This window comes from Variovorax sp. N23 (assembly GCF_025486315.1).
In the GTDB taxonomy this organism is placed as follows: domain Bacteria; phylum Pseudomonadota; class Gammaproteobacteria; order Burkholderiales; family Burkholderiaceae_C; genus Variovorax.
In genome coordinates, this window is the sequence record NZ_JAOOPY010000007.1 from 168,483 (window position 1) to 226,153 (window position 57,671).

The window sequence follows — 57,671 nt, forward strand, 5'->3', positions numbered from 1 at the left end:
GCTCGCCCTCGGTGGGCGCGCCGCGTTCGATGTCCTTCAGCAAAGAGGCCGTCAGGCGCGAATCGGGCGCCGTCACGGTCGCGCGCGTGCGCGCGATCGCTTCCGGCCGTGGCGCGAATCCGTTATGGGCCGCGATGCGGCTGCATTCGTCCAAAAGGTCCAGGGCCAGGCCGTCGGCCCCGGCGCCGACGATGTCGCCGATGCTGGCGCGCATCAACGTCGTGATGCTGGCGATCGTGGCGATGTGCACCCATTTCTCCCACATCTCCTGCAGGATCGAGTCGCTGAGGCGGCCGACGAAGGCGGCTTGCGCGAACGCGGCGGCGATCGCCTCGACACGCGGCGTACGCTCGCCGTCGAGCTCGCCGAAGGCGAGGGTGTGGTCCTGGCTCAGATGCAGCACGGCCCCTGTCTCGTCGAGCGTCGCGGAGATCAGCCCCAGGCCGCCCAGCACCCGGCGGTAACTGAAGCGCGCCGTCAGCGTGTCGAGGTGGCGCAGGCCGTTGAGCAGCGGCAGGACGACGGTTTCCGGACCCACGGCAGCGGCGAACGACGCGATGGTCTCGTCGAGGTCGTACGCCTTGCAGCCGACGATCACGACGTCGTAGTGCGGCTGGAGCTGATGGGCGAGAACGGTCGGTGGCGACGCCAGGTGCAGGTCGCCTGCAGGGCTGTGAATAACCAGGCCGCTGGCCGCCAGTTGGGCCGCACGCGCGGGGCGCAGCAGGAAGGTGACATCGTGCCCGGCCTGAAGCAGCCGCCCGCCGAAGTAGCCTCCAAGTGCGCCGGCGCCCACCACGAGAAATCGCATCCGAATCTCCTTTCGTGTCGCCGATGCCTGTCCCCGCGGTTGTGGTGGACGCATGGCGAAAGCGGTGCAGCCTATGGGTAATTCGCCATCCCGGCCACGACGTTTTCGGCATGTGCTCATGCGCAAAACAACGGTGGCGAGCGGCCGCCTGTCGCCCCGTGTGCGTCGGGGCAGCCGCACTTACTCGCTCGGCAGATATCGCTGTGCCTTTTTCTTTGTTCCCAAGGGAGGGACGTCCGCGAAGAATGGCCGCCTTCTCACTCACGGAGCGCCTGCATGCTGAATCGCCACACCTTCCTGCGCATCGCGGCCTTGCTGCTGGCCGCGCCCATGGCGGCGCTTGCGGCACCTGCATCGGGCGAGCCGTTGTACTTCGCCGTCAGCGGCCCGCTGACCGGCCAGAACGCGCAGTACGGGGCACAGTGGAAGGCGGGCTTCGACCTCGCGCTGGACGGCATCAACGCCGAGGGCGGCATCCACGGGCGGCCACTGGCCTACGTGTTCGAAGACAGTCAAAGCGATCCGCGCCAGGCTGTGGGGCTGGCGCAGAAGTTCGTCAACGACAAGCGATTCCTGATTGAGCTGGGCGACTTCTCCAGCCCGGCCTCGATGGCGGCGTCGCCCATCTACCAGCGCGCGGGTCTCGTGCAGTTCGGCTTCACCAATTCGCACCCCGACTTCACCAAGGGCGGCGACTACATCTGGAGCCCGTCGATCAGCCAGGCCGATGCGCAGCCGATCCTGGCCGAGCTGGCGGTGAAGGTGCGCGGGCTGAAACGCGTGGCCGTGCTCTTCCTCAACACCGACTGGGGCCGCACCAGCAAGGACGTGTTCGTGAAATCCGCCGAGGCGCTCGGTGCGCAGGTGGTCATCGCCGAGGGCTACCAGCCGGAGGAGAAGGACTTCCGGTCAACACTGGTCCGCGTGCGAGACGCCAAGCCTGACGGGCTGGTGCTCATCTCTTACTACGCCGATGGCGCGCTGATCGCCGGGCAGGTGCGCAGCGTCGGCCTGACGCAGCCGATCGTCGCGTCGAGCTCGGTGTACTCGCCCAAGTTCCTGGAACTGGGCGGCGCGGCGGTGGAGGGCGTCCTGACCAACACCAGCTTCTTCCCCGGCGAGCCGCGCTCCGAGGTCCAGCGCTTCGTTCAGGGCTTCCGCGCCAAGTACGGCAAGGAGCCCGATGCCTTCAATGCCTACGCCTACGATGCGGTGCAGTTCGCCGCTGCCGCGCTGCGCGCAGCCGGGCCGCAGGCAGACCGCAAGGGCGTGCGTGACGTTCTGTACAAGATCAAGGACGTGCCGAGCGTGGTCTTCGGCAAGGCCACCTTCGACCCGCAGACGCGACGTGTGATCGGTGTTCGCAGCGTTCACCTGGTGGTCAGGAACGGGCAGTGGGGTGTCGCCGACAGCCAAGGCTCCGTCGCGTCGAGGTAACGCGTTCTCCGCGTCCGATGACCTTCTCCTTCACCTCGTTCTTCGACTACACGGTCAACGGCCTGATCATCGGCAACGTCTATGCGCTGCTGGCCGTCGGGCTGGCACTGATCTTCGGTGTCTCGCACCTCATCAACTTCGCGCACGGATCGGTCTACACCGTCGGGGCCTACATCGGTTGGGCCTCGATCACTTACCTGCACACGCCGCTGCCGCTCACGCTGCTGGGGGTGGTGCTCGGCAGCGGTGCGCTGGGCATGCTGATCGAGCGGGTCGGGCTGCGGCCGCTGCAGGGGGCGGCGCGCATCGCGCCCTTGCTGGCGACCATTGGCATCAGCTTCGTGCTCGACATCCTGGTGCAACTGGTTTTCAGCCCCGATCCACGGGCACTGCCCACGCAGTTGCCGGACTGGCGCCTGCAGATCGGCAGCGGCACCATCGGCGCGCTCGACCTGCTCATCGCCGGCATCGGCTTGGCGAGCGCCGGCGTGCTGTTCGGTTTCCTGCGTTTCACCAGATTGGGCTGGGCCGTACGCGCCACTGCGCAGGACCGCGATGCTGCGCAGCAGATGGGCGTGGACGTGAATCGCGTGAACCAGACTGTGTTCGCCATCGCCTCGGCACTGGGTGGCCTGTCCGGGGCGCTGGTGGGCATGTACTACAACAACATCAGCCCGGCGATGAGCTTCCAGGCGACGCTCAAGGGCGTGGTGGCGACGGTGGTCGGCGGCGTGGGCAACGTGCCCGGCGCCATCGTCGGCAGCCTGCTGCTGGGGCTGACCGAGAGCTATGGCGTGGCGCTCTTCGGCACGCCCTACCGCAACCTCTTCGCCTTCGTGCTGCTCCTGCTGATCCTGCTTTGGAAGCCCGATGGGCTCTTCGGTCGCAGGCGTGCCTTGCCCCCGGAGCCGCTCACCGGCACCTTCATCGCCCCGAGCAAGCCCTGGCCCGTGCCGCGCTGGCTGCTGGCGGCGCTGTTCGCGATCGCGGCCGTGCTGCCGCTCTTCGAACCGTCACCGTACGTGCTGCAGACGCTGACCAATTCATGGCTTTACGCGGCGCTCGCGCTGAGCCTGACACTCGTCGCCGGCACCATTGGGCAGATCTCGCTCGGCCATGCGGGGCTGCTGGCCATCGGCGCCTACGCCTCGTCGCTGCTGACGCTCGACCTCCACCTGCCGGTGGGCACCAGCATCATCGTGGCGGGTCTGCTCACCTCGGTGATCGGCACCGCGCTGATCTTTCCGGCCTTCCGATTGCGCGGGCACTACGTGTCGATCGCCACACTGGGCATCGGCGAGATCGTGGCGCTGACCATCCTCAACTGGGAAAGCCTCACGCGCGGGCCGATCGGCGTGTCCGGCATTCCGCCGCTGTCGCTCTTCGGGCAGGACGCGTCGTCGAACAACGCCTTCTATTGGGCGTCCTTCGGTGCCATGGTGTTGCTTGCGCTGCTGCAGTGGCGGCTGTTGCGCTCGCACCTGGGGCGGACCTTCCGCGCGGTGCGCGAGGACGAGGTGGCCGCGCGCGCCTACGGCGTGAATCCCGACCGCTACAAGGCGATGGCCTTCGGCTTCGGCGGGTTCGCCGCCGGCGTGAGCGGGGCGTTCACGGCGCATCTCTACTCGTACATCAACCACGAGACCTTCACGTCGCAGATCTCCATCCTCGCGCTGACGATGGTGATCCTCGGTGGCCTGGGCAACATCAGCGGCGCGCTGCTCGGCGCGGTGGCGCTGGTGAGCCTGCCCGAGCTGTTCCGCGTGACCGCCGAGTACCGCATGCTGATCTATGGCATCGCGCTGCTGCTCCTCATCCGATTCCGCCCGCAGGGTCTGCTGGGCACCGTCTGAAAGAAAGAACGCCATGAGCCACCTGAACGACTACCTCGCGGAGAAGCGTGCCGCCGTGTTGGCACGCAACGCCGCCATCGAGGCAGGCACCGCGCAGCCTGCGCAACTCAAGGCCACCGTGCGCGCCGAAGGCCGCAGCGGCGTGCGGCGGCTGCGTATTCGCGACCATCAGGTGATCAGCGACAGCCCGCCCGATTTCGCCGGCTACAACCTCGGCCCGAGTTCGCCGGAGCTGCAGTTGGGCGTGTTGGGCACCTGCGTGACGCACATCTTTCTCATCCAGGCAGCCGAGCGCCAAGTGCCGCTGGAAAGCCTTGAGGTCGAGGTAACCGGCGTGATCGATCCGCGCGGCGGCAAGCCCGGCCACGAGCAGACGCCCATCTGGCCCCACCAGATCGGCTACACGGTGCACATCGACTCGCCGGCGTCGCGCGCCGACATCGACGCGCTGTTCGAGGCGGTCGAGCGCAACTGCCCGATCCTCAACCTGCTGCGCAACCCGCAGACAATCCGGGCCGAGGTCCGGCTGGTGAACTCCCGCGCAGCGTCGGTGCCCACGGACGCGAAAGCCGCCGATGCCGTCGCCACTGCTTGAGGTCGCAGCGCTCACGCGCCGCTTCGGCGGGCTCACGGCCGTGGATGGGGTCGACTTGCAGGTGCGAGAAGGCGAACTGGTCAGCGTGATCGGGCCCAACGGCGCCGGCAAGACCACGCTGTTCAACCTGATCACCGGCCTCGACCAGCCCGACGGCGGCCGCGTGCTGTTCGGCGGGACGGACATCACGGGCCTGCCGGCGCAGGAGCTGGCGCGGCGCGGCCTGGCGCGCACCTTCCAGCACGGCCGGGTGTTCGCCAACCTCAGCGTGCTCGACAACGTGCTGGTCGGCGCGCACACCCGACTGCGCGCGGCCAAGCCGGCGATGCGGGGTGTGCCCGGCCTGGCCGCCATCGCCGAACTGGCGCTGGGCCTGTTGCAGCCGCCATCGGTCTTGCGGGAAGCTCGGCATCTGCGCGAGCATGCGCTGGCGATCATCGCGCTCTTCGGCGACCGGCTGACGCCTCGCATCCATCAGCCGGCGCACAGCCTGTCGTACGCCAACCGCCGGCGCCTCGAGATCGCGCGTGCCCTGGCGCTGCAGCCGCAGCTGCTGCTGCTCGACGAGCCGACTGCCGGCATGAACGAGAGCGAAACGGTCGAGATGCTGCAAATCATCCGCGGACTCAAGCAGCGCGGCGAGACCATCCTGTTGATCGAGCACAAGCTCGACTTGGTGATGCAGCTGTCTGACCGGGTGGTGGTGCTCGACGACGGCCGCAAGATCGCGGAAGGCTTGCCCGAGCAGGTGCGCCACGACCCGGCGGTGATCGAGGCCTACCTGGGGCATCGCCACATCGGCGAACAAGTGGTGGCCGCATGATCGCGACCGTCGCGCGCAGCGGACTGGCGCCCTCATCGCTTTGGGGCGAGGGCCGGGATGAGGGGCTGCCCGAACGCGCCACAACGCCCATTTCCCAAGGCCCCGCACAGCCCCTGCTTCAACTGAAGAAGATCAGCAGTTTCTATGGTCAGGTCCAGGCGCACTTCGACCTCGACCTGGAAGTCCGGCCCGGCCAGATCGTGAGCCTGCTGGGCGGCAACGCCAGCGGCAAGTCGACCACCATGAAGGTGATCCTCGGCCTTCTCAAGCCCCGCGCGGGCGAGGTGTGGTTCGAAGGTCGGTCGCTGTTCGGTTTGTCGACGCCGCAGATCATCCGCCGCGGCATCGGCTCGGTGCCGGAGGCGAGGCGACTGTTCCCCGCGATGACGGTGCGCGAGAACCTGCTGATGGGAGCCTATGCGCGCAACGACCGCAAGGCCGTGGCCGAGGACCTGGGCCGCATGCTGGAACTCTTCCCGCGCGTGGCCGAGCGCATCGAGTTCCAGGCCGGCACGCTCTCGGGCGGCGAGCAGCAGATGGTGGCCATGGCGCGTGCCCTCATGGGTCGGCCCAAGCTCCTGTGCATGGACGAGCCGACCATGGGGCTGTCGCCGCTCTACGTCGACAAGGTGCTCGACCTCATTGCCCGCATCAACCGGCAGGGCGTCTCGGTCTTCATGGTCGAGCAGAACGCCAGCCTGGCCTTGCAGATCGCGCACTACGGCTACGTGCTGCAGACCGGCCGCATCGTGCTTTCCGGTCCGGCGCGGCAACTGCTCGACGATGCGCGCATCCGCGATGCCTACCTCGGTGGGGGCGATGCCGCCCGCACCGCCTCCTGAAACTGAAAGGCACACCATGACCCTTCCGCTGGATCACATCGTCATCGCGGTCCACGACCTCGACATTGCCATCCTCGACTACACCGCGCTCGGCTTCCACGTGTTGCGCGGCGGCGACCATCCCGGCCGCACGACCCACAACGCGCTCGTCGTCTTTGCCGATGGCAGCTACTTCGAGCTGATCGCCTGGAAGGCGCCGGCGCCGGAGGAGCGCTGGTGGCAACTGCTGCAGCGCCACGGGGAGGGCATCGTCGACTTCGCGCTGCTGCCGCGCAGCACCGCCGCCACGGTGACCGCCGCGGGTGAACGCGGCCTGCTGCTGGACGGGCCGCTGGACGGCGGCCGCTTGCGGCCCGACGGCCAGCGGCTTCAGTGGCAGACCGCGCGGCCACCGTCGCCCGACCTGCCGTTTCTCTGCGGGGACATCACGCCGCGCGCCTTGCGCGTGCCGGAAGGGCGCGTGCGCGTGCATCCCAACGGTGCCCTGGGCGTGGCCAGCCTCGCCATTGCGGTGCACGATCTCGACACGACGGTGGAGCGCTACCGCGCGTTGTTCGCCGACGCGGTGGGCGAAGGCCCGGTGCACATCGGTCCGTCCGTTGCGCTGCCGGGCAGCGGCGTGCGCCAGGCGGTCATCGCCATCGGAAGCAGTGCGCTGGTGCTGTCGGCGCCGCGCGATCCGATCGGCGGGCCGTCGAGCCCGCTGGCGCAACGGCTCGCGGCGCGCGGCGAAGGTCCCTATGCCCTGGTGCTGTACACCGAAGATGCCGCGCAAACGGGTGGTGCGCTTGCCTCTGCGCGTGCCCACGGTGCGTTGATCGAGTTCGAGTTGGTGGATACCTTGGCGCAGGCGCAAGCTGGTGCACCCGAGGCGGGCCGGGGCTCGGTCGACAGCTCGGTGGGCGGTTGAGCGGGTCGGACGGAGCAGGCGCCTGCCCGGCGCCCGCCTGCTTCAGACCGAGGGTGGGAAGAACCGGTTGGCCGGGCGCGGAAGGCCGAGGTTCTCGCGCAAGGTCGTGCCCTCGTATTCGCGCCGGAAGATGCCGCGGCGCTGCAGTTCCGGCACGACCTTCTCGACGAAGGCATCCAGGCCGCCGGGCAGCCAGGGGAACATGATGTTGAAGCCGTCCGAGCCCTCGGCCTCGAGCCATTCCTGCATCTCGTCGGCGATCGTCTGGGCGGTGCCGACGAAAGCGAGTCCGCCATAGCCACCCAGGCGTTGTGCGAGCTGGCGCACGGTGAAGCCTTCGCGCTCGGCCAGGGCGATCACGCGCTGCTGGCTGCTCTTGCTGGCATTGGTTTCCGGCACGGGTGGCAACGGGGCGTCGGGGTCGAACCTGGAAGCATCGACGCCGAGCGAGATCGACAGCGAGGCAATGGCGCTTTCATAGTGCACGAGGCCGTCGAGCCGGGCGCGGATGGCGCGCGCCTCTTCCACCGTGTCACCCACCACCACGAAGGCGGCCGGGAGGATCTTCAGGTGGTCGCGGTCGCGGCCGAGCGCAGCAAGGCGCCCCTTCACGTCGGCATAGAAGGCGCGGCCCTCTGCCAGCGTGCCGTGCGCCGCGAAAATCACCTCGGCGGTCTCGGCCGCGAGCTGCCGGCCCGGCTCCGAGGCGCCGGCCTGCACGATCACCGGCCAGCCCTGCACCGGCCGCGCGATGTGCAGCGGCCCCTTCACCGAGAGGTACTTGCCCTTGTGGTCGAGCGTGTGCAGGCGCGCCGGGTCGAAGAAGTGGCCGCTCGCGGCGTCGCGCACAAAGGCATCGTCGGCCCAGCTGTCCCAGAGCCCGGTCACCACGTCGTAGAACTCGCGCGCCCGGGCGTAGCGCTCGTCATGGTCCATGTGGTCGTCGCGCCCGAAGTTCTTCGCCGCATCGGGGTTGCTCGTGGTGACGATGTTCCACCCGGCACGGCCTTCGCTCAGGTGGTCGAGCGATGCAAACCGGCGCGCGATGTGGAAGGGTTCGTCAAAGGTGGTCGATGCCGTGGCGACCAGCCCGAGGTGCGTGGTGTGCTGCGACAGCGCCGACAGCAGCGTGAAAGGCTCGAAGGAGCTGACCGTGTGGCTGCGCTGCAGCGCGGCCATCGGCATGTTGAGCACGGCCAAGTGGTCGGCCATGAAGAAGGCGTCGAAGCGGGCGCGCTCCAGCGTCTGGGCGAAACGCTTGAGGTGCTTGAAATTGAAGTTGGCGTCGGCAAAGGCACCAGGGTAGCGCCAGGCGCCCGTGTGGATGCTGACCGGTCGCATGAAGGCGCCCAGCTTGAGCTGACGGGAGGAAGTCATGAGGAAGCCCGGATGTAGGGGCCGCTGACCATACGCCCGACGCCGGTGGGTGGGCAACGATCGATTTGCTCGTTCGTTATGGCGCGCAAGGTCTAAGCGCGGGGCGTGCACGGTGAGCGCAGGCCATTGCAAAGACGCGCCGGTTGTTTGGATTCCACTTTTTATTCGTTGGTAAGTCCGGCGCTTGCCCCTAGATTGGCGTCTATGGCCATCCAGAAGGCCGCTCACGCATCCAGGAGTCCGTTGCCCCATGTCCACCGAAGTCGAAGAGATCATATTGCCCGAAGCCCTTGAGCGCGCCCATGCAGAAGCCGTGGCGCAGAACCTTTCTTATGCCGGCGGGGTCAGCCCGCCCGAGGCGTGGGCGCTGGTCCAGCAAGGTGCTGCCGTGCTGGTCGACGTTCGTTCGGCCGAGGAGCGCAAGTTCGTCGGCCACGTGCCCGACAGCCTCCACGTTCCATGGGCCACGGGCACGGCGCTCACGCGCAACCCGCGCTTCGTCCGCGAGCTCGAAGCCAAGGTGGCGAAGGCGGGGGGCAAGGACGCGGTGGTGCTGCTGCTGTGCCGCAGCGGCAAGCGCTCCGCCCTCGCGGCCGAGGCCGCGGCCAAGGCTGGATTCACGCGCGTGTTCAACGTGCGCGAGGGCTTCGAGGGCGAGATCGATGCGCACCAGCACCGCGGCGTCGCGGATGGCTGGCGATTTCATGGTCTGCCGTGGGTGCAGGACTGATCACGCCCCTAGAGCGCCAATACAGAGGAGGGCGGACCGATGGCCAGATTCGACATCGCTGAGATCACGGGCGCGCTGCACACCGCTCGCAACGAGTGGCGTGATGCGCAGGGACGCTCGCGCGAGCCGCGCGGGCGCGAGTTTCCGTCCCGCGATGCGATGGCGCAGCTCGTCGTCGCGCTACAGGGGGTGCTGTTTCCGATGCGGCTCGGGCCCCTCGAGCTGCGGCAGGAGAGCGAGGACGTCTACGTCGCCTACACGCTCGACGCCGCGCTGCATGCGCTGCATGGGCAGGCGCTGCTGGAACTGAACTACTACGCACGGCGAGACCCGCGGCCGGAAGTGGATGTCGACGCGCTCGCCCTCGCGGCGGTGCGGGCCTTCAGCGCCGCCTTGCCCAACGTCCGCCGCCTGCTCGACAGCGATGTGCTGGCCGCCTACCAGGGCGACCCGGCGGCACACAGCGTCGACGAGGTGCTGCTGTGCTATCCGGGTGTGCTGGCGATGATCCATCACCGGCTGGCGCATACCCTCTACACGCTGGACCTGCCCCTGCTGGCGCGCATCGTCGCCGAGCTCGCGCACGGGCAGACCGGCATCGACATCCATCCGGGGGCGCAGATCGGGCCGGGCTTCTTCATCGACCACGGCACGGGCGTGGTGATCGGCGAAACGGCGGTCATCGGGCGAGGGGTGCGCATCTACCAGGCAGTCACCCTCGGCGCCAAGCGCTTTCCGCTTGACACCGAAGGCCACTTGCAGAAGGGCTTGCCGCGCCATCCGCTGGTCGAGGACGACGTGGTCATCTATGCCGGCGCCACCATCCTCGGGCGCGTGACGATCGGACAGGGTGCGACCATCGGCGGCAACGTGTGGGTCACCGACCATGTGCCGGCTGGTGCCAGTGTGACTCAGGCCAGCCTGCAAAACGCCAGGCCAATTGCATGAGCAGGATCGCCGTGGTGGACAGTGCGACGTCCGCGAACGCGTCAGGCGACACCGCACAGCCCGTCGAGGACCTGATCCAGATCTTCGGCATCGCGGTACGCCAACTGCGCGAAGTGCGCGGCTGGTCGCAGGAAGAGTTGGCCGAGCGATCGAACCTCAATCGCTCCTATGTCGGCGAGGTGGAGCGCGGCCGCGTGATCGCCTCGATCCTCACGGCGCAGAAGCTCGCACGCGCGCTGGAGATCGACATCGCATCCCTGCTCACACGGTGCGATCAGATCGAGCGGCAGCGCACTGTGCGCCGCATCAACTTGGCGGCTATAGCCTGTTGAGCGAACGGGCACGGCGCGCCGACACTGCCCAGCGATTTCTCTTACTTCATCGATCAACGGAGTCTCCATGACAGCAACAGTGGGCGGAACGACCGCTCTGGGCGACAACGCCGCACGCCAGCTCGCCAATGCCACCAAGAGCGTCCCCCAGCTCGAGACGATCAGCCCGCGCTGGCTCACCCACCTGTTGCAATGGGTCCCGGTGGAGGCCGGCATCTACCGCCTGAACAAGGTCAAGAACCCCGAATCGATCCAGGTGGTGTGCACAGCCAAGGAAAGCGAGAACCAGCTGCCGCGCACCTGGGTCGACTACGAAGACCATCCGCGCGAATACAACCTGAACGCCGTGAGCACCGTCCTCGACGTGCACACCCGGATCTCCGACCTCTACAGCAGCCCGCACGACCAGATCAAGGAACAGCTGCGCCTGACGATCGAGACGATCAAGGAGAACCAGGAAAGCGAGCTGATCAACAACCCCGACTACGGCTTGCTGTCGCAGGTGACCGACGAGCAGCGCATCTTCCCGCTGACCGGCGCGCCGACGCCCGACGACCTGGACGAATTGCTGACCAAGGTGTGGAAGGAGCCCGCCTTCTTCCTGACCCACCCGCTCGCCATCGCCGCCTTCGGCCGCGAAGCCACCCGCCGTGGTACGCCGCCGCCGACTGTGAGCCTGTTCGGCTCGCAGTTCATCACCTGGCGCGGCGTCCCGCTGATCCCGTCGAACAAGGTGCCGGTGGCCGACGGCAAGAGTAAGATCCTTCTGCTGCGCGTGGGCGACAAGCGCCAGGGCGTGGTCGGCCTGTTCCAGCCGGGCCTCACCGGCGAACAGAGCCCGGGGCTGTCGGTGCGCTTCATGGGCATCAACAACCATGCGATCGCGTCGTACCTGATCTCCCTGTACTGCTCGGTCGCGGTGCTGACCACCGATGCGCTGGCTGTGCTGGACGACGTGGAGATCAACCGCTACCACGACTACTCCGCGCTGGACACGTACAAGTAAAGCGCTGTGGTGAGCTCACTCCTTCCATCCCAGGGCGAGGCGCCGTTCGACCCGGCCCTGCTGGCGCAGATGGCATCGCAGCTGTTCGCCGCGCTGCCGGGCCAGGCCGTGCCGGGCGTGCAGGCGCCTTCGCAGCTCGCGCCACCCGGTTCGCCGCTGGTGAGCCCGGCTGGGTTCGGCCCCAGCGTGCCGGGGACGCCGATCCCGCAGGGCACGGTACCCGGTGCCAATCTACTGCCGGCTTCGCCGACGCAACTGCCGTCGCTGGCCAACCGCGCGCCCGCCTTGCTGCCGCACGCGCAGGCTGGCAACGGAGTGCCCGACACGGTCTTCGCGGCCCTGCCGGCCTACGAGCCGCGTCTGGCAAGCGCTGCGATCGGCGCGCCGGAAGCGCAGGCGGCGGTGCCGTCGCATCCGGCGGCCGGTGCGTCGCCGTTCTACTTTGTCGGCGATCGCTACGGCCAGCCATCGCCTGGCGGTGCTGGCACGGATGCCGCACCGAGCATGCTGCGTGGTGGCGTCCATGATGGGTTTACCGGCCTGCCGTACGCGCAACCGGCCGGCCGCGACGTGCAGTCGCTGCTGCAGTCACCGTCGTCGGCGCCCGCGCGACCGCCCGAGCCCTCGACCGCACCGCAGTACTACTTCGTCGATGCGGTGCGCCTGCCGAGCGGCTACGTCACGCCAGCCAAGCCATCGCCTCACGGCGATGTACCCAAGGCCACCGAAGGCCAGCGCCAGCCCTTCGACGTGCACGCCGTGCGCCGCGACTTCCCGATCCTGCAGGAGCGGGTCAATGGCAAGCAGCTGGTGTGGTTCGACAACGCTGCCACCACGCACAAGCCGCAGTCGGTGATCGACCGCGTCTCGTACTTCTACGAACACGAGAACTCGAACATCCACCGCGCCGCGCACGAGTTGGCCGCACGCGCCACCGATGCGTACGAGGGCGCGCGGGAGCGCGTGCGGAAGTTCATCAACGCGCCCGAAGTGGAAGAGGTGATCTTCGTGCGGGGCACCACCGAGGCCATCAACCTGGTGGCCAAGAGCTGGGGCGGCCAGCATGTGGGCGAGGGTGACGAGATCATCGTGTCGAACCTCGAGCACCACGCCAACATCGTGCCGTGGCAGCAGTTGGCCTCGGCCAAGGGCGCGAAGCTGCGCGTGATCCCGGTGGACGACTCGGGCCAGGTGCTGCTCGACGAATACCGCAAGCTCTTGAACGACCGCACGAAGATCGTCGCGGTCACGCAGGTCTCGAATGCGCTGGGCACGGTGGTGCCGGTGAAGGAGATCGTCGAGCTCGCGCACCGCGCCGGAGCCGTGGCGCTGGTCGACGGCGCGCAGTCGGTCTCGCACATGCGCGTCGACGTGCAGGACATCGGCGCCGACTTCTTCGTGTTCTCTGGCCACAAGGTCTTCGGACCGACCGGCATCGGCGTGGTCTGGGGAAAGCGCGCCGTGCTCGAGGACATGCCGCCCTGGCAGGGCGGGGGCAACATGATTGCCGACGTGACCTTCGAGAAGACCGTGTTCCAGCCGATTCCGAACAAGTTCGAGGCCGGTACCGGCAACATCGCCGACGCGGTGGGCCTGGGCGCCGCGATCGACTACGTCAACAAGGTCGGCATCGAGAACATCGCGCGCTACGAGCACGAGCTGCTGGTCTACGGCATGCAGCAACTGCGTACCGTGCCCGGCGTGCGGCTGATCGGCACGGCCGACGACAAGGCGAGCGTGATGTCCTTCGTGCTGGCCGGCTACAGCACCGAAGAGGTCGGCCACGCGCTGAACGACGAGGGCATTGCGGTGCGCACGGGGCACCACTGTGCGCAGCCGATTCTGCGCCGCTTCGGCGTCGAGACGACGGTGCGGCCGTCGCTGGCCTTCTACAACACCTTCGACGAAATCGACCGGCTGGTGGCGGTGGTGCGCCGGCTCGCGGCGGCGCGTCGGGCGTAGCTCGGCGCGGCGGTGGCGGTCGCCGACCGCGCCTCGGCGGGCGGTGCAGACCCGCTGACGTGCCCGATGATGCTGGTCCACCTGCATGCCGACCAGACGCTGGTCGGCGGGCGAACCATCCACGGGAATCATGACCAAGAACGCCAACCACCGAGGCGCTGACGCGCTGATCCAGGCCTTGCACACGGCAGGCGTGCGGCGCCTGTTCGCGCTGTCGGGCAACCACATCATGTCGGTATTCGATGCCGCATTCGACGCGGGGATCGAACTCGTCCACACGCGCCACGAGGCCAGTGCGGTGCACATGGCCGATGCCTGGTCGCGCATCACGGGGGAGGTGGGCATCGCGCTCGTCACAGGTGGGCCGGGGCATGCGAATGCGGTGTCCGCGCTGTACACGGCGCAGATGGCCGAGGCGCCCGTCGTGCTGCTGTCGGGCCACGCGCCTAATCAGCAACTGGGGCAGGGGGCGTTTCAGGAGATGCGCCAGGCGGAGATGGCCGCGCCGGTGTGCAAGGCAGCCTGGGCCTGCGCCCACGCGGACGACGTGGCGAGCGACATCGCCAAGGCCATCCGCCTCGCCCGGTCCGGGCGGCCAGGGCCGGTGCATCTGAGCCTGCCGACCGACGTACTCGAAGGCAGGACGGCTACAGCGCCTGCGCCGCAGAACGCGTTCGAGCCCGACGCTGTGCCGCTCGACCCGGACGTTGCGCGCCGGTTGATCGACCGCCTTGCGCAGGCGAGGCACCCCTTGATCCTCGTGGGGCCGTCGTGCATGACGCGGGCCGCGCGGGGGGTGACCGCCGAGCTGGAAGAAGCCACGGGTGTCCCGGTGATCGGCATGGAAAGCCCGCGCGGCATCGCCGACGCGAGCCTGGGCGCGTTCGCCGAACTGCTGGCCCGCGTGGACTGCCTGGTGCTCGTGGGAAAACGCGTCGATTTCACCCTGAAGTTCGGTACCGCCTTTTCCGCTGCGGTCGAGGTGCATCAGGTCGATGCGGAGCCCGGCGAGATCGAGCGCAGCCGCCGTGCGCTGGGGGATCGGCTGCAGATCGTTGCGCAGGCCGATGCGTGCCCGGCACTGCGGTCACTCATCGAAAACGCGCGGCAGCCGGTATCGCGCGGCTGGTTGCAGGAAGCACGTGCGCTGGTGGCCTATCGACCGGCCGCCTGGGACAGCGCGCGCTCGGCCTTGCCGGGCCGGCTGCATCCGGTGCAGATGCTGCGTCCGCTGCAAGCCGTGCTCGATAGCCATCCCGACGCGGTACTGGTCTGCGACGGCGGCGAGATCGGCCAGTGGGCGATGGCCTGCCTGCAGGCGCCGCACCGCGTGAACAACGGTGTCGCCGGTTCGATCGGCGCCGGCTTGCCTTTTGCGCTCGCGGCGCGATGCGCGCGGCCCGACGCGCCGGTCGTCGCGGTCATGGGCGACGGCACGGTCGGCTTCCACATCGCCGAGTTCGACACGGCGGTCCGCTACGGGCTCCCGTTCCTGGCCATCGTCGGCAACGACGCGCGGTGGAATGCCGAATACCAGATCCAGCTGCGCGACTATGGACCCGAGCGTTTGACCGGCTGCGAACTGCTGCCCACGCGCTACGACGCCGTCGCGCAGGCGTTCGGAGCGCATGGCGAGTGCGTCGGCGAGGTCGAGGCTATGCGTTCCGCCATCCATCGGGCGCTCGCCAGCGCCATGCCGGCCTGCCTGAACGTGATGATCGAAGGCGTTCCTGCGCCGCAGATCGAGCGGACGCCATGAGCCGCGAGTGGATCGGCAGGAAAAACGCATAAGCATGAGCGCTTAACGTATTCGACAGGGCTTGCCACGCCCACCTAAGCTCTGCGTCGATTTCATCGAACACGGAGCTCGCCTTGCCTCTCTACCCCACACGTCCGCCGCGTCGCCGACTTCTGCTCTCCGCGCTCCTGGCATTCACGGCTCTTGCGTCGTCATCGACATCGGCATGGTCGCAAGCGGCGCTGCCCAAGGAGGTGAAGATTGGCTTCCAGAAGGGTTCGGCCGTGCTGGTCCTGGCGCGCAAGCAGCAGGTGATCGAGAACCGCCTGAAGGCGCTGGGCATACCGAGCGTCAAGTGGGTGGAATTCCAGTTCGGCCCGCCGATGCTCGAAGCACTGGGGGCCGGTGCAATCGATCTCGGCTCGGTGGGCGACACGCCGCCGGTCTTTGCGCAAGCCGGCGGCTCCAATCTCGTCTACGCCGCGGCGACGCCTTCGGCGCAGCATGCGGTGCTCGTGCCGAAGAACTCGCCCATCAAGACGGTAGCCGATCTGAAAGGCAAGAAGGTGGCCTTCGGCAAGGGCTCCAGCGCACAGAACGTGACGATCAAGGCGCTGGCGACAGCGGGCCTGACCTTCCAGGACATCGTGCCGACCTACCTGTCGCCCGCCGACGCCACCGCTGCATTCAACGGCGGCAACATCGACGCCTGGGTGGTGTGGGATCCGTACTACGCGATCGCCGAAGAGCGCTATGGGGCTCGCGCCATTGCCGACACCACGGACAAGCGCCTTGCGAGCGCCTCGTACTACATGGCCGGCAAGGACTTCGCCACGCGCCATCCGGCCGTGCTGCGCGCCGTCCTCGATGAACTGGCCAAGCTCACCACCTGGTCGGGGCAACACCGCGAGGAACTCGCCGCGCTGGCAGCCGAGGCCACCGGCATCGACGTCAAGTCCTGGTCGAGCGCGTTCGCGCGCGCCGAGTTCTCGCTCGGCCCTTTGACGGAGGCGCACGTGGCGCAACAGCAGGAACTGGCAGACACCTTCCAGTCGCTGGGCATCATTCCGCGCAAGATCAACGTACGCGACATCGTCTGGAATGGGGCCGTCGCAGCGCAGTGACCGGGGTTCGCTCAGGCAAGCGGCATCTCCGCGGCCCTGGGCGTCTAAGTGACCTTGCGCAAGGCCTGCAGCGTCGTCGCGAACTGTCCGATGGCTGCGCCGGCGCGCAGAGCACGGCCTCGATCGCCACTGGCGCAACGCCCGTGTCCACACGCTGCACGACCCGGTGCGCTGGAATTACCATGCGTTCGGCGACCACTTCCTCGACGGCACTCTGCCGCCCCATCACCTCTGGTTCTGAGAGACCGCATGAACGTCTGTGCAGCGACCGCATCCGACGCGTCCGTCGACCCGCTGGCCCCCTTGCTGAAGGCCCTGCGCGCCAACGCGCCCGAACGCGATCGCCTCGGCGGTCACGCCGCGGAGGAGAAGGCGCTGATCCGCGCTGAAGGGCTGTTGCTCGATGCCGTGCCGAAGAAGCATGGTGGACATGGTCGATCCTGGTCCGAATTGCTGGGCACCGTGCGACGTATCGCGACGGTCGACAGTTCGCTGGCCCATGTGCTGGCCTTCCACCATCTGCAGGTCGCCACGGTCTTGATCTACGGCGACGACGAGCAGCAGTCACGCTGGCTAGGCGCCACGGTGTGCGAGCAGGGCTGGTGGGGCAATGCAATGAACCCGCTGGACCGGCGGCTGGAGGCGCATGCGGAGGCCGACGGCTTCGTGCTCGACGGCACGAAGAGTTTCTGTTCCGGCACCAGCGGGTCGCGCTACATGACGCTGTCGGCGGTGCCGGCCGGCGACAACGGGCCGATGCTGCTGGGCATCGTCGCCACGCAACAGCCGGGCATCCGCGTGCTCGACGACTGGGACCCGATCGGCCAGCGTCAGACCGACAGCAATTCGGTCGCCTTCGATCGGGTCGCGCTCCCGGCACGGGACGTGATCCGCGCGTCCGACGCCACACCGACGGCCTTTCAAACGCTGCGTGCTTGCATCGGCCAACTGGTGCTGGTGAACCTCTATCTGGGCATCGCCATCGGGGCGCGGCAGGAGGCACACGACTACGCGCACGGCGGCACCGCGCGGCCCTGGGTCACCTCGGGGGTGGCGCATGCGACCGACGACCCGTACACGCTCAACCGCTTCGGTGAACTGCATGTACAGATTGCCGCCGGCACGGCCTTGGCCGACCGGGCTGCGCATGCGCTCGACGCCGCCTTTGCGCAAGGCCATGCCCTGGATGCGCGGGAGCGTGCCGAGGTGTCGGTTGCCGTCGCGGAAGCCAAAGTGGTGACGCACCGCGCCGGTCTGTATGCCAGCCAGGAACTGTTCGAGGTCGTCGGTGCACGCGGCACGCGCGCGGCGCTGGGCTTCGACCGCTTCTGGCGCAACGTGCGCACCCACACGCTGCACGATCCACTCGACTACAAGCTCAACCTCTTGGGGCGCTGGTCGCTCAAGGGCGAGGCGCCGACGCCCTCGCTCTACAACTGACGCTGTTTCCAGTGGTCCGGGCTCGGCGTGGCGGCCGCGGGTTGCTCATGGCGATCCGACGCCGCGCGATCAGGTCGGCAAGGACCAGCGGGTATGCGAAATGCAGATAAGCACATCGCCAATGGGTTGTTCCCTTTTTCGGCGATGTCTTCGACACTGCGCTCATGCTCACCTTGACGAGGACGACATGACGCCAGTCGACAACCGATTCCAGGGCGACGCCAAGCCCTGCCTCCTGCAGTAACTCTGCACCCGCGACATGGGCGTGCTCGTGTATTTTGATGCCGACGGCACTTGGCAGGACACCCATGTCTGCGACGGCTCGATCGCGCAGCAACTGCTGCGGTACGGGTTGGCGTGGGGCCGCTGGCCGGAGCGGGAGTCCATTGCGGCCGACGCACCGCTCGATGCAGTTCTCGATCACTGGCACGATGAAATCTCGGCGCTGCGCGAGCGCTTTTCGATCGCCCACATCGACCGGGTCACGCTGACGCCCAACCATGCCGACTGGGCGACCCTTCGCTCCCAGTTCATCACCGAGCACACACACGCGGACGCCGAAATCCGCTGTTTCCTTGACGGCACCGGCCTCTTCTACGTGCGCACCAGTGATGGCTTCATCGGACTTTTTTGCGAGGCGGGTGAATGGGTGGCCTTGCCTGCCGGCATTCGGCATTTCTTCGATGCCGGCGAGGCCCCGCAATTCGACGCGTTGCGCCTCTTCTCGCAGACCAGCGGCTGGGTAGCGCACCCCACTGGCACGACCGCGGCCCCCTTGCCGCTGCTCGATGACTTCGTGGCACAGATGTTCGAGCTGACCGGCAACGTCGTCGACGACGAGTGATCTCGGCGCAGGCTGCAAAGAACCGAGGATTCAAACTCGCTTTCGGTCTTTGCGTCGTGAAGCAGTGCGCTGCAGAATTCCTGACAACAGACGAAGGAACGCCATGACATCTCTTCCACAAGCTTCTCCGGCCGAACGGTCGCAACAGGTGATCGGCCTGACCGCGAGCGCTTGGATGGTGTCGCCTTACAAACCGCATGCGCAGGCACGCCGTGCGCCCCATGGCTATGTGCCGCTGCGCGCACAGCGCCGGTTGCAGGCGATGGTGACGCGCAGCCTGCCTGGATGCTGGGAGCTGGCGCATTCCTGGTAACCCGCAGAGCGCGTCGCCGCGCGTTCCACTCGCGTAGGAGGGCGAAGTTTGGCGGCGCCAGGCCGCCGTGACGCCAGGGCCGCAAACCGTCACCTATCCCATCTCGTGGGTGACTTCTGAGTACCGCCGCTGCGGGTCGATCCGGTCTACACCATGATCGCCGAGATGTACCAGCCCATGGTGATGCTGGGACAAGCTGGTGCAGCTCTCGGACATCGACGTAAGAACGGCGACCCTGCTCGCCGTGCCGAGTTCCAGGCGACGGCCACGTGCATCCACTACATGCTGTTCGAGGAAGAAGTCGAGGAGGGCGCTCCTCCATGAGTTCATCGTTGACCCCGCCGATCCGGCCCAAACGCTCAGGTTGACGCCGGCGCGCGCGTGCCCACACCCCAGTAGAAGGTCGGCCGGGTGCCGTTCAGCGCTTTGTCGCCTATCACCCGCGCCTTGTAGATCACGGGGTTGTGCGAGGCCAGCGTCGAACAGGCGCGTGGCAGCACCCAGCACGGCGTCGGTGACGACGACCTGCGCCTTGCCGGCAGGCAGTTCTACGTCGACGAGCAGTTCGTCCGACAAGGGCTCGCCCTGCGGGCGCAGCCGGTCGATCTCGCCGAGCCCGCGTGCCACCTCGCGCGCGGCGAGCGTGGCCACGAAGGCCGTGCTCGAAAGCTGGCCGATCACTTGCTGCACCAGCGGGTGATCGCGTGGCACCGCGCCGCTGCCGTGGCTGAACACGCGCTTGCGCGGCTGGACGAAGGCGACTGCGTCGCGCTCGATCGCACGTGCAATGCCGGCCAGCGTGGCGATGTGGAAGAGCGGGAACACCGCGGTCATCGGCATCGCACCGGTGCGCGAGAAATCGACGATGTGCGCGGCCTCGACAGGCACGCGGTCGAAGAGCGTGGTGCCCGAAGGGGTCAGCCGCTGGCCGAAGCCGTTCCAGTCGTCGACGCGCTCCACGCCCGGTGCGTTGGTGCGCACCAGGGCCAGGGTGCGCCACTGCGCGGGGTCGGTGTCGTCGCGCTGTACGGTGACACCGACCCAGTGGGCGTAGAGCGTTCCGGTGCTGTAGAACTTATCGCCGCTCAGCAGCCACGCGCCGTTCGCGCCGAATACGCGGGTCTGCAACTGGCCGAGCGCGCCTTCGCCGGCCTCGGTGGTCGCGTTGCCGAAAATCGCTCCGTCGGCCACGGGGCGCGCTGGTCGGGCGTGAGCTCCACCAGCACGCGCTCGACGAAGCCGAAAACTGGACAACCACCGTTAAGGGTACAGGCAGGCTTAACGCACGGCCATAGCGGGCGCCGAACCAAGCCGCCTCAGTAACGCAGCGCCGAGCGGTAGGACGCCAGCGTATTGGCCGATTCACCCTCACGAAACAGCTCGCGCGCCGCGTCTTCAACCATGTGCGAGAGGCGTTCGGGATCGTGCAGCGGCTAGCGCTTCAAGGCGAAGGTGCGCGCCAGATGCACGTGTGGAACCTGATGATGAGCGCCCATCTGTTTATTTTCATACATACGACATATGATGTTAATCATCAAGCAATGATAGCCCACGGTAAACTTCATTTATCGAGGTCTATTTGGTGGCCGGGCAAGCAGATGCCGTTCGAGAAGTTCGAGCGTCGTTTTTAGGCGGGGCAGGGAGCCACACGACAGAAGGGGCCAAAGTGAGCCAGATCGAGGAATTCAGGGGGCGCGGCATTCAGCCGGCGGACGTCTTTGCCGCGGCGGACGCCCTGCTGGCAGAAGGACAACGCCCGACCATCGAGCGGGTGCGGCTCAAGATCGGTCGCGGCTCGCCCAACACGGTCAGCCCGCTGCTCGAGCGCTGGTTTGCGACGCTCAGCGCGCGCATGGCGGGGACAGCGCCGGGCTCGTCGTCGGCAGGGCAAGAGGCCACGTCGGTTCCGGCGGCTGTGCAAAGCGCCGCCCGGTTGCTTTGGGATACAGCACGCCGCGAAGCGCAGGCCCTGGAGCAATGCGCACAGGCGAGCGTTCGAGACGAGCTGCAAGCCCGCGAAGAAGCTTTGGAGGAGGGACTAGCGACGCTCACCCAACGAGAGGTGGCGTTCGCCCAAACTCGCTCCAGCCTCGATGCCGCCTTGGCGGCGGCCCAACAGGTGGCCGAAGGATTGCGACAGCAGCTGCGAGACCAGGCGCAGGAGGCGCAGCACATGCGCAGCAACCTCGACGAACAAGTTGCGCGGCTCAACGCCCAACTGGCGAAGGCGATGGAGAGCCACGAATCCACGCACCGGGTCCACAACCAAGCGTTGGCTGCCAAAGATCAGGACTTGCGCCAGGCCGAGGAACGCCATGCACAGGAGCACCAACGCATGCTTCTGGAGGTCGATCGCGCGCGTCAGGCGACGAAGTCGGTGGAAGCCGAGTCGGAACTCCAGCGACAGCGGCTAGTGCGCGCGGAAGGAGAGGGCGCGCAACGGCTTGCGGAGGCCCAGGCCAAGATCCAGGAGCTGCAAGACGACAGTCGAGCGACGGAGGCAGAGCTGCGAACTCAGCTCACCGCTCAAGCCGCAGAGGTTGCTGTTGCGAAGAGCGATTACACGTTGGCGCGACAAGAAATCGAGGGACTTGGCAGCCGCTTGAGCGAGGAAAGGCGCACGCATGACGCCACTCGCGCACTGCTAGCGCAGGCGCTCGCTGCCGACGCGCGCCATCGCAGTGGGCAAGGGACTGATCCGCAGCGGCGCAAAAAAAGAGCCTCGGAATCCGGCGGCTCATCGACATAGCGCGCAGAAGCCAAGCTCCTGCTGAGCGCGCGCGTCCCCCCGCTACTGTGGCGAAGAGCCATTGCTGCAACTTTAGCGTCGCCACTCCGCCCTATAGGGAGATCGGCCAGGGGCGCGCACTGTTGGCTATCTCAGCGTGCCAAGTGGGTCTCAGCCGGTAGTTGCAGGTGGTAGACAGAAGGGTGCTGCCAACGGGGCCACGCTAGTCGTGCGCTGCGACCGCTTCAGCAAGGGGCCGTGAAGCCGGGGCGGTGCATATTTTTAGGCCGCTTATAGACGCCTATAAAGATTCACTTTTATATCATCAGAGAATATTCGATCCTCACTCCACGAAGAGATGATATCTCTGGAATCAAGCCACTTAACCAACTCCAAATTTTCAGGGCTGTTTTTCAGCCTCGGGGTGGCATAACCCGTTTTAATTTCAGAGAATGGACGAGGGAGATCGGCCAATGTCTGACGCACTTCTTCATCAGACATCAAAGAGTTATACTTGTTGAAGAGTGAGATTTGTATCGCGGCAGGGCGAGAATTGATTATCAACGAATGAGCACTGCTTGCTCCGATTTTTGAAAATTTTCTATCGACACAATGAATTATCGGACCGATAAGTGCGGCTCGCTTCGGAAGGGTTGCCAGCACCTCTAAGTTCATCAATTCAATGATCCGGATCTTGGCCAAATCATCGACATCAGACCGTAGAAGTTCTTCATGCAAATCATCGTCTAATGCGAAGCTGTCGTGATCATTGAGGTATGCGTCGATATTATTCGCAATGAAAATTACCTGAAGATCGTCAATTGCAGCAAGAGCATTGAAGTTATCTTTTGCAAGCGTTATTTTTCTCTCCGATATCAAAATTCGAACCTTGGCAGGTTCAAGTCCTTGCGGCAGCTTTAGAAACTGATCCGGTAAAGCGCTGATATAAGCCTTGTACGCAGCATCAGATAGCGCGCCTGCATTGAGAAGGAACTGACGCAGCTTCAGTGAGTCAGCATCACTTAGGATAGGATGTTGCAGGATAGCCGCGCGCACAACATCTGAGTCGAGAAACCGAATCAGACTATCTGACTCAAAACCAGCAGCATCAATGAATGCAGCGCAGTTCTTCCAGGTTGCTTGGATCGCATTTAGTTGAAACAGTGTGGACTGAAATTTCTCAGGCACACCCTCTAGATTTGGAAGTTGCGCAGTCTGCATTTCGAGAAAATTTCGAACTGCGCCCTGATCCAGTGAATCTTGATTAAGAAGCGCAAGAATAGCGGCGACGTCCTCTTCAGAGTTTTTTGGCAATTGCAAAAGAACATCGCGCAGGTAAATATCGAAGTTTTGCTCCACCCTTTTCATCAAGGCAGGGTTGTTCATCGAGCGAACGGTGGTGAAATTCCTCGCGCGCATTGACTCGATATCGCTTTGCCCCAGAATATGTTGGCAGATATATTCCAGATTGGCTACCGTAAGTTGGTATCGCCCCTCGTCGAACATGAAGCGTACGATTCTCGGATGATCTTTAATTTCCATGAGGTCATTGACCTCGAAATTGAGGCAATCAAGGCGCTCCGGTGCCAATTCGGGTAGTTGTACTAGAATTTGGTGAAGGTTCGCAGCTAAAAACACCAATAATTCATCGAAGGCGCCTGCGAGCGTTTTGAGAGTGTTTGGCGGTAGATTTGCGATCAGTTGGGCAATGTGGGAAATATTGTTTGGACTTGCAATCGCGGATGGGACAAAATTTTTCCAGACCTTGGCCAATCCCAGGAGAAACACGGACACGTCAAGGCCGCTGGTGTAATAAGCGCTGAAAAATTCTTCGCATTTCTCAAAATCAGAGGAAAGAAATTCGAAAAGTTTCGGTGCTTGAGTAACGTTAAGACCCTCGTCATTCAGAAGGGTATCGACAAGCCTGACGTTCAGGACGTAGCTCTGCCGAAAATCCTCATCGCGCATCGCTGCAATGACCTCTTTGGGATTGTCAAGTGGGAAGTTTGGCTCAGGCGTGACGAATGCCCGTATTTGAATGAGAAACCGGTTGTCATTGGGCGACAGTCGGCCCGAGTGGAAAAGTGAAGTGTATTGATAGTAGGTGTCATCGAGATGGCCTTCTAAGATCAAAAAGCGGGCGAGCTCTCCGTTCGCTGCGAAATTTTTGAAGAGGTCTTCCGTGTGGTCGGCATTTAAACGCAACAGTTCATTTAGCTTGACCATTCGAAGCGCGGGAATCTTCGATTTCAGATCGTGAATTCTTTTCAGGACCTTGTTCTTATTATCAGCTTCCTTGGTTTTGATCTCTTCCTTACGTTGCAAGTAGGATTTTTGAGAGTCCACCTCGGCTTGCAGGTTAGAAGAATCAGCCCAGCTCGACTGACTGTTGGCATGTCGGTAGAACATGCGCGGGGTCACAATCAGTTCTTCGAACGCATCATGGCTTACTATTTGAGCAAGCGGAATCCACGTGTGACGATCAATACCAACATGGACGACACCGTCTGGAAGCTTCTCAATAAGCGCCATAGCATAGACTCGTCGTAATTCTCGCAAATCCGAAGGCGCCTGTCGCTCGCCAACTTCAAGTCCTTTTTCGAGCTCCTCAATCTCGCTTCTATATCTGGCTTCACCTTGCCTAATTAGCTCGCGTTGGCGATTCAATATTGCAGCAAGATTCCCCGCGCCGCGGTGCAGTTGCTCAAAATCCCTCGGATAGACGTTCTTATAGATTAGGATCGCCAGGAGCTTGTTGGCATCAAGCAGGTTTTCGCCATCAGTTTCCAAATTAGCCACATAGATAGCGTACTCATTAAAAATATTATGGATTAACCTCAGGTCATTCAGATAGCGTGAAACTTCTCGCAGAAACTGTCGATCGAGACGCTCGTCAAGTGCAAGTCTTCTCCCTTGCTCCAATACCATATCGATCGAATTTGACGTATTTATGATTGGTATTACAGGAATAATAAATTCAAAGAACTTGGTTCGGTCGGTGTTGGCAAACATGTCATCGCGCAGGGCGTAGAGAAACCTGATGGTCCGTTTTACGCCTGCATTCCCGTTTATGAGGCTATTAATCTCGCGTAATGTCACGAAGATTTCGCTGTCATTGAATCGATCTAGGTCCTCAATGATTACAAGATCGTAGTCGGTTGATTGAAAGAAATATAGTATTTCATCCAAGTGACGATTCAATATTGATGTTTGGTCATCATGTGCGGGCCGTATCTCAACGTCTTTTAATGAAACGCTCTTGAGGGATAGACCGAAACTAGCAACATAAAAATGATGCAACGTCATCCATAAGAACAGTACAGCGAACGCGCAAATTCCGAGCCTGAATCCATTGCTGAGGGCAAACGGAGTGAAAAACACACCGTTGATGACATCCTTTCGTTGACTAAACACGTACCAAAGCGCGAGAACTCCTAGCGTTATATACAACGATTTAAAGATCGACCAAACACCAGGTGACTGAATTCGTTTAAACCGTGACAGCGGGAGTTTGTTTGCATCTGCGCCGTACAACATCTGCTGCAGAATACTTCTCTCAATCTCTTGGCGGCTCACTTTCTCGCCATCCGAACTAGCCTCGGGGACGAACGCAGCAAGCGAGATATGAAGCGCAGGCCGCCGATAATTCTTAAGGAAGGATTGGATAATGCTGCTCTTTCCCGATCCATAGGGGCCTGTCAGAGCAATATTGGAAACCTGCGGATTGTTCGTGGCAAACAGAATCGCTTCGGAATACACCCCGGCCTGATCCGCCTTATCGGTCGGCGCGAGATCCAAGAACTTCGGTTTGGTGTCGACTGAACTGCCTTTATCTTCCAACCAAGACAATGCGCTATCGAGAAATTTCGCAAGCCTGCGAGTTAAGAGGCTAAGGGTTTTTTTCATGCGACTGGTCGTCATTCATTGGAATCGAATTGCGTTTTCCACAAATTTCTTATATCTACGAAGATAACCCTGCTCCAGTCGGTGAGTATGTTCAAACTCACTTTGCGGCGGCCGGACATTATTATCTTGCTGACTTTATGGCGGTCTACTAAGAGGATCGGGAGATCCATTGGTCGCAAGCTCCTGTCCGCACGAGGTGGCCAAATAGCATCCTGCAACCGATCGCTTACGCTGACTACAGGGTTCCGCCGGCACCTGAAGCTGTCGGCTTGGTTCCGACTGGCTCGCCTTCCTACTTGAAAGCCACAAGGTCGTTGAGTTTCGGGTGACTACGAATCCGTCTGTGTTGCTACGCATCCTCAGCCCGGCCTGCTCCGACGAGCAACGTCGAGAGCCTTGCAACGGCGACGCGCGGTCCCGCGACGCTCGCATAGTGCGTGTCGACAGTGGTAAAGCTCAACTGGAGGTCAAGCATCCCGCATGCGAGAGCGTCTACCCGGGGCGTTTGACGCTGGGAGATTAGCCGAAGAATCCGTTCGGGTGAGGGAATTTAGGGTTTGTGCATTGAATGGTCAACTCACTCGCTCAGGCTCGCCGATGCTTTTCAAAAGAGAGTTGTATTGCACTTTGTCTGAGGCATAGATTTTGTCCAATACATAATTGGCAACCTTGGCAATCTCGGGGATTTCAACGGGCTTGAACCCTCTGTCTGGAACGGCCTCTAGGTGCGAGAACTCGTTGTTGAGGCGATTGACAAGTGCAACGGCTGTGTCTTCCTCTTCTCCAAAGAACTTCTTAATCCGCTCAAAGGAATCGTTCTTGTCGTCGTGGTATGGAAACTTGAAGAACAAGAATGCCTCCAGGAATTTTCGCAGGTTGTTGCCGAAGCCAAAAAACGGCTCGTGGTTCTCTGCTGCGGCAGCTTGGTCCTTGCACTTATAGATTTGGTGAAAGAGATAGTGAAATTCAGTGATGTAGTCTTTTAAGTAAGACGGCATAAGCATGATGTTGCTTGAAGCGCCGTTTCGCTCGATCATGAAGTGTTCATGGTCACTGACACTCTTTGCCTTTACCCCTTCTGCTGCTGGCAGCTTCTTCATCGGAATGGAAAGGCGCTTGAGATACTTCAGGAAGTCCAAATTGTGCGTGGAGATGAACAGTTGCTTGTAGCGGTACGAATTTGAGCCATCAGGCTTCTTCACTGGCTTGGCGATCAAGCTTTCAATCAAACTGAACATGAAAAAGATGTGATTTCCGTCCAAGCTTGAGATTGGATCGTCAATGTATATGATCAGATCTTTTCCCTTGCTCTCAGGGTCATCAAGCTTGGCAATGAAGTAGCAGAAGGCGATTAGGCTGCATTCGCCTTCACTGAGGTTGTATGCCGACTTTCCATTGCGGGTGATCTCAAACTTGACTGTGGCGTTGTCCGCGCCGTCACGAGCTTCCAGCTTGATTCCGTCATGGCCGAAGAAGTTGTTTAGCAGTGCATTGACTCGTTCCGCCCCCTTGCGCTCGTCTTTCTGTTTAGCCCTCAAGGCTTGGACTTCAGTCTCGGCGTCACGGATCTCTTTTTCCGCATCGGTGAAGGCAGTGCCTGCCGTATCGGAGGTGGTCTTGAGGGTGGCAATCCGGCCAAGCTCTTCCTCATAGGTGATGGCGTCCGCAAAGGCGAACACGTCAGCCAGGCGAAGTGCATCTCTGGCAGCGGTCTTATCCTTTTCTAGTGTGGCAGTCTTGCTATTGCTCGCGGCGATCAGTGCATTGATGTCGGCAACATGCCTTGCGATTTCCTGGGCGTCATGAGAAGGAGTCTTGAGGGCTACCGGCTGGAATAGGTTGTTCTTCCGAGTCTCAAGCGACTTCTTCAGCGCCTCCAGATCCTTCTTGTAGACGGCCAGTGCTTGCGACAGGGCTTTGCCGCTGACTTCAAACGCGGCGCGCTCGTCAACGTAGAACTGCGCACCCGCGAAGGTGTTGAGCCCAGTGATGGTGCCAATCTCGTTCGTGACTGAGGTGATTGCCGCGTCCAAGGAAGCTTCCAGGTCGCCAGACTCCTTGCTGAAATGCTCATCGAGTACCTGCCAAATGTCGTGCGGCAGATCCTGTCGGCAGAAGGCGCAGGTGCTCCGCTTCTCGCGGTGGTGCCCCATACCTTGCTTCACCCAGAGTTGCAGGGCGCTGTCCTTAAGCAGTTCCTCAATGGCCTTGGTTGGCGTGATCGTCTTGGACAGTAACGGTTCGGCGGTGGCCGTCAACGAGTCCAGCTTGAGAGCAACAACCAATGTGTCGGTGATGTCGGGTAGCGCTTCTTGCTTGAGCAGCTTGAGCCGACCTGCTTGTTCTTCGGTCGTGAGAGCGACGAAGCCTGGCTTGCTGGTCGTGGCAATGTCACGTCTGATGTGCTCGATGTTGTAGACGGGGCTGCGAAAGTTCGGGTTCTTCTTGATCTTCTCGGCGGCATGTGAGCGCAGCCTGTCATCCAACCCATTGGACGCTGTGGTGTAAGCAGACTTGGCGCGATCGCGCTCTTTCCGTTTGGCTTCCAGGGCAAACCGGAGGCCTGCTTTACCTTCCACGCTGCCAAGCTTGGCTTCAATCGCAGCGATGGCGTCGTCAATCTCCTTGTTCTGCTCACCGACGATGGCGAAGGTCTTGATGACACCCCCAATTTCCTGATTGACTAGGAAGCTAAGGTTGTCGGTGACGAAGTCGCGGTTGTAGACCCGCACGTCGTAGCTGTGACCTGCAAGCCCAGTGTGGGCAACGTTGCCTTTCTCCCCGTACACCGTGAAGGAAGAGCCAAAGTAGTTCAGCGGAAGTTTGTGGGTTTCCAGCGAACGGAAGACGCGAGACAGGGTCGTCTTGCCTGAGTAGTTGCGTCCATAGAGGATGTTTAGCCGCTGGAATGGCTTGACGTTCTTGCCGCTGTCTCGGACGGTCTTCTTCCACTCCAACCCCTGGAAGCTGCCGAAGCTGGCTATGTCGATCTGATTGATCACCGATCCCATCCCCCGTAGTTGCGTCGCGTCTATTTGCAACAGAATGTTGCTTGGTTTGCGAAGGGTGCGCAAGGGGGCTAGCCCGAAATGTCAAGGAAAGCGGCGCTAGCTGTCGCCAACCGACAGCGGATCAAGAGCCTAAGGGTGGAGGACAAACGCCCCCACCCGGGTCGGCGCCAAATATGACAAAGTCGAAGCGTTGAACACCCACTTGAACCGAGAGCGGCGTGAATCGCCACGGGGCGATTCAAGTTGCCATGACCTATCTTTTTACGGATAGCGGACTGTGCTTATGCTTCCAGGGTCGGGCGGCGCCCCATAAATGTGGAAGAAGAGAGATCATGAGATTTATCCACGCTGCGGACATCCATCTCGACAGTCCGTTGCACGGACTGAGCGCCTATCCCGACGCGCCCGCGGGACAGCTGCGCAACGCGTCAAGGGATGCCTTCACCCGGCTCGTGGAACACGCCATCGACGAGGTGGTCGACTTCGTCGTGATTGCTGGCGATCTGTACGACGGTGACTGGCGGGATCACAACACCGGCGTCTTCTTCAGCAAGGAGATGGGGCGTCTGCGACGTGCCGGCATCCCCGTGTTCCTGCTTTTTGGCAACCATGATGCCGAAAGCGAGATGACCAAGAAGCTCACCTTGCCCGACAACGTGATCACCTTCTCCTCGAAGAAGCCGGAAGTCCATCGGCTGGATGCGCTGAAGGTTGCGCTCCACGGGCAGAGCTTCAAGGACAAGGCAGTCATCGACAACTTGGCGCTCCGGTATCCGGAACCCGTCCCGGGCTACTACAACATCGGCGTCCTCCACACGGCCCTCGAGGGCGGCACGGTGCATGCCAACTACGCACCCTGCTCGCGTGCCGAGCTGCATGCCAAGGGCTACGACTACTGGGCGCTCGGCCACGTGCACGAGTTCCAGCACTGGAAGGACGGCTCACACATCGTCTTCCCCGGCAATCTCCAGGGCCGTCAGGTCCGCGAGACCGGACGCCGCGGTGCCGTGCTGGTGACGGTCGACGACGGGCGGACCCGTCTCGAGAGGCTCTTCATCGATGTGCTGCGTTGGGAGAGCCTAGTGGTGGACGCCAGCGCCAGCATCACGATGAGCGATGTGGCACGGCAGATCGGCCTGCAACTGGAGTCGCTGCTCATGGTCGATGCACATGTGCCACGCGCCGTGCGTGTGACCCTGCAGGGGCGCTCCCGCGCCCATGGGGCGATGTTCGGCAAGGCGCACGAACTGCGCGCGGAAGTCCTTGGGCAGATCGCAGCGATCGGCAACGAGAGACTGTGGCTCGAGAAGGTCAAGATCGCGACGCAACCCTTCACCAATGCCGCCGACGTCGGTGCCCGCATGGACGCGGTCGCCGATCTCGAGGAGATCCTCGCGGAGGCCCACAGCGACCCAGATTTCCTGGCCCAGTTGCGCGGCGAGCTGCAGCCTTTCTTCGGCAAGGTTCACGCGGACGTGAAAGAGGATGTGCCGTACCTCGCGCTCGCACGCGAGGGCGACTTCGGCGCGCTCCTCAGGCATGTCTCGCCGGCGCTGCTGGCCAGCCTCGTGGCGGAAGACTGACGCATGCGCATCCAGCAACTGCAGCTTCTCAAGTATGGAAAGTTCGACGACCTCGCTATCGACCTCCCCAAGGCCGAACTCGACTTTCACGTGATCGCCGGCCCCAACGAGGCCGGCAAATCTACCATCCGCCAAGCCATCACCGAACTTCTGTTCGGCATGCCGTTGCGCACGCGGCTGGATTTCAGGCACCCCCTGGCCGAGCTTCGCCTAGGTGGTGTGCTTCAGAGCGAGGCTGGTGAGCTCGCCTTTCATCGTGCCCGCGGACGCACGCCACTGCGGACACCGGCGGACCAGCCGCTAGCGGAGAGTCAACTCACCTCGATCCTGGGAACGCTCGATAAGGCCTTCTTCGAGCAGATGTTCTGCATGGACCACGACCAGCTCGTCGAGGGCGGCCGGAGCATCCTGGATGGCTCGAAGGATGTCGGTCGCGTCCTGTTCCAGTCGGCCGCTGGCATCTCGAGCCTTGGTCCGGTCCGCGAGGCGCTCGAGAAGCAGGCGGGCAATCTCTGGGCGTCGCGCAAGGCAAGCAGCGCCTACGCGCTGTCCGTCAACCGCTTCGAGGAGGCGAGTGCGGACCTCAAGGCGGCCCAGGTGAGAACTAAGGTCTGGAGCGATGCGCGTCAGGCCCTCGACGACATCGAGCGAGACATCGCCTCCGAAGACGCTCGGCGTATCGCACTGGAGGCCGCCCGCTCGAAGCTCGAGCGCGTGCGCCGTCTCGGTCCCACCTTGATACGAATCAGCGCCATGGAGGCGGCACTCACGGAGCTGGTCGACGTGATCGATCTCCCGGCCACGGCGCAGGCCGACCTTCGCACAGGCGGCTCCGAGCTCGCCGCCGCCGAGGCGGTGCTGCAGACGCGCGTCGGCGACGTGGAAGCGCGTGCACAGGAGCGCGCGGCGGTGTCCTTCGACGCCTCGGTGCTCTCGCTCGGCGCCGAGATCGAGGCCTTGGATGTCATGCGGGGCGCCTGCGCGAACCACGCGCGGGACCTGCCACTTCGCCAGGTCGACCTCGACCGGCTGCTGGGCGAAGCGAGGGCGGCGGCCGCGCAGCTCGGGTGGCCGTCCGACGAGTCCCGCATTCGTGCGGACCTGCCGTCAACCCTGGCGCTCAAGGCCGTCGGCAACCTTTTGCGCGACCGCGGCGCGCTGCATCAGGCGGTGCGCAGTGCCGAGGAGGCCCAGCGGCAGAAGGGCCTGGATATCCAAGGTCATCGGGCGGATCTGGACGGCATTGCGGCGGCTGAGGTTCCGCCGGCGCTGCGGGAGGCGTTGGCGGAGGCGGTGACGTTCAAGAACAGCGGCACCCGACAACGCGGGCTGAAGAGCGCCGTCGAACAGGCAGGGGAGAAGCTTGGCCATGCGTTGGCGGCCCTGGGAGGCGGGCACGTGTCGGTCGATACGTTGCGAATGATGGACGCGCCATCGACCGAACGGGTCGGCACGCTCCAGCGTGCGCGAGCCGAGGGGCTGCGGTCCGTCGCCTACGCGCGCGAAACGCTCGAGGGGCTGCAGGCCGAGGTGATCCGTCTCGAACTGGCGGAGAGGCACTTCGAGGGCGCTCACAAGGTCGTGACGCCGACCGATGTGCATGAGGCACGCACGCGTCGCGACGACGCCTGGCGGTCGCTCAAGAGCAGCGAGGTCCCGCTGGGCAGCGGGGCGCCTGTCCTTGACGCCGCGATCCGGCTGGCGGACGAACTGGTCGACTCGCAGCTGGGGACGGCGACCGAGGCCGCGACGCTCCAGAACATCCGGCAGCAGCTGGAACTCGCCAAGGCACAAAGCGAGCATCAGGCGATGCTCCTGGTGGCACGCACGGCGGAGACGGAGGCACTGGACGCCGACTGGCAGGCGCTCGCCGCACGCATCGGCTGGGCCGACATGCCGCTCGACGACGCATCAAGCTGGCTCTTGAAGCGCGCCGACGCGCTGGCGGCCGATCTCGACGTCATGCAGAAGCAGCGAGAGCTGGAGGAGGAGGTTCTATCCTGCGAGAGCGCGCAGGATGCCTTGGCTCAGGCCCTGGAGGATTCGGGCGTGGTGGTGCCCGAGGAGGGCGCTGACCTGTCCGCGCTTTGCGCGTTGGCGACCCGTCACATCGGCCAGGTCGACACTGCGTCGGCGCGCCGAAATGCTCTAGACGATCAGGTTCGGCAGGCCGCACGCGCCTTGGACGGGTTGGCGGTGGCGACTGAGACGGCCAGGGCTGCCTATCAGGCGTGGGAGACCCAGTGGACGGCGGCGCTGCGCAGCGCGAAGCTGGAGGCTGCGGCGTCGACGTTTGCGGAGGCGGAAGGCGCGGTGGAGCTCGCAAACCTGGTGGCCGATCGCCTGGATCGCGCCGATACGATCCGGGTCGAGCGCATCAACACCATGCAGGCGGACCTCATCCGCTTCGAAGAGGCAGCCCGATATCTCGGAGCGCGCGTGAATCCGCCGCTCGTGAGTGCCGACGACTGGGCGCAGGTCGCGAGGAACCTATCCCAACGTCTTCGGGAGGCCACTGCGGCTTCGCAGGCGGTCGAACTGGCGGAGGCCGCGCTTCGTACCGCGCAGGCATTGAAAGACGAGGCCGACCTTCGTGTGCGCGAAGCCCGTGCGCGTCTGGCGCCGCTGCTGGCGCTCGCGGGGGTGTCCTCCGTGGCGGAGGCCCTGCCGCTCGCGGAGCGGTCCGACCAGCGCCGCGCCCAGGAAAGGGAACTTGCCGAGACCATGGCGTCGCTCCTCGATGGCGGCGATGGGCTGACGCGCGAGGCGATCGAGGCGGAGGTGGCGGCTCAGCCTGCCGCCGAGGTGATCGGGTTGTACGAACAGGCCAAGAGCGAACTCGCGGTCGTGAACGAGCGCTCCAGCGCGCTGGTCCAGAAGCGTGTGACCGCCGAACTGGCGTTCTCCGCCATCGCAGGCCAGGCCAATGCCGCCTCGGCCGAAGCCCGGCGGCAGGAAGCGCTGGCAGAGATGGGGGAGGTGGCCGAGCAGTACCTGGAGGTTGCAACCGCTGGCAAGCTGCTGAAATGGGCGATCGACCGTTACCGCGACCGCAAGCAGGGACCCATGTTGACGCGGGCAAGCGCGGTGTTCTCGGACCTCACCCTCGGCGACTACAGCCGGCTTGGCGTCGACTACGAGAAAGACACGCCGGCGTTGTATGCGAGGCGCCGTACCGGCCAAGTCGTGGAGGTCGCAGGACTGAGTGAAGGCACGCGAGACCAGCTCTATCTGGCGTTGCGCGTGGCGGCGCTCGAGCTCCATCTGGCACATGCCGGTGCCGTTCCCTTCGTGGCGGACGATCTGTTCGTCAACTTCGACGATGCGCGTGCGAAGGCCGGGTTGCGGGTGCTGGCCGAGTTGTCCACGCGCACCCAGGTGCTGTTTCTCACGCATCACAGTCATTTGCTGCCGCTGCTTCGCGAGGCGTTGCCCGGCCACGCGAACGTGATCGAGCTTCAAAGAGAGATGCCTGTCCTGGCTGCGTGATAGTTGGTCCGGGGTCTGCTGCGCGGCGTCGCTTGCCCTGACGTGAACTCGTCCGCTAAGCACCGGGCCCCGCATGCAGGCACTCAGACATGCCTGCCGACGCTGGCAAGTTGACATGTTCGAAGCGGCCGAAGTAGCATGAACCTACGGTTCACGCCGAACCGCGGGCAAGTTGGCGCCCATCAGTGCACGCACCAGGTTCGCCTGGCACGGTGAAGCCCAGTTGATATGCAGTACCCCGACCCCGGCTCTTTGAACTCCCGGAAGGCCGGATAACGCGTGCCGTCCCTACGTGTCTTCCACGAAGGAGCTCAACTGTGGCCAATGTCAAGGCGCCGCGCACGCCGCTGTCCCCCGAATTGCAAGCTGCCGCTCTCTGGACCTACGTTCAGGCGAAGCTACCTCGCTTTTCCTGCCAAACCGCACTCGCAGTCGTCAACGATCTAGGGCCTCTCCCCGGCGAAGACCTGAAGCACTTGGCCAAGCGGCTGAAGCCGCTGCTGGAACGCCAAAGCATCCGCATCAAGTACACGGCTTGTCTCGAGGCCGCCGCCAGGATGCTCGGTGCGACGAGCTGGCACGAGTCCGAGTACAGCGGTTCTGAGCCGACCCTTCAGCTGACCGTGCTGGTCGGCTCTAGTGTTGGCATGGACCAGTTCATGGGCAAGGTCGAGGCGTTCGCCACCTGGCGTGAGGTCATGCCGCGGATGGCGCACTGGTGCGACCTGCGCCAGGCACAAGCACCCGTGAAGACGTTCCAGGTGCATGTCGGCGAGGACTACGTAATGGTCGGCACGCCGGAGCCGCGCGGAACGGACCGGCCCGGCGATTTGACGAATATCCCCATCTTCACCTTGCGACCATGCGGCGGCCGCAGCGAATGGCTCGATGGCGCGCCAAGCGCGTTTGAGGCCCTGCGCAGGCACCTCGAGGAGCGTGGCGTGGCCGCCCTGGAGGGCGTCGCGGTCATGCAACTGCTACAGCGGTACGCGGACCCGGAGTACGCCGTCGGGCTGGGCCAGGCAAGCGTTACCGGCGACGCCCCGAACGCCGAACTGGTCCTGCTGCGCGACGACGATGAACTGAATCCGCACAACGCCTTCGAGATGGCGCGCGGCGACGAGCTCACCTGCTGGGCGCAATTGGAGCTCGCCTCAAGCGACAGAGGCGGAACCTATTCGGTCGAACTCGATGGCCGTAGCTGGGTCATTGGAGATGCCCGGTACACCTGGGAGTTGCACATCATTCGGCCGAAGGAATACATCCCAGGGCTGGAGATGCGCCAGCTGAATGAGGAAGACACAGAGCGTCTGCTTCGCCGATTCAAGCTGGTAAAAAACATCTTCTCTGGCCGGGTGCGGCACCACGAGGTACTGAAACGAGTTGAATACCTAGGCGGGCCCCGAGACACGTACCGCATCGACCTGCACCGGCTGCTGCTGGCTGCGAAGGACGCCGGCCACACCTGGGAAAGCCTCTGCGAAGCGATGGGAGTTAAGGAGACGATGCAGGCCGCGCTGCCCGTCGGCTTCATCATGAGCGCGGCGCAAATGTTGTCGCCGAAGAAACCGAGCGAGTTCTTCGCGCGACCGAACATCTCAGAGATGGCCCGAGCCGATGACGACCTCGTGCTGCGTACGCTGCTGCCGCGCGTGGACACAATCCGATACCGCACCCACAACGTGCCTGAAGACAAGAGGCCGATGGTGCGCGAGGCCGTCGAGGAGCTCATTGACAAGCTGCGCGTGCGCAAGATGCGCCAAGTCGGAATGTTTTCTGAAGAACATGAGCTCCCGCTGCTCGTCCACGCGCACGACGGCGAGGAACTGCGGCTCGCGCTGAAGGAGCACGGCCTCGTTGTCTACGCCAGCGTGCTTCCGAACTTCTTCCCGCTCGACGACCTCGGGGACAAGTTCAAGGGGGAGGGCATCGCTCCGTTCGCTTTCGGGCACGCCCTGTACTTGCACATTCAGCCTGAGTGAAGGCAAGGGCGGGGCGAGCTTGCCCCGCCTCGGCAATATCAGTAATATGTAAGCGCGGTTCGTAGCCGAACCGTAGGCAAGTTGGCGCCTGTCAGTGCACGCTAGCTCGGAGGCAGCCCCGAGCAACCGGCGAAGCCAGTTGGTAGTACTGAATCGAATCCCGGCTTGGTGAGTTTCTGGAAAGCCGGACAACGCGTGCCGTCCTAGTGGCTTTCCGTATGGAGCTCATCAGTGACAGCCATTTCCTCCGCGGTCGACGCCGCGCACCCTCTCGACGAGTCCCGCGCCATGGCGCTGTGGACCTTCGTCCAAGTCAAGATCCCTCGTTTCACCAGTGCTGACGCTTTGATGGTCGTTCGCAACCTGGAGCTGCAGCCCGGGGCGGACGTCAAGGCGCTCGCGAAACGACTGCGAGCGGCCCTGCAGACGCAGGGAGTTCCTCTCAAGCACACCCACGCCCTGCAGCTCGCCGCGCAGCTTGCCGGTTTCAAGAGTTGGCACGAGGGTGGCTCGGCTTCCACGAAGAGGCCCCTCTCACTCCGCCTGCAGACTGCCTCCTGGCTCAATCGCGAGCTCGAAGGTTGGGACGATGCGGTAGACGTCATCTCTGACTACTTCCTCGGCGACATCAAGGCCAAGGGGCTCAGGAGCTACAGGTTCGTGTTCACGCCTGGCGCCTTGGGTATCCAGCAGCCTTTGCTGGACGCACACAACGCGGTTGGCCGGCGAGTGCCCTTGCTGGAAATCATGTGGGACATGGAAGATTCCAACCAGCTGCGCGCGGCAGTGACCGCGGCCGAACGCGTTCGCCGGCGGTTCGAAGAATCCGAGCACCAAGCAATCGTAGACGGCGTGGCCGCTATCCAGTATTGCCTTCAGAACCCCCACCCTGACGAGCACGCCGACGACCCGCTGAACAGTGAGCTGGTCGTTGTCGATTGCGAGCCGGGGCCTTACTCTGCGGCCGAAGTCGCGCGCGGCAACGAGCTGCAGTGCTGGCGCGAGCTGGTGACGCTGATGGAGGACAACCACCTCGAGGCCGCGTCACCGATTGAGTTGGACGGCCTTGACTGGGTCTGCTCATCCACGAAGCGGTACCGATGGCAGCTGGAGACCTTGCGGTCAACGGGAGGAGCGGTTCCTCAGATTCTCACGCGGGAGCTGACCCGCGAGGAAACGGCAAAGCTCCTGCGCCGTCGCAACCGAATCGTCCGGAACCGAAGCTACCTGGTCCCTGAGGACACGGTTCGCCGGATCCAGTTGTTCGATTCAGAACGGCTTGACGTCGCGGTGAACTGGGGCGCGGTGTCCGCGCATGTCCTGGCTGACCGAGTCGCGCGGGAGGTCGTCGACCAGGCGCTCGGCATGCGCAAAACCGGTGAGAAGCTTAGCCTGCGTGCGTTCGAGAACCTCTTGATGGCTTTGAATGCAGACGACCCACAGTCCTTCATCCTGGTGCCAGCGCGCAAGCAACTCGCCTTGCTCAAGGACGATGGCTTGTTGCGGGCGCTGGTTTCCCGCATTGAAGACGTCGAGCCAATCATGCCGCGAGGCCTAGACGAGGAGCGCGCGAAGAAGGCGCAGGAGCTCGTGGACAGCTTCTGCGTTTCGCTTCGGATGGACGCGCGGGACGACGACGCGCCCATCAATTTCATCGTGCCGAGGCATAGCCCGTACCTGATTAGCGCCGGCGCCGGGAAGGACTTGCTCGATGGATTGGCGAAGCTCGGGCTGGTTGCATACGGCGGCCTCACAACGCTCGCGCGCTGGCTCACGAGGGCGGGGCGCGAAGGCAAGGTGCGCTCCATCCGGGCCAGCCGGGCGTTCCTACTGGACATTGATTATGCGGAATCGGTGTCCCGGGGGACAGAAAACGCGTTCTCTGGTTCGCTAGACGGTGGTGAGGAGGAAGCCAAATGAGCGCCAAGACTTCCAGAACCGCCAGCGCCATTTTCCAGAGAGGCTTCAAGGAGCCGTATCTCAGGGCCTCCGAGCGTCCCTTCGTCAAACTGCTGAACTGGTACACCGGGTTCGGCAAGACCTACACCGCCGCCGCGTTCAGCATCGAGCTGTTCACCAAGTGCGATGTCATCCCGGTGTTCATCGCCCCGCTGCAGTCGCTAGTTGCCGGATTTAGCGACGAACTGGCCAAGCACCAGAAGGTGGGCGAGTACGCCGACGAAATCGAAGCCGCCATTCGGGAGCGGGGCTTCGCCATTCCCGTGCACCGCCTGTACTCCATCGAGTACCACCTGAACGACCGCAGCTTCTTCCAGGCCTGCTTGGCGCTCGTCAGCTGGCTTGAGCGGCACCAGAACCTGTTCCCGCGGCTGGAGACCTCCGCCAAGCACGCGAACACGGACAAGAGCGTTCGCGCGCGGGTCAACGAGCTTAGGCAGAAGGCGCTCTACAGCGAGCAGTCCAACTTCCTGACTATGGCCACCTCGGACGACACGTACGAGGACACCCGCACGGCCTACATCAAGGCCGCCCAACGGGCGCGCACGCTGGCAGACGGCTTGGTCTGGCGGCTCATCAAGCTGGACGTGGAGACCCGGGCTCTCAAGCAGGATTCCGACCGGTTCATGCGCGCAAAGGAGGTGGCGGAGCTCGTTCGCCGTCTGCATCCGCTACAGGCGTTCCTTGACAACCCGGGCGTCATCGTCAGCACCGCCTCCAAGGCGCAGGTCGGGCACCAGGTCTATGGTCCGGATGGCAAAGGCGGCTTCAAGGCGCACAAGTACGACAACCTGCCGCTGTTCCTGGGGGAACTGAACCGGGACGGCAGCTACTTCGGCCGCTTGGTCTCTGGCCGGCCAGACTCCGCCCGTGTGGTCACATTCGTCGACGAGGAGGAGGACTCCTACTGGTACCTCTTTGACCAGCGCAAGTCGGTGGTGAACTCCGGAGGGCGCAACGACCTAAACCTGGTCATTTCGGAGTTCTTCCAGTACTCTGACCTGCGCTGGCCCATGGCCTTCGAGAAGCTGCGGCGCGACGGGCCGGCGGACCTCGCTTTGGCGACGAAGGTGTACGACCACTTGGAGCAATTTGCTCAAGTCAGCAGAGCCGTCGAAGACGAGTTCGCGATGGAGGTATCGAGAACCAGCGCCAAGTACATAAATGACGTGCGCCGGGTGGAAATCCTGCGCAAGCACCTGACCGCGCAAGCGCCGGCCGCGGCCACTCGGTTTGACGACAACGAGCTGCTCCTGGTGCTTGCGCAGCTGCACGACCGCAACGATGCCCATGCCGACTTCAAGCGGTTCCGGCAGAAGGCCCGCGTGCTCAAGCGCATCCGGGACTACGTGCTGATCATCACGCGCCAGGGCAGCACTGCCTATGAGACCTTCCGGGACCTGCACGAGCTGGTCGCGAACAAGAAGTTCTTCACAATGAGCCGGTCGACCTACGGCGAGGTGCTGGACCAGCCTGGCCAGACGTTCTTCACCGAGTCGGCCAGCGTCATGGACACGGAGTTCCTGCGCCAGGTGCAGTTGACCCGCGACACGGCCCACCAGACCATCAGGCTGGACTATCACGATGGCGACGTGCCGGGAGACGCCTTCACGCTTCTCGACTACCTGAACCTGGTCGTCTTCATGGCCTCGGTGCTGGCTGCCACCAGCGGCGAGAACGCCATCGAGATGTCGAAGACCGACCAGGAGCGCTACCCAAGCCTGGACCGCTTCCGCTCGGACGTTCGCCGGCTGTTCGACGGCCGCGCGACCGAGGAAGGCCTGGCAGCCGAGACCAGCGACAAGGAGCTGCTGACAGACACGTTCCTGTTCAAAGACACCAAGAGCGTGGTCACGCTGGAGGAGAGCCGCAACCAGCACGAGGAATACAACATGACGGCGGACGTCAGCTTGACGCTGACCATCACGTCGCTGCGCGCCACGCCGGAGGAAGACATCGTGCACGCGCTCGGGCGCACAAACGGCGTGTACCTGATGAGCGCCACAGGTGGCCTGCAGTCTGCGTCGTCTGGCGCCTTCAACACGCCGCACCTTAAGCGGTGTCTCGAGTCCCGCGGTGGCCTATTCGCCGAGATGGGCGAGGACGAGCTGGAGGTGGTGTCCGCGCATGCCGAGAAACAGCTCAAACAGCGTGTGCGGAAGGTCGTCATTCTCGACGACCGCGACCCGGCTCGCACGTTTGCGGTTTCCCGCAGCTTCAAGGGCTTGCTGCAGGTGTTCGAAGACGCAAGACCGAAGAAAGACGAGCCCGGCTACGCGCAGATGAACAGCTACAAGCGCGACGAGCTCGCCGGGCTGGTAGCCAGTCTGGACAAAATGCTGTCCACGTCGATGCGCTCGGGCTTGGTCCTTTGCCAGACCACGCAGCACGTGCGTAAGTGCCTGATGCGTCTGGCCAACCAGCCTACCGGGTTGGTGACCCAGAACGACACGACAGGCGAGCTCTTCACCATCCACTCTCGTGCGCTCCCCAGCTACCGCGACTTCGGCCCTACGGACGACATCACGGTTGTCCTGTACTCCGCTGCGCGCTTCCGCAAGCGTGATAAGACCAAGACAGGCGCGCTGGAGGAAGAAGACGATAAGGGCCAGTTCAGCGAGGACCTGGAGAAGGCCTTGGACATCAGCAACAAGAAGCTGCTGCTCTGGACCGCCTACAAGTCCGCATCGCGCGGCATCAACTTCCTCACCCGGCACAACGGGAAGAAGCAGGACTTCGAGCTGTTCTGCCTGCTGAACGACCCGTACTACACCCGGCACACCCGCCCGGGCTCCTCTGGTTTCTCGATGGAAATGTTCCAGAGCTTCGCCCAGGTGATTCGGGACGAGAACGAGAACTGGGCGTCCATGTCGAAGGGCGACCTGCTGTTCGAGTACTCCCGAAACAAGTGGCGCCGACTGCGCAAAGAGCATTTCATCGATATCACGCGTACCGTATTCCAGGCACTTGGGCGTGGCGAGCGCTCGAACGAGCAAATGCCAACTCAGCACCTGTACGTGAGCTCAGAAGCGGCGCGTATGGTGCACTTGGGAATGCGTCATGCGCCGGAGCTGCGCAAGCGGGCGTCGCCCGCCCAACGCGCGGTGCTGGAGCAGATTCGCGTGCACAACATCGAGACCGGTATTTTCCCGTCTGACGATGAGCGACAGGCCGACCACCGGGACAGCCTGAAAAAGGCAGTCGCCTTCCGGAAGTTCACCAGCCAGATGCCCGCGCGCTTCCGGTCCGACCCGACGGCCCGCACGACATGGGAGCGCCTGTTCGACTCCCTGATGTTCAGCGACCCTCTCAAGTACCTCGAGAAGCTGGCAGCCGCTGGCGTTCCCGGGGACTACCGGAATGGTTGCTTCGTCGAGGTGCCTTCGATGGCGGACGCGTACACCGTTGACTTCGGTGCGGCCGGCATCGTAGAGCGTGTCATCACGGACGCGGCGGACGGCGCCGACGCCTACAACTGGATTGGCATGGTCGCGCCGGAAGGACTCATCAGCCAGCTGTCATCCAGCACCCAAGGCCTGTTGAAGGAGTGGCGTGGCTTCAAGCTCGCCGAAAAGACCACGCGCCTGCTGCCGCAGCCCTGGTTCGTGACTGAAATCATGAAGGGCTACATCGCCGAACTGGAGTTCGAGCAGTACGTCGGCGGGCAGTTCAACGTCTGGCCCAAGAGCCTGCAGCTGGGTGGCGGGCCGGTGGAATACCTGCCGCTGGCTGACCATCCCTTCTACGCAGAGCTCTACCAACTGTTCGACTACTACATCGTCCCGCAGCCCGGCGTGCTGGTGGCTGTGGACCTGAAGAACTGGACTCGCAGCACCGACAGCTTCAAGAAGCAGCAGCTCCAGGAAGAAGCTGAAAAGAAGCACCAGCGCCTGCGCAAGCTTCTCCCTGACCACAAGGTGCACGCGCTGTACGTGAACCTCTTTGGCGCTCACAAGTTTGCGGTGACGAAGCCGCCAGCCGGGACCATCCGGTTCATGTCCCTGTACGTGCCGAACACGGGCACCGACCTGTGGATGCCGAACGCCAACCTCCGCGAAGCGATCCTGGGGAAGTAATGCCGATTCGCCGTCTTGAACCCAATGAGGTTGCGCACGCGCGGCTGAGCGCGCTGCGGCTCGCCGTCCCTGTCGCCGAGGCCGCCCGTGCACTTGCGAGGTGGCAGGCCACCCAGGGCAGCCTGCTGGTCCCGATTGCCATCCCGTTGCCAAAAGCGACGGAGGACTCGCCCAAGGGCGTGAGCTTCTTCCGACACCGCGCGAAGCTCTTGAGAGCGCGGATTGCTAAGGAGCTGGGCCTGGAAGGTGACGCCGCTCTGAAGCTGTCGTTCTCCATGTCCAGCAAGGACGCGTGGTACCTCGGCCCGCGTCCGAAGCTCGACGCCCAAAGCATGCTGGATGCCGTGGCGGGGAGCCCCGGCAAGTTCATCGAGTTGATGTTAATGAAGGAGTTGGTTGAGTCGTCAGCACTTGACGCGCAGGACACGTTTGTAGGCGGCGGCTTCGGTCCCGGGGTGTACCTGGGAAGCGCAAGTCAGGCATCGAAGAAGTACCTGCAGCTGGCGGGGGCGGAGTACTCGGTCAACACCAAGCACGGACTGCTGCTGTGTGATGTCACCGCCAAGCGGTTCTCACGCAAGGCTACGGCGGCCGCAGAGACTGCTGCAGCTACCCGGCTGGCCAGCGCCGGCGAGGGCTTCCTGGTTGGGGTGACTCGAATCGTCCCAGACGAGTTCTACGAGCAGGACGGACGCAAGTCCCCGATGGAGGGCCTGAGCCTCGACACCGACAAGATTCGCCGCACCCGCTTCTACTACCTCAACCTTCTTACTGAGTTCGCCATCCGGCTATTCACCAAGGCAGGCGTTCCGTTTGCGCGCGAGACCTTCGCAGCCACGCACTGCGTAGACGACGCATACATCCCGCTCGAGCCGCTGGCTAACCTGCAACAACCCCTGACCGTGGTGAACGCCACCCAGGACGCGCTGGACGCCGATGCCATGGCACCGCTTGAGCGCTTCCGCGAGTACATCCCCGGGTACCACGTGGCTGGCGGCAAGAAGACGCATTTCCCAGCTCCCGACCTGCAGGTCGCGTTTGCAGTGCCGGCCGAACTGCTGCCCACCGTCAACTACCTATTCCTGAACGGCAAGGGCGACGAAGACCTCGGGAGCGTGCGCCTGGCCAAGGCACCCGCGACGGAGCTGCAGCCCGCCAAGACTGCAGCCGCCTATACGGCGCTGGCCAAGGGCGAGGGAAGTGCTGACCCCTACACTGAGGCCAAGTACCGGCACCTGCTCGCCCGGAACACTTTCGTAGCGGCGACTCAAGGCCTCGACTACGGCCCCAAGGACCTCGCGGCTCTTCGCCCCGGCAAGGCTGACGACGCGGACGGCCGGCAGCTGCAGGAGGCACTGAAGCGGTGCCTGGTGGAGCTGTCCCTCAAGGAAGTGCTCCTCGGCCGGAAGCCGGTCACGGTGCCTTCCATGCCGCACGGCACGCCGGCGAACCTCACGTTGCTGGCTACTCGGCGCACGCGCTTGCCCGGCCGCGCAGACCCTGAACAGACCATCGCTGCGGTCGACGTGCGGGTGCTCGGCGACACCATCGAGGTCGTTCGGGTGCGTCGGACGCCCTGGGGCAATGCCGGTGCGGTTCTCGACCTGGTGTTCGAGTACGAGTTCCTGCAGGAGCAAGGTAAGGACGCCGTCCGAGACGGGCAGTTCTGGGTGGTCGACCAGGCGACCGGGGAGCGGCTGACGGTCTGGAAAGGTGCCTTCGTGCCGAAAATTATCTTGAACGACAGCTACGAAGGCATTGAGCACGCCATTGCCGCCCAAGACGGCTACCTGGCCGAGCGGCGCGAGGAAGGCAGCAAAGGACGGTTCCTTTCGAAGGGCCGCGAGTTCAACCTGCTGCCGTACTACATCTCTATGTTCAAGCCAGGGCACATGAAACACGGCGAGCGGGTGGGCCTTCGGATAGCGGTACAGGACTGCGGGACGTACGTGCGGTTGTTCGTGCCCCCAGAGGGCGGCGTCAGCGGCTCGGGCGATGCGCTCTCCGGGATGCGAGACGTGATGCACTACGGCGCCGGTGGGGCGCTCACGATGTCTGGCCTCTTGGACCTACCGCTTGTTCAGCTGTACTTGCACACCATGACTAACGGAGTCCTGGTCGGTGGCGACAACTCGAAGATGAGCGTGCTGGAGAAGCTCGCTAGGCTTGCACTGGAAAATTGACCGGACCGGCAGGTCCGCGACGCGCGCACTTGCAGGCCCCAGCGTCAGGCCGACTTAAACCTAGCCATGCTCATGACAATCTGAAGATACCGCTTCAAGTCTTGGGACTTCGTCCCGTTGTACATGTCGACGAACTTCTGCGGGTATGCGCTGCGTGCCCACAGAGTCACTGGGGTGATGGCCTCAGGTTCCAGGTCTAGTGGCATGTAGGCAAGGTCCTCGCGGCCGGCTTCTGTCGCGCGCTTTTCTAGTTCCAGAATGAGGTCGTTTTGCGCTTGCCGTAGCGCCTCGCCCTTCATAAAGGGCGCATCTACAGGCGGGAGCTCCGTCGGATAGCCGTTCACGTCGAAGTCGATGACGCATTGCTCAAGGTGTTCGGCGGGGCGTTTGCTCAGGATGCTGTATTCCGCCTTCCAGACGCTGCCTTCACGCCAGACGCTGACGATGATATGAGTCTCACCGAAGAAGCGGTGGGGGACGCCGACCAGGCGGAACATGCTGGGGTGATTCATAGTGTTGCTCGGTACTAGATGAGGAAAAGTTCATCGCTCACGGGGTGCCGTCCTCCGAAACGCAGGCGCCTGCCGCCCATCGAGAAGATGCTTTGCTCCTGGATTCCATCCGCGGGCGCCGTCAGCTCGCCCCACAAGGAGCCGTCTTCCCGTCTTTGTGCTTCTCGGACGTGGAGTCCTCTCTGGAACAGGTACTTTCCCGTCAACCCGATGTGCTGGTCATCTGACCTCAAGATGGTCGGCGACGGTGAGGTGCTGACCATTCCTGCAGGAAGCACCATCTTAAGAGGGCAATTTAGCGGGTAGTGCGGCCCAAGAGCCATCTGGACGTGGGAAACGAGGCTCCAATTGCTGTTTTCCCTGGTAACGCTGGGCTGATGGAGAACCACGGCATCGACTACACACCCGTCGCGGTTCAACATTTCGGTGGCTACCGCCTGCAGCTGCGCAACATCCGCCGTAGGGTGGACGCGCATGAGCACCACGTTCGAAAATTTCTCCTTGCGAGGACAGTGCTTCTGCATGTTCGCCGCCGCCTTGGCCAACTTGCTGGTGAAGTTGCTCTGTTCGATGGCGTGGTGCGTTGCAACAATCGTCAGCTGAGTTGACCGGGCGTCGAGCGCGAAGGGCTGCTCGCCTTCAGGAGCGACAACCTTGGATAGCAATACATCGACCTGCGGCAAGACATTCATAATTCGGCCGACCGGTAGGGCTTTGAGCGCCAGCGTAATTGCGCCGAAGTCCTCCGGCCCGAGATGGCGGTCCGCGAGCACCAAAAGCCGCTCCAGTGCGCCGACGCCTGCGTACGCATGAAGATGCTCGTACAACTTTTGGCAGCGCTCCCGGAACACTCGCTCGCGGTCGGACTGGTCGTGGTTCTTGAACGACCACCGCATCGTCATGCCATTGTCGAACCGGACAAGCGCGTCGTACCCAGGCTCGTTCTTTGGCGTGCCAGCAACGTGATGGCCGCCTTCAGCGAGCATAGCCAGCGCCTGTACTTCATAAAGCAGGCCATGTGCAGTCGTCCCGCCCTTACGAATAGCGCGAACGAGCTCCTGAGCCTTCTTCGCGTCCAAGTCCTTGACGCGCTGCAGGGCTCTGCCAAACAGGAACAATTCGTACCCTGCTAGGAAGTCGTCTCGGCCCCAGACCTTCTGAAGGCGATGCTCCTGTCGACCCTCAAGCCACGCCTTCGTGAAAGACGACTCAAGGACGCCGTAGGCTCCGTCGGCCGTCTCTTGGTCTACGCCAAACGGCCGCCCGCCCCACTTGTACTTGCGCGGGGCGTTCGGCTGCGCCATTCCGGGTGGCGTCACACCATCTGCCTCAGTCCGCTGCCCGTCCATTTTTGGGTCCCTCTTTTTTACATGCCTTCTGAGTCATTTTAAGTAGGCGTCCACCCACGACCATCAGGCGTCCGGCATTGGTCCTGGGACGGGAAGGCACAGGTTTAGACATTCGATTGCGTACAGATCTTCAGTCAGACCCGAGCCGGTGCGCGCACGAGAACTGTTCCTGCTGATAGTCCCAAATCTCCATGGCAGCGTCCGCCTTCGGCAAAAGCTGGCGGCCGAGCTCGACTGACAAAGCCAGGGACATTGCCGGGAAGACGTGCGCGGTGCGGTAGCCAGCATTGCGGACAGCGGCCAGCACCTCCGTCTACCGACTGCAAAAGGGCCGGATGTCCTCTGCGTCCTCGACGAAGGCCGGGGTGGGCGAGGGCAGGCGGCAATTGCCTAGTCGTCGTCGATTAGACGCGCCAAGGGCGACGCGAGCGATGCTTCAGCGCGAAAGTACCCCAACACGGTCGGCACGCTCCGGTGACCGGTAAGCGCCATGGTGTCGGGCAAGGAATGATTGCGACGGCCCGCCTCGGTGACGAAGCCGGAGCGGAGCGAGTGCGCCGAGAAGTCTCCCTCGATTCCTGCGAGCGCACAGCGATCCTTGACGATCTCTCGCACCGCATGGGCGCTGAGAGGCTCGCCAACGTGGCCGCCCTTGCGCACCCGCCGGAAAAGGGCGCCCGATTGGATCTTGCCGGCGTCCAGCCAAGTCTCCATCGCCTCCGCCGCCGTGCCCACAAGAGGCTTGACATCCTCCGGCCGGGCGACGCCGCTCTGGTTGGTCTTGGAGTGGGACAGCGTGTAAAGGTATTCGCCTTCCCGCACACGGCGCAGATTCTCCAGGCGTGCATTGGCCACCTCGGAGCGCCGACGCCCACCTGTGGACCAGGCGAAGAGGAGGAGGGCGCGATCGCGCAGTCCGCGCAAGCTGTCGTCGCACGTGTCCAGCACCGCCTGCAGCGGTTCCCTGGTGAGTGCCCGTTGCTTGTGGGGCAGGGCGCCGCGTTTTGCATACGCGCGTCGCGTCTTGGCTAGGAGTTCGCGGACCGCTGGATCCGCGCACGGGTTGGGATGGCGTGCCAACTGATGCGCCTTGGACAACACGGATATACGGTGGACCAACGTGTTCAAGGACGGCGCACCCAACTTGCCTTTGAGGCCGGCGGCCACGAGTGCCTGGTCGACGGTCGGCGGAAGCTGTGTCGCCAGGCCGGCACGTGTCGTGCGCTGCGCGTGGTCGACGATGAACTGGATCACCACCGGTGGCGGCACCGGTAGACGCAAGGTCTGGCCATACCGCGCCGCGTACCAGGCCGACCAGTAGCGCAGTGCGGAACGGTACGACGCGAGCGTGTTCGCCGAGTCGCCTTCACTGAGCAGCTCGTCGGCGGCCTGTTGCGTTAGCTGCGACAGCCGCGTCGGATCGAGCAGCGGGTGACGCTTGAGTGCAGGTGGAAGCAAACTGATCATCTGAATGCCGGTGTCGGTTCGTCTGGAAGATCTTTAGCTGTCGACATCGCCCGAAATCTAGCTCTAAACACGATAACGTTCTTTTATCGTACCTAACATTTTTGCGTCAAAAAGGGCGCGCGGCAAGGGGTGGGAGAACCGCTGCACTCGAGCGGCGGGCAATCGGCATTTGCGCGACGACCGATTCCAATATGCGATCGAACTTTTGGACTGACTCAGCGCAGGCCGTCGTCGCGTCCTATACAGCAAACCCGCTTGCGCCGCTTCAATTCTTGCTCAAGCCGACAACGGTGGGAAAGGTACGTGACGCAGCGCTGGACGTCGAATTCGATGCGAGCTTGGTGATCTACATTGCCACATCCAACGAATCGCGTAAGGTGCGGGCGCCGCTGCGGTCAAGCTGTCGAGTTGGATCAAATGCGCGCCGCAAAACGCGTCAGAGCGGCAGAGGCAGTCCCCGGCCAAGAGCCTCCAACAAATCCTTAGTCGGGCTTCGACCGTGAATGTTGGCCGTGTCTTCTTCAAATGTTGGAATGCCCGACTCTTCGTGGGCAAAGCTTCTACTATTCCTGCACGTTGAGCAAAGCTGAACCTTTTTTTGCGGGCCATCCGAAAAGGGCGTTTGTTGCAGCGTTGCTCAAAAAACGTTGGATCTTTCCGCCCGCTTGTTCTGGAGGCCGGCGCCATATGGCGCCTGACGCTCATGTGGCGCCTATTATTTAACATAATATACATTGTATAAAATACAAGCGACGCCAACCTGGGTCATGACCCCCCGGTCAGCCGCCCACTACCACTTGCCGTCGCCGGACGCCTTGGCCCGGACCGCTGATTTCAGCAACTCCACCGCATCCGGACGCTGGCCTCGCACCGCGAAGTCCATGGCAGTCATGTTCTGCTGGTTCTTCATCGACGGGTCTGCGCCTTCGTCCAGCAGCAGCTTCACGCTCTCGGGCGATCCGTACATCGCCGCCATCATCAGCGGTGTCGTGCCATTGGGCGACTGCGCGTCGATGAAGGCATACTTCTCCAGCAGCAGCTTCATGATCTCGACCTGGCCGCTGCTCGCCGCATAGTGCAGCGCGGTCCAGCCGGGCTTGTTGATGTCCGCGTCGCGGGCGATGAGCTGCTTGACCAGATCCATCTGGCCCTTGATCGCGGCCAGCATCAACGGGCTCTCGTCATTGCCGTTGCGGAGTTCGACCTTGATCTGCGGCGACGCCAGCAGCACCTGGATGACGCGCGGCGAAGGCTCCCGGATCGCGAGCAGCAAGCCCGTCATTCCGTGCTCGTCGCGCGTGTTCGGGTCGAAGCCACGGCGCAACAGCGATTCGACGCCACTCGCGTTGTCGCTTCGGACCGCGCGGAAGAAGTCATTGAAGGAGTCTGCCTGGGCGGCAGAAAAGACCGTCACAGCAAGAAGATAGAGGCAGAACCTCGCCAGATTTCTCATGTTTTTTGAACGCCCGTGAACAGGCTCTCGAAGTTGCGGCTCGTGGCCTCTGCAACGGTTTCGACGGACACACCGCGCAACTGCGCGATCTGCTGCGCGACCAGCGGCACGTACGAGGGATTGTTGGTCTTGCCACGGTACGGCACCGGAGCCAGGTAGGGACTGTCGGTCTCGATCAGCATGCGGTCGAGTGGGACGAAGGCGGCAACATCCCTCAGATCCTGTGCCTTCTTGAAGGTCAGGATGCCGGAGAACGAGATGTAGAAGCCCAGGTCGAGGGCCGCGCGCGCCACCTCGGCCGTCTCGGTGAAGCAGTGGAACACCCCGCCCGCGGCCGGGCCCGACCCGACCTCGCCCTCCTCCCTCAGGATGGCCAGCGTGTCGGCCGACGCTTCGCGCGTGTGGATCACCAGCGGCATGCGCACCTGCTGCGCCGCCCGGATGTGGACGCGGAAGCGGTCACGCTGCCATTCCATGTCGGCGATGCTGCGGCCGCCCTTGCGCGCTTCCATCTGGTAGTAGTCGAGCCCGGTCTCGCCGATGGCGACCACCTTGGGACGCGCCGCGCGCCGCACCAGGTCGTCGATGCTCGGCTCGATGATGTCTTCGTTGTCGGGATGCACGCCGACGCTGGCCCAGAAGTTGTCGTAGCGCGCCGCCAGGCCCTGCACGTCGTCGAACTCCTCGAGCTTGGTGCAGATGCACAGCGCCCGGTCGACGCGGGCTTCGGCCATCGCCGCGCGGACCTCCGTCATCTGGCTGGCGAACTCGGGAAAGGTCAGGTGGCAGTGGGAATCGGTGAACATGAGCGAGGCTGCAATGGCAAAGCGGGCGCGCCGCCGGGCGGGGGCGTCAGGCGCGAATGCGCGGGGTCAGATGGTCTGGGTGGGGCGGTCCGACGCCATCGAGCCGCCCAGCACTTCCTCGATGCGGGCCTTGAGCTGGCGCGACTTTTCGTCCGCCGGAAAGCGCACGCCGACGCCCGGTGCGCGGCTGCCGGCGGCGCGTGCCGGCGTGATCCAGGCGACCTTGCCGGCCACCGGATAGCGCTGTGGGTCGTCCGGCAGCGTGAGCAGCACGTAGACGTCGTCGCCCAGCCGGTACTCGCGCGCTGTCGGAATGAAGATGCCGCCCTCCGCGAAGAGCGGGATGTAGGCGGCATAGAGCGCCCCTTTCTCCTTGATCGCCAGCTGGATGACGCTGGGACGGGAGGGCGCGGATGTGGCGATGGGCGTGTTCATGGGCGACGGCCCGAGTTTAGGGCGCTTCGCGCCTCGCTCACAAGCGCCTCGAGCATGAGGCCCGGATTGAAGGGATGCTCGGCGGTTCGCGCCGCTGCGGCGAGCGACTTCGACCAGCGGGCCAGCACCATCGGCGAGGGAGCCGGCGGCAGCTCCGCCTCGGCGAAGAATCGCGGTGCGGCGCCAGTGCCCACGGCCATGAGGTCGTGGCAGAGCTTCTGCAGCGCATCGATGGCTTGCGGCGGCGCGTGGTCGCTCAGCGCGCCGACGTCGCCGCGCTGCATGGCCTTGGGCAGCAGCGACCAGGCTTTGGGCGATTGGCCGGTGCGGGCCAGGCGCAGCGCATCGCTCGGTCGTCCGCCGGCCGCGCGCAACAAGGCGGGCGCGTCGGCGGCGGGCACATCGTGTGCCGCCAGCCACGCGATGGATTCGCTGTCCGTCGGCCACGGCAACGTGAAGCCCAGGCAGCGGCTGCGGATGGTCGGCAGCAACTGCCACGCCGCCTCGCTGGCGAGCACGAAGCGGACGTCGCCGACCGGCTCTTCGAGCGTCTTGAGCAAAGCATTGGCCGTGATCGCGTTCATGCGTTCGGCCGGATAGACCAGCACCACCTTGCCGCGCCCGCGTGCACTGGTGCGCTGCGCAAAGCCGACGGCCTCGCGCATCGCCTCGACGCGGATCTCGCGGCTGGGCTTGCGCTTCTTGTCCTCGATGTCGGCCTGCGACTTCTCGTCGAGCGGCCAGCCCAGTTCCATCATGGCGACCTCGGGCATCAGCACGCACAGGTCGGCGTGGGTGCGCACCGCGATCGCGTGGCAGCTCGGGCAATGGCCGCAGGCGCCCTCGCCGCTCGGCTGCTCGCACAGCCAGGCCGAGGCCAGCGCCAGCGCCAACTCGTACTGACCGAGCCCGGACGGCCCCTGCAAGAGCCAGGCATGCGCGCGCTGGCGCAACAGATCGGACAGCGGGCGAACCAGCCAGGGCGACATCGTCGTCATGCGATCAGCCCGCGTTCGCGCAATGCGGCTTCGACCTGCTGCCACACCTGCTCACGCGGGCGGTCGGCGTCGATGCGGACGAAGCGCGTGGCCGCTGCACGTTCGGCATAGCCGGCGGCCACGCGCCGGAAGAACTCGACCGGCTGCGCCTCGAACTTGTCCGGCAGGCGTGCGCCGGCCAGCCGTTCGGCGGCGACTTCCGGCTTCAGGTCGAACCACAGCGTGATGTCGGGCTGGAGCAGACCGTCGTCGTCGGCGGCGCCCTGCCCCGCCTGCGCCCACTGTTCCAATGTCGACAGCACGCCGACGTCGAAGCCGCGGCCCGCGCCCTGGTAGGCGAAGGTAGCGTCGGTGAAGCGGTCGCACAGCACGACGTCGCCGCGCGCCAGAGCGGGCGCGATCACCTGCACGATGTGGTCGCGCCGCGCCGCGAAGACCAGCAGCGATTCGGTCAGGGCATCCATGGGCTGCGACAGGATCAGCCCGCGCAGCGTCTCGGCCAGCGGCGTGCCGCCCGGCTCGCGGGTGCGTGTCACGGTACGGCCGGCGGCGCGGAACAGCGCCTCGAGCGCGTCGATGTGGCTCGACTTGCCCGCGCCGTCGATGCCTTCCAGCGTCAGAAAGAGTCCGCTCATGGTCCGTTGCTCTTCGGTTTGGGCTCGATGCCGCGCTGGTAGCGGTTCACGGCCCGGTTGTGCTCGTCGAGCGAGCTGCTGAAATGGCTGGAGCCGTCGCCGCGGGAGACGAAATAGAGCGACTTGCTCTGTGCCGGCTGCACGGCAGCGAGCAGCGCCGCCTTGCCCGGCATCGCGATCGGCGTCGGCGGCAGGCCGCCGCGGGTGTAGGTGTTCCAGGGCGTGTCGGTCTGCAGATCTTTCTTGCGAAGGTTGCCGTCGAAGGCGGCGCCCAGGCCGTAGATGACGGTCGGGTCGGTCTGCAGCGGCATGCCCACGCGCAACCGGTTCGCGAACACGGCAGCGACCTCCGGGCGATCCTTGGCCTGGCCTGTCTCCTTTTCGACAATGCTGGCGAGGATGAGCGCCTCTTCGGCCGACTTCAACGGCAGGTCGCTGGCGCGCGCGGCCCAGGCGGCTTCCAGCTTCTTGTCCATGGCCCGCATCGCCCGCTGCAGCAGCGCGGTGTCGGTGGAGCCCTTGGAGTAGGTGTAGGTGTCCGGGAAGAAGCGCCCTTCCGGGTGGACGCCGGGGCGGCCGAGCCGGGCCATCAGCGCGCTGTCGCTCTCGCCCACCGTTTCAGGCTTGAGCTGCTCGGCCTTGGCCAGCGCCGCACGCACCTGGCGGAAGTTCCAGCCCTCGACCAGCACCAGGCTGCGGGTCGCCTCCTCGCCGCGCACGAGCATGTTGAGCAAGGTGCGCGGCGTGACGCCGCGCTCCAGCTCATAGCTGCCGGCGCGGATCTGCCGGTCCTGCCCGGAGAAACGGAACCAGGCGTAGAGCAGTTGCGGCGGCACGCGCGTGCCGGTCGCGGCCACGGCCTCGGCGACGCCGCGCGGCGTGGTGCCGGGTTCGACCGACAGGTCGACGCTCGGCGCCGGGAGGTCGAGCGGGCGATGCACCCACCACAAGCCCCAGGCGCCGACACCCAGGGCCGTGAGCGCGGCGAGCAGAAAAAGAGTCAGGAAGAAGCGGCGCAAGCGAAAGCCAGGAAAAAGAGAATGGGCGACGGCGGAAAGTCGCGCCGTGGGCGGTAGCCCTGCGGGCCCCGCGGACGGGCGCAGGCCATGATAATTCAGCGATGACCCCTGCCCTCCCGAATGGTGTAACCGCTCTTGCCCATCTGGGCGTGATCCGCGCCGAAGGCCCCGATGCCGCCAGCTTCCTGCATGGTCAACTGACGCAGGACTTCGCCCTGCTCCAGCCCGCCGAGGCGCGCCTCGCGGCGCTGTGCACCGCCAAGGGCCGGATGATCGCCAGCTTCGTCGGCGTGCGGCCCCGACCCGACCTCGTCCTGCTGGTCTGCAGCCGCGACATCCTGGCAGCGACGCTCAAGCGGCTCTCGATGTACGTGCTGCGGGCGAAGGTGAAATTGACCGACGCCAGCGATTCGATCGCCCTGTTCGGCCTCGCCGGCACGGCACTCACGGCCAACGGGATCGATGCCGCATCGCCGCCCGGCGCGCGCATCGCGCGGCCGGTGACCGATGGCGAGGACGAGATCAGCATCGTTCCCCTCTACCCGGCCGACGGCGTGCCGCGCGCGCTCTGGATGGCGCCCGTGGCCGCGCCCCGGCCGGTCGGCGACGAACTCGACGCGGCACTCTGGCAATGGAGCGAGGTGCGCAGCGGCGTCGCGACGCTGACGACGCCGGTGCTCGACGCCTTCGTGCCGCAGATGCTCAACTACGAGTCGATCGGCGGCGTGAACTTCAAGAAGGGCTGCTACCCCGGGCAGGAGATCGTGGCGCGCAGCCAGTTCCGCGGCACGCTCAAGCGCCGCGCCTACGTCACGACGTCCGATGCGCCGGTCGAAGCCGGCCAGGAGGTCTTCGCCGCCAACGACACCGAGCAGCCCGTGGGCACGGTGGTGCAGGCCGCCCCGGCGCCGGATGGCCGCTGGGCAGCGCTGGTGTCGATGCAGATCGCGGCGCTGGACGCCGGTCCGCTGCACGCCGGCAGCGCGAGCGGCCCGGCGCTGCAGGTCGAGCCGCTGCCCTACCCGCTGCTGGCGGACATCTGATCGGTCAGAGCGGCCGGCGCATCTCGATGTGCGCGATGCCGGCTTCCTCGAAGGGCTCGCCATGGGGCGCGTAACCGAGCCGCCGGTAGAAGGCCTCGGCACTGCGCTGGGCATGCAGCGTCACCGCTTGGTCGCCCCGCGCGTGCGCCGCAGCTTCCAGCGCGCGCAGCACGCTTTCGCCGTGCCCGCCGCCGCGCAGCGTGCGGTGCACGGCCATGCGGCCGATGCGCGCCAGGCCGGGCGCTTCGCGGATCAGCCGCGCCGTGCCGATCACGCGCCCGAGCCGGTTGCGGGCCACGGCGTGCAGCGCGGTCACGTCGTGCTCGTCCCATTCCAGATCTTCGGGGATGCGCTGCTCCTTGACGAACACCGCCCGGCGCAGGCCGCCGGCACCGCTGCCGAGCTTCTGCCAGTCACCGGTCTCGACCGTGGCCATGGGCTCGCCCGCCTCGTAGGCGGCGAAGATCGCGCGCAGCTCGGCTGGCACCGGCCGGGAGGTCTGGGTGGCCGGGTCGGCGAAGACGTAGATCAGCTCGCAGGTCACGAGCAGTTCGTCGCCGCGGAACAGGCCCCCGTGGAAGACGATGGACGAGTTGCCGATACGCACGCATTTCATCGCCACGTCGAGCACGTCGTCCATGCGGGCCGACGCGTTGAACTCGACGGTCGCCTTCTTCACGTACAAGTCGCCGCCGAGCGACGCCATCGATTCCTCGTAGGGCAGCGCCAATGCCCGCCAGTAGTCGGCGATGGCGGTGTCGAAGTACATCAGGTAGTGCGCATTGAAGACGATCTTCTGCATGTCGACTTCGGCCCAGCGCACGCGCAGGCGGTGGAAGAAGCGGAAGTCGCTGCGGTGTTTCAGTTCGGTCATGGGTTCAGGGCTTCAGGGCTTCGTTCAGGGCGCGGGCCGCGTCGGCGTGCGCCTGCAGCGCTTCGGGAATCGCCCGGCCCATCTTGATGAATTCGTGGATCACGCCGCGGTAGATCTCCAGGTCGACCGGCACGCCGGCAGCGCGCAGCTTGTCGGCATAGGCGACGCCTTCGTCCACCAGCGGGTCGGCCTCGGCCAGCCCGATCCAGGCCGGCGCGACGCCGTCGACGTCCTCCGCATTGAGCGGAGCGAAGCGCCAGTCGCTGCGGTCGGCCGGGGTGCGCACGTACTGGCCGAAGAACCAGCTGATGAGCGGCTCGTCGAGCAGCGGTCCGCAGGCGAAGCGCTCGTGCGACGGCGTGTCCTGGTGGGCGGTGGTGCCGGGGTAAAACAGCAGCTGCAGCGCAATCGGGAGGCCCGCGTCGCGCGCCATCACGGCGCACACGGCCGCCAGTGTGCCGCCGGCGCTGTCGCCGCCGAGCGCCAAGCGGCGGCCGTCGAGGCCGAGTGACGCTGCCTCGCGCGCCACGAACTGCACGGCATCCCAGGCATCGTCGGAGGCGGTCGGAAACTTGTGCTCGGGCGCCAGCCGATAGTCGATCGAGATCACGGCACAGCCGCTGCGGCTGGCCAGCACGCGGCACAGCGTGTCGTGCGTGGCGATGCTGCCGACGGTGAAGCCGCCGCCGTGGAAGAAGACGAGCACCGGCAGCACGTCGGCCGACGGCGCATAGAGACGCGCCGGCAGGTGGAAGCCGTCGCGCGCGGGGATGTGGAAGTCCTCGACCCGCGCCAGCGCCGGCTTCGGCACCTCAAGCACGCCGGCGCCTTTCTCGTAGGACGCCTTGGCTTCGGTCGCCGTCAGTTCATGGAAGGGTGGATGGCCGGCGCGTGTCATGCGCTCGACCACGCTCGTCATCTTCGGCGTCAGCATGGGCGGCCTGGTGCCGTGCGCACCGGCGAAAAAGGTGTGCTCGCCGCGACATCGGCAAGGGTTTTGTGCATGGGCAAGATGGGGTCCTGTTGCTAGATTCGCTGGATTCGTTTCCCAAATCGTACAGCCCCCTCCTGCATCGACGCACGCACATGGCCCTCATCCAGTACCTGACCCAGATCCAGTTCGAATTCGGCGCGATCCGCCTGCTGAGCGCCGAGTGCGCGCGCGTCGGCATCCACCGGCCGATGATCGTGACCGACGCCGGCGTGCGCGCCGCCGGCATCCTGCAGACCGCGCTCGACGCGCTGGGCGACCTGGCGGTGTCGGTGTTCGACGCCACGCCGTCGAATCCGACCGAAGCCGCCGTGCGCGCGGCCGTCGACCTGTACCGCAGCGGCCGCTGCGACGGACTGATCGCCGTCGGTGGCGGCTCGGCCATCGACTGCGCCAAGGGCGTGGCCATCGCGGCCACGCACGACGGTCCGCTCAAGACCTACGCGACCATCGAAGGCGGCTCGCCCAAGATCACCGAGAAGGTCGCGCCGCTGATCGCCGTGCCCACCACCAGCGGCACCGGCAGCGAGGTGGCGCGCGGCGCGATCCTCATCGTGGACGACCATCGCAAGCTCGGCTTCCACAGCTGGCACATCCTGCCCAAGGCCGCCATCTGCGACCCTGAACTCACGCTCGGATTGCCGCCGCGCCTGACCGCGGCCACCGGCATGGACGCCATTGCCCACTGCATGGAAACCTTCATGTCGGCCGCCTTCAACCCGCCCGCCGACGGCATTGCGCTCGACGGCCTGGAGCGCGCCTGGGGCCACATCGAACGCGCCACCAAAGACGGCAGCGACCGCGAGGCGCGCCTGAACCTCATGAGCGCATCCATGCAGGGTGCCATGGCTTTCCAGAAGGGCCTGGGCTGCGTGCATTCGCTGAGCCACAGCCTGGGCGGCGTCGACCCGCGCCTGCACCACGGCACGCTCAACGCCCTCTTCCTGCCGGCCGTGGTCCGCTTCAACGCCGGCGCCGAGTCGGTGCAGAAGGAGCAGCGCCTGCAGCGCATGGCGCGGGCGATGAACCTCGATTCGGCCGGCGACCTGGGCGACGCCATCCGCGACATGAGCCGGCGCCTGGGCCTGCCCGGCGGCCTGGCCGAGGTGGGCGTCACGCCCGCGCTGTTCGAGCAGGTGATCGACGGTGCCATGGCCGACCACTGCCACAAGACCAACCCGCGCCTGGCCACGCGCGAGGACTACCGCGAGATGCTCGACGCGTCGATGTAGGACGCTGGGTCGCCGGAGCCGTTCACTCGGCTTTCACGCCGGCGGTCTTGATCACCTGCCCCCACTTGGTGGTCTCTGCGGCGATGAAGGCATCGAATTCCTGCGGTGTGCTGCCCGCCGGAAAGGTGCCCATGGCATCGAGCCTGGCGCGCGTCTCGTCGCTCTTGATGATGCGCGCGACCTCGTCCGCCATCCGCTGCACGACGCCGGGCGGCGTGCCCGCCGGTGCGAGCATGCCGGCCCAGGTGCTGCCGGTGAAGCCCGCGAAACCCTGCTCGATGAAGGTCGGCACGTGGGGCACGGCCGGCAGCCGCTGTTCGCCGGCCACGCCGATGAGGCGGATCTTGCCGGCCCGCGCCTGGTTGATCAGCCCGGTCGGCGCATCGAAGAAGAGCTGGATCTGCCCGCCCATCAGGTCCGTCAGCGCCGGCACGGCGCCACGGTACGGGACGTGAACCATGTAGGTCTTCGTCAGCGCCTTCCACAGCTCGGTCGTGAGGTGCGCCGCGGAGCCGTTGCCTGACGAGCCGAAGCTGATCTTGCCGGGGTTCGCGCGGGCGTAGTCGATCAGCTGCCGGCCGGTCTTGAAGGGGGCGTCGTTGTTCACTGCAGCGAGCAGCGGCGACACGCCCATCAGCGAGACGCCCATGAGATCCTTGCGCGGGTCGTAGGGCAGCTTACCGGCGTAGAGCGAGGTGTTGGCCGCGTACGCCGCGATGACGACGCCGAAGGTGCTGCCGTCGGGCGCCGCCTTCGCGACTGCATCGACACCGATCAGGCTGTTCGCGCCCGGCCGGTTGTCGATCAGCACCGGCTGGCCCAGGCGCTGCTGCAGGCCGAGCTGCACCAGCCTTG

The 57,671-nt window shown here is 64.5% G+C and carries 43 protein-coding genes and 1 pseudogene (2 of these 44 cut by a window edge); 26 read left to right on the forward strand and 18 right to left on the reverse strand.

What is annotated here, in order from left to right; all coding sequences use genetic code 11:
- Window positions 1-811, reverse strand: partial view of a 2-dehydropantoate 2-reductase gene (panE, locus tag N8A90_RS13120; RefSeq protein WP_262075354.1) — the 5' portion only. It extends 131 nt beyond the left edge of the window; the window shows 811 of its 942 coding nt (coding positions 1-811); it begins with the start codon at window positions 809-811; the stop codon falls past the left edge of the window.
- A 276-nt stretch (window positions 812-1,087) separates the two neighbouring features.
- On the opposite strand from panE, the gene N8A90_RS13125 reads away from it, so the two are divergent.
- From N8A90_RS13125 to N8A90_RS13150, 6 genes are read left to right on the forward strand one after another with little or no spacing between them, the layout of a single operon-like run.
- The gene (locus N8A90_RS13125) at window positions 1,088-2,248 is read left to right on the forward strand and encodes an ABC transporter substrate-binding protein (RefSeq protein WP_262075355.1); all 1,161 of its coding nucleotides are present in this window, start codon (window positions 1,088-1,090) and stop codon (window positions 2,246-2,248) included.
- A 17-nt stretch (window positions 2,249-2,265) separates the two neighbouring features.
- Window positions 2,266-4,101, forward strand: coding sequence for an ABC transporter permease (locus tag N8A90_RS13130; RefSeq protein WP_262075356.1), 1,836 nt, complete (start codon window positions 2,266-2,268; stop codon window positions 4,099-4,101).
- 13 nt (window positions 4,102-4,114) lie between these two features.
- Complete coding sequence (locus N8A90_RS13135; protein WP_262075357.1) at window positions 4,115-4,696, forward strand: OsmC family protein; 582 nt, start codon at window positions 4,115-4,117, stop codon at window positions 4,694-4,696.
- Window positions 4,677-5,519 carry an ABC transporter ATP-binding protein gene (locus tag N8A90_RS13140; protein ID WP_262075358.1) on the forward strand — a complete coding sequence of 281 codons (843 nt, stop codon included), beginning with the start codon at window positions 4,677-4,679 and terminating at the stop codon, window positions 5,517-5,519. The genes N8A90_RS13135 and N8A90_RS13140 overlap by 20 nt, the downstream gene beginning before the upstream one ends.
- Complete coding sequence (locus N8A90_RS13145; RefSeq protein ID WP_262075359.1) at window positions 5,516-6,361, forward strand: ABC transporter ATP-binding protein; 846 nt, start codon at window positions 5,516-5,518, stop codon at window positions 6,359-6,361. The genes N8A90_RS13140 and N8A90_RS13145 overlap by 4 nt, the downstream gene beginning before the upstream one ends.
- A 16-nt stretch (window positions 6,362-6,377) precedes the next feature.
- Complete coding sequence (locus N8A90_RS13150; protein WP_262075360.1) at window positions 6,378-7,271, forward strand: VOC family protein; 894 nt, start codon at window positions 6,378-6,380, stop codon at window positions 7,269-7,271.
- A gap of 42 nt (window positions 7,272-7,313) precedes the next feature.
- Here N8A90_RS13150 and N8A90_RS13155 read toward each other — a convergent pair whose 3' ends face one another.
- Entirely contained in the window at window positions 7,314-8,648 is a 1,335-nt protein-coding gene (locus N8A90_RS13155; protein ID WP_262075361.1) for an LLM class flavin-dependent oxidoreductase, read from the reverse strand.
- Between the two features lie 250 nt (window positions 8,649-8,898).
- On the opposite strand from N8A90_RS13155, the gene N8A90_RS13160 reads away from it, so the two are divergent.
- From N8A90_RS13160 to N8A90_RS13210, 11 genes and pseudogenes are all read left to right on the forward strand, one after another.
- Window positions 8,899-9,378 (forward strand): rhodanese-like domain-containing protein, encoded by a 480-nt coding sequence (locus tag N8A90_RS13160; protein WP_262075362.1) that lies wholly within the window; start codon window positions 8,899-8,901, stop codon window positions 9,376-9,378.
- 39 nt (window positions 9,379-9,417) lie between these two features.
- Window positions 9,418-10,326 (forward strand): serine O-acetyltransferase EpsC, encoded by a 909-nt coding sequence (epsC, locus tag N8A90_RS13165; RefSeq protein ID WP_262075363.1) that lies wholly within the window; start codon window positions 9,418-9,420, stop codon window positions 10,324-10,326.
- Entirely contained in the window at window positions 10,323-10,658 is a 336-nt protein-coding gene (locus N8A90_RS13170) for a multiprotein-bridging factor 1 family protein (protein ID WP_262075364.1), read from the forward strand. Before epsC ends, N8A90_RS13170 begins: the two co-directional genes overlap by 4 nt.
- Window positions 10,659-10,725: 67 nt before the next feature.
- Complete coding sequence (locus N8A90_RS13175; RefSeq protein WP_262075365.1) at window positions 10,726-11,664, forward strand: family 2A encapsulin nanocompartment shell protein; 939 nt, start codon at window positions 10,726-10,728, stop codon at window positions 11,662-11,664.
- 69 nt (window positions 11,665-11,733) lie between these two features.
- Window positions 11,734-13,626 carry a family 2A encapsulin nanocompartment cargo protein cysteine desulfurase gene (locus N8A90_RS13180; RefSeq protein WP_262075482.1) on the forward strand — a complete coding sequence of 631 codons (1,893 nt, stop codon included), beginning with the start codon at window positions 11,734-11,736 and terminating at the stop codon, window positions 13,624-13,626.
- 130 nt (window positions 13,627-13,756) lie between these two features.
- Window positions 13,757-15,385, forward strand: a complete 1,629-nt coding sequence (locus N8A90_RS13185; RefSeq protein ID WP_262075366.1) for a thiamine pyrophosphate-binding protein — start codon at window positions 13,757-13,759, stop codon at window positions 15,383-15,385.
- A 233-nt stretch (window positions 15,386-15,618) separates the two neighbouring features.
- Window positions 15,619-16,488, forward strand: coding sequence for an aliphatic sulfonate ABC transporter substrate-binding protein (locus N8A90_RS13190; RefSeq protein WP_262075367.1), 870 nt, complete (start codon window positions 15,619-15,621; stop codon window positions 16,486-16,488).
- Window positions 16,489-16,594: 106 nt separating this feature from the next.
- Window positions 16,595-16,729 (forward strand): annotated as a pseudogene (locus N8A90_RS13195) (SfnB family sulfur acquisition oxidoreductase); the annotation flags it as partial.
- A gap of 8 nt (window positions 16,730-16,737) precedes the next feature.
- Entirely contained in the window at window positions 16,738-17,928 is a 1,191-nt protein-coding gene (locus tag N8A90_RS13200; RefSeq protein ID WP_262075368.1) for an acyl-CoA dehydrogenase family protein, read from the forward strand.
- A gap of 259 nt (window positions 17,929-18,187) precedes the next feature.
- Window positions 18,188-18,772, forward strand: a complete 585-nt coding sequence (locus N8A90_RS13205; protein ID WP_262075369.1) for a hypothetical protein — start codon at window positions 18,188-18,190, stop codon at window positions 18,770-18,772.
- A gap of 103 nt (window positions 18,773-18,875) precedes the next feature.
- Entirely contained in the window at window positions 18,876-19,085 is a 210-nt protein-coding gene (locus N8A90_RS13210; protein WP_262075370.1) for a hypothetical protein, read from the forward strand.
- Window positions 19,086-19,178: 93 nt separating this feature from the next.
- On the opposite strand, the gene N8A90_RS13215 is transcribed toward N8A90_RS13210, so the two are convergent.
- Complete coding sequence (locus N8A90_RS13215) at window positions 19,179-20,276, reverse strand: acyl-CoA dehydrogenase family protein (RefSeq protein WP_262075371.1); 1,098 nt, start codon at window positions 20,274-20,276, stop codon at window positions 19,179-19,181.
- A gap of 475 nt (window positions 20,277-20,751) precedes the next feature.
- Between N8A90_RS13215 and N8A90_RS13225 the strand changes: the two genes are divergently transcribed.
- On the forward strand, window positions 20,752-21,834 hold the full coding sequence (locus N8A90_RS13225; protein WP_262075372.1) for a DNA-binding protein: 1,083 nt from the start codon (window positions 20,752-20,754) through the stop codon (window positions 21,832-21,834).
- 270 nt (window positions 21,835-22,104) lie between these two features.
- On the opposite strand, the gene N8A90_RS13230 is transcribed toward N8A90_RS13225, so the two are convergent.
- Entirely contained in the window at window positions 22,105-25,719 is a 3,615-nt protein-coding gene (locus tag N8A90_RS13230; RefSeq protein ID WP_262075373.1) for an ATP-binding protein, read from the reverse strand.
- Window positions 25,720-26,291: 572 nt separating this feature from the next.
- On the reverse strand, window positions 26,292-28,793 hold the full coding sequence (locus N8A90_RS13235) for an AAA family ATPase (RefSeq protein WP_262075374.1): 2,502 nt from the start codon (window positions 28,791-28,793) through the stop codon (window positions 26,292-26,294).
- A 269-nt stretch (window positions 28,794-29,062) separates the two neighbouring features.
- On the opposite strand from N8A90_RS13235, the gene N8A90_RS13240 reads away from it, so the two are divergent.
- From N8A90_RS13240 to N8A90_RS13265, 6 genes are all read left to right on the forward strand, one after another.
- Entirely contained in the window at window positions 29,063-30,313 is a 1,251-nt protein-coding gene (locus N8A90_RS13240) for an exonuclease SbcCD subunit D (RefSeq protein WP_262075483.1), read from the forward strand.
- Window positions 30,314-30,316: 3 nt separating this feature from the next.
- On the forward strand, window positions 30,317-33,802 hold the full coding sequence (locus N8A90_RS13245) for a YhaN family protein (protein ID WP_262075375.1): 3,486 nt from the start codon (window positions 30,317-30,319) through the stop codon (window positions 33,800-33,802).
- 317 nt (window positions 33,803-34,119) lie between these two features.
- Window positions 34,120-35,784: a hypothetical protein gene (locus tag N8A90_RS13250; protein ID WP_262075376.1), complete on the forward strand. Its 1,665-nt coding sequence runs from the start codon at window positions 34,120-34,122 to the stop codon at window positions 35,782-35,784.
- Between the two features lie 231 nt (window positions 35,785-36,015).
- Complete coding sequence (locus N8A90_RS13255) at window positions 36,016-37,704, forward strand: glyoxalase superfamily protein (protein ID WP_262075377.1); 1,689 nt, start codon at window positions 36,016-36,018, stop codon at window positions 37,702-37,704.
- Complete coding sequence (locus N8A90_RS13260; RefSeq protein WP_262075378.1) at window positions 37,701-41,819, forward strand: hypothetical protein; 4,119 nt, start codon at window positions 37,701-37,703, stop codon at window positions 41,817-41,819. Before N8A90_RS13255 ends, N8A90_RS13260 begins: the two co-directional genes overlap by 4 nt.
- Window positions 41,819-44,002: a hypothetical protein gene (locus N8A90_RS13265; RefSeq protein ID WP_262075379.1), complete on the forward strand. Its 2,184-nt coding sequence runs from the start codon at window positions 41,819-41,821 to the stop codon at window positions 44,000-44,002. Before N8A90_RS13260 ends, N8A90_RS13265 begins: the two co-directional genes overlap by 1 nt.
- 44 nt (window positions 44,003-44,046) lie before the next feature.
- On the opposite strand, the gene N8A90_RS13270 is transcribed toward N8A90_RS13265, so the two are convergent.
- The 10 genes from N8A90_RS13270 to mltG form a co-directional block, all read right to left on the reverse strand.
- A complete protein-coding gene (locus N8A90_RS13270) occupies window positions 44,047-44,514 on the reverse strand; it encodes a hypothetical protein (RefSeq protein WP_262075380.1) in 468 nt (155 codons plus the stop codon).
- 14 nt (window positions 44,515-44,528) lie between these two features.
- Window positions 44,529-45,833: a hypothetical protein gene (locus N8A90_RS13275; RefSeq protein ID WP_262075381.1), complete on the reverse strand. Its 1,305-nt coding sequence runs from the start codon at window positions 45,831-45,833 to the stop codon at window positions 44,529-44,531.
- A 160-nt stretch (window positions 45,834-45,993) separates the two neighbouring features.
- A complete protein-coding gene (locus N8A90_RS25490) occupies window positions 45,994-46,170 on the reverse strand; it encodes a hypothetical protein (protein WP_410087675.1) in 177 nt (58 codons plus the stop codon).
- Window positions 46,171-46,253: 83 nt separating this feature from the next.
- On the reverse strand, window positions 46,254-47,330 hold the full coding sequence (locus N8A90_RS13280) for a site-specific integrase (protein ID WP_410087676.1): 1,077 nt from the start codon (window positions 47,328-47,330) through the stop codon (window positions 46,254-46,256).
- 790 nt (window positions 47,331-48,120) lie between these two features.
- Entirely contained in the window at window positions 48,121-48,783 is a 663-nt protein-coding gene (locus tag N8A90_RS13285; RefSeq protein WP_262075382.1) for an ankyrin repeat domain-containing protein, read from the reverse strand.
- Window positions 48,780-49,589, reverse strand: coding sequence for a TatD family hydrolase (locus tag N8A90_RS13290; protein WP_262075383.1), 810 nt, complete (start codon window positions 49,587-49,589; stop codon window positions 48,780-48,782). Before N8A90_RS13290 ends, N8A90_RS13285 begins: the two co-directional genes overlap by 4 nt.
- 66 nt (window positions 49,590-49,655) lie before the next feature.
- Window positions 49,656-50,024 carry a PilZ domain-containing protein gene (locus N8A90_RS13295; RefSeq protein WP_262075384.1) on the reverse strand — a complete coding sequence of 123 codons (369 nt, stop codon included), beginning with the start codon at window positions 50,022-50,024 and terminating at the stop codon, window positions 49,656-49,658.
- Window positions 50,021-51,022, reverse strand: a complete 1,002-nt coding sequence (locus N8A90_RS13300) for a DNA polymerase III subunit delta' (RefSeq protein WP_262075385.1) — start codon at window positions 51,020-51,022, stop codon at window positions 50,021-50,023. Before N8A90_RS13300 ends, N8A90_RS13295 begins: the two co-directional genes overlap by 4 nt.
- The gene (tmk, locus tag N8A90_RS13305; RefSeq protein WP_262075386.1) at window positions 51,019-51,657 is read right to left on the reverse strand and encodes a dTMP kinase; all 639 of its coding nucleotides are present in this window, start codon (window positions 51,655-51,657) and stop codon (window positions 51,019-51,021) included. The genes N8A90_RS13300 and tmk overlap by 4 nt, the downstream gene beginning before the upstream one ends.
- Window positions 51,654-52,676: an endolytic transglycosylase MltG gene (gene mltG / locus N8A90_RS13310; RefSeq protein ID WP_262075387.1), complete on the reverse strand. Its 1,023-nt coding sequence runs from the start codon at window positions 52,674-52,676 to the stop codon at window positions 51,654-51,656. The genes tmk and mltG overlap by 4 nt, the downstream gene beginning before the upstream one ends.
- A 101-nt stretch (window positions 52,677-52,777) precedes the next feature.
- Between mltG and N8A90_RS13315 the strand changes: the two genes are divergently transcribed.
- Window positions 52,778-53,719 (forward strand): YgfZ/GcvT domain-containing protein, encoded by a 942-nt coding sequence (locus N8A90_RS13315; protein ID WP_262075388.1) that lies wholly within the window; start codon window positions 52,778-52,780, stop codon window positions 53,717-53,719.
- Between the two features lie 4 nt (window positions 53,720-53,723).
- On the opposite strand, the gene N8A90_RS13320 is transcribed toward N8A90_RS13315, so the two are convergent.
- Both N8A90_RS13320 and N8A90_RS13325 read right to left on the reverse strand, forming a co-directional pair.
- Window positions 53,724-54,593, reverse strand: coding sequence for a YbgC/FadM family acyl-CoA thioesterase (locus N8A90_RS13320; protein ID WP_262075389.1), 870 nt, complete (start codon window positions 54,591-54,593; stop codon window positions 53,724-53,726).
- 4 nt (window positions 54,594-54,597) lie between these two features.
- Window positions 54,598-55,527 (reverse strand): alpha/beta hydrolase, encoded by a 930-nt coding sequence (locus N8A90_RS13325; RefSeq protein ID WP_262075390.1) that lies wholly within the window; start codon window positions 55,525-55,527, stop codon window positions 54,598-54,600.
- 152 nt (window positions 55,528-55,679) lie between these two features.
- On the opposite strand from N8A90_RS13325, the gene N8A90_RS13330 reads away from it, so the two are divergent.
- A complete protein-coding gene (locus N8A90_RS13330) occupies window positions 55,680-56,816 on the forward strand; it encodes an iron-containing alcohol dehydrogenase (protein WP_262075391.1) in 1,137 nt (378 codons plus the stop codon).
- Between the two features lie 22 nt (window positions 56,817-56,838).
- Here N8A90_RS13330 and N8A90_RS13335 read toward each other — a convergent pair whose 3' ends face one another.
- Window positions 56,839-57,671: the 3' portion of a tripartite tricarboxylate transporter substrate binding protein gene (locus N8A90_RS13335; protein ID WP_262075392.1), read on the reverse strand. The gene runs 157 nt beyond the window's last position; the window shows 833 of its 990 coding nt (coding positions 158-990); its start codon lies beyond the right edge, outside the window; it ends in the stop codon at window positions 56,839-56,841.

Bases quoted from the DNA above. Each gene is read 5' to 3' on its own strand.
- N8A90_RS13125 (WP_262075355.1), top strand. From the start codon at position 1,088: ATGCTGAATCGCCACACCTTCCTGCGCATCGCGGCCTTGCTGCTGGCC.
- N8A90_RS13130 (WP_262075356.1), top strand. From the start codon at position 2,266: ATGACCTTCTCCTTCACCTCGTTCTTCGACTACACGGTCAACGGCCTG.
- N8A90_RS13135 (WP_262075357.1), top strand. From the start codon at position 4,115: ATGAGCCACCTGAACGACTACCTCGCGGAGAAGCGTGCCGCCGTGTTG.
- N8A90_RS13140 (WP_262075358.1), top strand. From the start codon at position 4,677: ATGCCGTCGCCACTGCTTGAGGTCGCAGCGCTCACGCGCCGCTTCGGC.
- N8A90_RS13145 (WP_262075359.1), top strand. From the start codon at position 5,516: ATGATCGCGACCGTCGCGCGCAGCGGACTGGCGCCCTCATCGCTTTGG.
- N8A90_RS13150 (WP_262075360.1), top strand. From the start codon at position 6,378: ATGACCCTTCCGCTGGATCACATCGTCATCGCGGTCCACGACCTCGAC.
- N8A90_RS13155 (WP_262075361.1), bottom strand. From the start codon at position 8,648: ATGACTTCCTCCCGTCAGCTCAAGCTGGGCGCCTTCATGCGACCGGTC.
- N8A90_RS13160 (WP_262075362.1), top strand. From the start codon at position 8,899: ATGTCCACCGAAGTCGAAGAGATCATATTGCCCGAAGCCCTTGAGCGC.
- epsC (WP_262075363.1), top strand. From the start codon at position 9,418: ATGGCCAGATTCGACATCGCTGAGATCACGGGCGCGCTGCACACCGCT.
- N8A90_RS13170 (WP_262075364.1), top strand. From the start codon at position 10,323: ATGAGCAGGATCGCCGTGGTGGACAGTGCGACGTCCGCGAACGCGTCA.
- N8A90_RS13175 (WP_262075365.1), top strand. From the start codon at position 10,726: ATGACAGCAACAGTGGGCGGAACGACCGCTCTGGGCGACAACGCCGCA.
- N8A90_RS13180 (WP_262075482.1), top strand. From the start codon at position 11,734: ATGGCATCGCAGCTGTTCGCCGCGCTGCCGGGCCAGGCCGTGCCGGGC.
- N8A90_RS13185 (WP_262075366.1), top strand. From the start codon at position 13,757: ATGACCAAGAACGCCAACCACCGAGGCGCTGACGCGCTGATCCAGGCC.
- N8A90_RS13200 (WP_262075368.1), top strand. From the start codon at position 16,738: ATGAACGTCTGTGCAGCGACCGCATCCGACGCGTCCGTCGACCCGCTG.
- N8A90_RS13205 (WP_262075369.1), top strand. From the start codon at position 18,188: ATGGGCGTGCTCGTGTATTTTGATGCCGACGGCACTTGGCAGGACACC.
- N8A90_RS13210 (WP_262075370.1), top strand. From the start codon at position 18,876: ATGACATCTCTTCCACAAGCTTCTCCGGCCGAACGGTCGCAACAGGTG.
- N8A90_RS13230 (WP_262075373.1), bottom strand. From the start codon at position 25,719: ATGAAAAAAACCCTTAGCCTCTTAACTCGCAGGCTTGCGAAATTTCTC.
- N8A90_RS13240 (WP_262075483.1), top strand. From the start codon at position 29,063: ATGAGATTTATCCACGCTGCGGACATCCATCTCGACAGTCCGTTGCAC.
- N8A90_RS13245 (WP_262075375.1), top strand. From the start codon at position 30,317: ATGCGCATCCAGCAACTGCAGCTTCTCAAGTATGGAAAGTTCGACGAC.
- N8A90_RS13260 (WP_262075378.1), top strand. From the start codon at position 37,701: ATGAGCGCCAAGACTTCCAGAACCGCCAGCGCCATTTTCCAGAGAGGC.
- N8A90_RS13265 (WP_262075379.1), top strand. From the start codon at position 41,819: ATGCCGATTCGCCGTCTTGAACCCAATGAGGTTGCGCACGCGCGGCTG.
- N8A90_RS13270 (WP_262075380.1), bottom strand. From the start codon at position 44,514: ATGAATCACCCCAGCATGTTCCGCCTGGTCGGCGTCCCCCACCGCTTC.
- N8A90_RS13280 (WP_410087676.1), bottom strand. From the start codon at position 47,330: ATGATCAGTTTGCTTCCACCTGCACTCAAGCGTCACCCGCTGCTCGAT.
- N8A90_RS13285 (WP_262075382.1), bottom strand. From the start codon at position 48,783: ATGAGAAATCTGGCGAGGTTCTGCCTCTATCTTCTTGCTGTGACGGTC.
- N8A90_RS13290 (WP_262075383.1), bottom strand. From the start codon at position 49,589: ATGTTCACCGATTCCCACTGCCACCTGACCTTTCCCGAGTTCGCCAGC.
- N8A90_RS13295 (WP_262075384.1), bottom strand. From the start codon at position 50,024: ATGAACACGCCCATCGCCACATCCGCGCCCTCCCGTCCCAGCGTCATC.
- N8A90_RS13300 (WP_262075385.1), bottom strand. From the start codon at position 51,022: ATGACGACGATGTCGCCCTGGCTGGTTCGCCCGCTGTCCGATCTGTTG.
- tmk (WP_262075386.1), bottom strand. From the start codon at position 51,657: ATGAGCGGACTCTTTCTGACGCTGGAAGGCATCGACGGCGCGGGCAAG.
- N8A90_RS13315 (WP_262075388.1), top strand. From the start codon at position 52,778: ATGACCCCTGCCCTCCCGAATGGTGTAACCGCTCTTGCCCATCTGGGC.
- N8A90_RS13320 (WP_262075389.1), bottom strand. From the start codon at position 54,593: ATGACCGAACTGAAACACCGCAGCGACTTCCGCTTCTTCCACCGCCTG.
- N8A90_RS13325 (WP_262075390.1), bottom strand. From the start codon at position 55,527: ATGCTGACGCCGAAGATGACGAGCGTGGTCGAGCGCATGACACGCGCC.
- N8A90_RS13330 (WP_262075391.1), top strand. From the start codon at position 55,680: ATGGCCCTCATCCAGTACCTGACCCAGATCCAGTTCGAATTCGGCGCG.